Annotated in this window: 62 protein-coding genes (2 of these 62 running past the window's edge); 24 read left to right on the forward strand and 38 right to left on the reverse strand. The window is 65.8% G+C overall.

The features are described from left to right. Window positions 1-361, forward strand: the 3' end of a protein-coding gene (locus ABC304_RS07730; protein ID WP_412929996.1) for a hypothetical protein. It extends 725 nt beyond the left edge of the window; the window shows 361 of its 1,086 coding nt (coding positions 726-1,086); its start codon lies beyond the left edge, outside the window; it ends in the stop codon at window positions 359-361. Between the two features lie 827 nt (window positions 362-1,188). Continuing rightward, on the forward strand, window positions 1,189-1,695 hold the full coding sequence (locus ABC304_RS07735; protein WP_412929999.1) for a hypothetical protein: 507 nt from the start codon (window positions 1,189-1,191) through the stop codon (window positions 1,693-1,695). 61 nt (window positions 1,696-1,756) lie between these two features. On the opposite strand, the gene ABC304_RS07740 is transcribed toward ABC304_RS07735, so the two are convergent. Together ABC304_RS07740 and ABC304_RS07745 are read right to left on the reverse strand one after the other, a co-directional pair. Then, window positions 1,757-2,890 carry a hypothetical protein gene (locus ABC304_RS07740; protein WP_412930001.1) on the reverse strand — a complete coding sequence of 378 codons (1,134 nt, stop codon included), beginning with the start codon at window positions 2,888-2,890 and terminating at the stop codon, window positions 1,757-1,759. 196 nt (window positions 2,891-3,086) lie between these two features. Continuing rightward, window positions 3,087-3,353 carry a hypothetical protein gene (locus tag ABC304_RS07745; RefSeq protein ID WP_412930003.1) on the reverse strand — a complete coding sequence of 89 codons (267 nt, stop codon included), beginning with the start codon at window positions 3,351-3,353 and terminating at the stop codon, window positions 3,087-3,089. Window positions 3,354-3,942: 589 nt separating this feature from the next. On the opposite strand from ABC304_RS07745, the gene ABC304_RS07750 reads away from it, so the two are divergent. Continuing rightward, on the forward strand, window positions 3,943-4,503 hold the full coding sequence (locus tag ABC304_RS07750; RefSeq protein ID WP_412930005.1) for an HIRAN domain-containing protein: 561 nt from the start codon (window positions 3,943-3,945) through the stop codon (window positions 4,501-4,503). 20 nt (window positions 4,504-4,523) lie between these two features. On the opposite strand, the gene ABC304_RS07755 is transcribed toward ABC304_RS07750, so the two are convergent. From ABC304_RS07755 to ABC304_RS07785, 7 genes are all read right to left on the reverse strand, one after another. After that, window positions 4,524-4,730, reverse strand: coding sequence for a DUF7455 domain-containing protein (locus tag ABC304_RS07755; protein ID WP_412930006.1), 207 nt, complete (start codon window positions 4,728-4,730; stop codon window positions 4,524-4,526). Window positions 4,731-5,121: 391 nt separating this feature from the next. Then, window positions 5,122-6,534 carry a Fic family protein gene (locus ABC304_RS07760; protein WP_412930008.1) on the reverse strand — a complete coding sequence of 471 codons (1,413 nt, stop codon included), beginning with the start codon at window positions 6,532-6,534 and terminating at the stop codon, window positions 5,122-5,124. Window positions 6,535-6,574: 40 nt separating this feature from the next. Next, window positions 6,575-6,697, reverse strand: a complete 123-nt coding sequence (locus tag ABC304_RS07765) for a hypothetical protein (protein WP_412930010.1) — start codon at window positions 6,695-6,697, stop codon at window positions 6,575-6,577. Between the two features lie 133 nt (window positions 6,698-6,830). Beyond that, window positions 6,831-8,077 (reverse strand): IS3 family transposase gene (locus tag ABC304_RS07770; RefSeq protein ID WP_143003672.1). Its coding sequence is split into 2 segments (ribosomal slippage): window positions 6,831-7,765 and window positions 7,765-8,077, totalling 1,248 coding nucleotides; the frame shifts between segments, so codons are not numbered across the junction. Window positions 8,078-8,361: 284 nt separating this feature from the next. Continuing rightward, on the reverse strand, window positions 8,362-8,760 hold the full coding sequence (locus ABC304_RS07775) for a LacI family DNA-binding transcriptional regulator (RefSeq protein WP_412930012.1): 399 nt from the start codon (window positions 8,758-8,760) through the stop codon (window positions 8,362-8,364). After that, window positions 8,726-9,361 (reverse strand): RNA polymerase sigma factor, encoded by a 636-nt coding sequence (locus tag ABC304_RS07780; RefSeq protein ID WP_412930014.1) that lies wholly within the window; start codon window positions 9,359-9,361, stop codon window positions 8,726-8,728. Before ABC304_RS07780 ends, ABC304_RS07775 begins: the two co-directional genes overlap by 35 nt. Further along, window positions 9,340-9,930 carry a hypothetical protein gene (locus ABC304_RS07785; RefSeq protein ID WP_412930016.1) on the reverse strand — a complete coding sequence of 197 codons (591 nt, stop codon included), beginning with the start codon at window positions 9,928-9,930 and terminating at the stop codon, window positions 9,340-9,342. Before ABC304_RS07785 ends, ABC304_RS07780 begins: the two co-directional genes overlap by 22 nt. Before the next feature lie 230 nt (window positions 9,931-10,160). Between ABC304_RS07785 and ABC304_RS07790 the strand changes: the two genes are divergently transcribed. The 4 genes from ABC304_RS07790 (at window position 10,161) to ABC304_RS07805 (ending at window position 12,359) form a co-directional block, all read left to right on the forward strand. Then, entirely contained in the window at window positions 10,161-10,349 is a 189-nt protein-coding gene (locus tag ABC304_RS07790; RefSeq protein WP_412930018.1) for a hypothetical protein, read from the forward strand. Window positions 10,350-10,418: 69 nt separating this feature from the next. After that, window positions 10,419-10,991 carry a hypothetical protein gene (locus ABC304_RS07795; RefSeq protein ID WP_412930020.1) on the forward strand — a complete coding sequence of 191 codons (573 nt, stop codon included), beginning with the start codon at window positions 10,419-10,421 and terminating at the stop codon, window positions 10,989-10,991. An 87-nt stretch (window positions 10,992-11,078) separates the two neighbouring features. Continuing rightward, window positions 11,079-11,612 carry a hypothetical protein gene (locus ABC304_RS07800; protein WP_412930022.1) on the forward strand — a complete coding sequence of 178 codons (534 nt, stop codon included), beginning with the start codon at window positions 11,079-11,081 and terminating at the stop codon, window positions 11,610-11,612. 120 nt (window positions 11,613-11,732) lie between these two features. Beyond that, window positions 11,733-12,359, forward strand: a complete 627-nt coding sequence (locus tag ABC304_RS07805; protein ID WP_412930025.1) for a recombinase family protein — start codon at window positions 11,733-11,735, stop codon at window positions 12,357-12,359. A gap of 153 nt (window positions 12,360-12,512) precedes the next feature. Here the strand turns inward: ABC304_RS07805 and ABC304_RS07810 are convergent, their stop codons facing one another. The 9 genes from ABC304_RS07810 to ABC304_RS07845 all read right to left on the reverse strand — a co-directional run bounded on the left by ABC304_RS07810 (window position 12,513) and on the right by ABC304_RS07845 (window position 19,071). Further along, window positions 12,513-13,319, reverse strand: coding sequence for an AAA family ATPase (locus tag ABC304_RS07810; protein ID WP_412930027.1), 807 nt, complete (start codon window positions 13,317-13,319; stop codon window positions 12,513-12,515). Further along, the gene (locus ABC304_RS18255) at window positions 13,319-13,675 is read right to left on the reverse strand and encodes a Mu transposase C-terminal domain-containing protein (protein WP_459564421.1); all 357 of its coding nucleotides are present in this window, start codon (window positions 13,673-13,675) and stop codon (window positions 13,319-13,321) included. The genes ABC304_RS07810 and ABC304_RS18255 overlap by 1 nt, the downstream gene beginning before the upstream one ends. Window positions 13,676-13,677: 2 nt before the next feature. Next, window positions 13,678-14,703, reverse strand: coding sequence for a DDE-type integrase/transposase/recombinase (locus ABC304_RS07815; RefSeq protein WP_459564422.1), 1,026 nt, complete (start codon window positions 14,701-14,703; stop codon window positions 13,678-13,680). Window positions 14,704-14,713: 10 nt separating this feature from the next. Further along, entirely contained in the window at window positions 14,714-15,310 is a 597-nt protein-coding gene (locus ABC304_RS07820; protein WP_412930029.1) for a recombinase family protein, read from the reverse strand. Between the two features lie 236 nt (window positions 15,311-15,546). Then, window positions 15,547-16,443, reverse strand: a complete 897-nt coding sequence (lgt, locus tag ABC304_RS07825; RefSeq protein ID WP_412932865.1) for a prolipoprotein diacylglyceryl transferase — start codon at window positions 16,441-16,443, stop codon at window positions 15,547-15,549. A 2-nt stretch (window positions 16,444-16,445) separates the two neighbouring features. After that, the gene (locus ABC304_RS07830; protein WP_412930032.1) at window positions 16,446-17,576 is read right to left on the reverse strand and encodes a cation diffusion facilitator family transporter; all 1,131 of its coding nucleotides are present in this window, start codon (window positions 17,574-17,576) and stop codon (window positions 16,446-16,448) included. Next, the gene (locus tag ABC304_RS07835) at window positions 17,573-17,938 is read right to left on the reverse strand and encodes an ArsR/SmtB family transcription factor (RefSeq protein ID WP_412930033.1); all 366 of its coding nucleotides are present in this window, start codon (window positions 17,936-17,938) and stop codon (window positions 17,573-17,575) included. The genes ABC304_RS07830 and ABC304_RS07835 overlap by 4 nt, the downstream gene beginning before the upstream one ends. 78 nt (window positions 17,939-18,016) lie before the next feature. Continuing rightward, window positions 18,017-18,730 carry a cation efflux transmembrane domain-containing protein gene (locus ABC304_RS07840; protein ID WP_412930036.1) on the reverse strand — a complete coding sequence of 238 codons (714 nt, stop codon included), beginning with the start codon at window positions 18,728-18,730 and terminating at the stop codon, window positions 18,017-18,019. Then, window positions 18,727-19,071, reverse strand: a complete 345-nt coding sequence (locus ABC304_RS07845; protein WP_412930037.1) for an ArsR/SmtB family transcription factor — start codon at window positions 19,069-19,071, stop codon at window positions 18,727-18,729. The genes ABC304_RS07840 and ABC304_RS07845 overlap by 4 nt, the downstream gene beginning before the upstream one ends. Window positions 19,072-19,190: 119 nt before the next feature. On the opposite strand from ABC304_RS07845, the gene ABC304_RS07850 reads away from it, so the two are divergent. The 7 genes from ABC304_RS07850 (at window position 19,191) to ABC304_RS07880 (ending at window position 25,187) form a co-directional block, all read left to right on the forward strand. Then, a complete protein-coding gene (locus tag ABC304_RS07850; protein WP_412930039.1) occupies window positions 19,191-19,472 on the forward strand; it encodes a metal-sensitive transcriptional regulator in 282 nt (93 codons plus the stop codon). A gap of 33 nt (window positions 19,473-19,505) precedes the next feature. Continuing rightward, a complete protein-coding gene (locus ABC304_RS07855; RefSeq protein WP_412930040.1) occupies window positions 19,506-19,835 on the forward strand; it encodes a heavy-metal-associated domain-containing protein in 330 nt (109 codons plus the stop codon). A 34-nt stretch (window positions 19,836-19,869) separates the two neighbouring features. Continuing rightward, on the forward strand, window positions 19,870-22,014 hold the full coding sequence (locus ABC304_RS07860; protein WP_412930041.1) for a heavy metal translocating P-type ATPase: 2,145 nt from the start codon (window positions 19,870-19,872) through the stop codon (window positions 22,012-22,014). Between the two features lie 37 nt (window positions 22,015-22,051). Beyond that, on the forward strand, window positions 22,052-22,501 hold the full coding sequence (locus tag ABC304_RS07865; RefSeq protein ID WP_412930042.1) for a DUF6153 family protein: 450 nt from the start codon (window positions 22,052-22,054) through the stop codon (window positions 22,499-22,501). A gap of 104 nt (window positions 22,502-22,605) precedes the next feature. Continuing rightward, window positions 22,606-23,220, forward strand: a complete 615-nt coding sequence (locus ABC304_RS07870; RefSeq protein ID WP_412930043.1) for a DUF305 domain-containing protein — start codon at window positions 22,606-22,608, stop codon at window positions 23,218-23,220. 64 nt (window positions 23,221-23,284) lie between these two features. Beyond that, window positions 23,285-24,127: a F510_1955 family glycosylhydrolase gene (locus tag ABC304_RS07875; RefSeq protein WP_412930044.1), complete on the forward strand. Its 843-nt coding sequence runs from the start codon at window positions 23,285-23,287 to the stop codon at window positions 24,125-24,127. 388 nt (window positions 24,128-24,515) lie between these two features. Next, window positions 24,516-25,187 carry a M23 family metallopeptidase gene (locus ABC304_RS07880; RefSeq protein ID WP_412930045.1) on the forward strand — a complete coding sequence of 224 codons (672 nt, stop codon included), beginning with the start codon at window positions 24,516-24,518 and terminating at the stop codon, window positions 25,185-25,187. 128 nt (window positions 25,188-25,315) lie between these two features. Here the strand turns inward: ABC304_RS07880 and ABC304_RS07885 are convergent, their stop codons facing one another. From ABC304_RS07885 to ABC304_RS07945, 13 genes are all read right to left on the reverse strand, one after another. Continuing rightward, complete coding sequence (locus ABC304_RS07885) at window positions 25,316-26,041, reverse strand: FAD:protein FMN transferase (protein ID WP_412930046.1); 726 nt, start codon at window positions 26,039-26,041, stop codon at window positions 25,316-25,318. A gap of 20 nt (window positions 26,042-26,061) precedes the next feature. Continuing rightward, the gene (locus ABC304_RS07890) at window positions 26,062-26,532 is read right to left on the reverse strand and encodes an FMN-binding protein (protein WP_412930047.1); all 471 of its coding nucleotides are present in this window, start codon (window positions 26,530-26,532) and stop codon (window positions 26,062-26,064) included. Next, on the reverse strand, window positions 26,529-27,953 hold the full coding sequence (locus ABC304_RS07895; protein ID WP_412930048.1) for a ferredoxin reductase family protein: 1,425 nt from the start codon (window positions 27,951-27,953) through the stop codon (window positions 26,529-26,531). Before ABC304_RS07895 ends, ABC304_RS07890 begins: the two co-directional genes overlap by 4 nt. A 65-nt stretch (window positions 27,954-28,018) precedes the next feature. Further along, window positions 28,019-29,368: a sensor histidine kinase gene (locus tag ABC304_RS07900; RefSeq protein ID WP_412930049.1), complete on the reverse strand. Its 1,350-nt coding sequence runs from the start codon at window positions 29,366-29,368 to the stop codon at window positions 28,019-28,021. Beyond that, window positions 29,368-30,048, reverse strand: coding sequence for a response regulator transcription factor (locus ABC304_RS07905; RefSeq protein WP_412930050.1), 681 nt, complete (start codon window positions 30,046-30,048; stop codon window positions 29,368-29,370). Before ABC304_RS07905 ends, ABC304_RS07900 begins: the two co-directional genes overlap by 1 nt. Then, entirely contained in the window at window positions 30,048-30,758 is a 711-nt protein-coding gene (locus ABC304_RS07910) for a VIT1/CCC1 transporter family protein (protein ID WP_412930052.1), read from the reverse strand. The genes ABC304_RS07905 and ABC304_RS07910 overlap by 1 nt, the downstream gene beginning before the upstream one ends. A 565-nt stretch (window positions 30,759-31,323) precedes the next feature. Then, entirely contained in the window at window positions 31,324-33,867 is a 2,544-nt protein-coding gene (locus tag ABC304_RS07915; RefSeq protein ID WP_412930053.1) for a bifunctional lysylphosphatidylglycerol flippase/synthetase MprF, read from the reverse strand. Then, complete coding sequence (locus ABC304_RS07920; RefSeq protein WP_412930054.1) at window positions 33,864-35,651, reverse strand: ArnT family glycosyltransferase; 1,788 nt, start codon at window positions 35,649-35,651, stop codon at window positions 33,864-33,866. The genes ABC304_RS07915 and ABC304_RS07920 overlap by 4 nt, the downstream gene beginning before the upstream one ends. Next, complete coding sequence (locus ABC304_RS07925) at window positions 35,648-36,895, reverse strand: glycosyltransferase (RefSeq protein ID WP_412930055.1); 1,248 nt, start codon at window positions 36,893-36,895, stop codon at window positions 35,648-35,650. The genes ABC304_RS07920 and ABC304_RS07925 overlap by 4 nt, the downstream gene beginning before the upstream one ends. A 54-nt stretch (window positions 36,896-36,949) precedes the next feature. After that, window positions 36,950-38,128, reverse strand: coding sequence for a COG4705 family protein (locus tag ABC304_RS07930; protein ID WP_412930056.1), 1,179 nt, complete (start codon window positions 38,126-38,128; stop codon window positions 36,950-36,952). 557 nt (window positions 38,129-38,685) lie between these two features. Further along, a complete protein-coding gene (locus ABC304_RS07935) occupies window positions 38,686-39,687 on the reverse strand; it encodes a sensor histidine kinase (RefSeq protein WP_412930057.1) in 1,002 nt (333 codons plus the stop codon). Further along, window positions 39,684-40,349, reverse strand: a complete 666-nt coding sequence (locus tag ABC304_RS07940; RefSeq protein ID WP_412930058.1) for a response regulator transcription factor — start codon at window positions 40,347-40,349, stop codon at window positions 39,684-39,686. Before ABC304_RS07940 ends, ABC304_RS07935 begins: the two co-directional genes overlap by 4 nt. A 55-nt stretch (window positions 40,350-40,404) precedes the next feature. Next, window positions 40,405-41,052, reverse strand: a complete 648-nt coding sequence (locus ABC304_RS07945; RefSeq protein WP_412930059.1) for a phosphatase PAP2 family protein — start codon at window positions 41,050-41,052, stop codon at window positions 40,405-40,407. A gap of 188 nt (window positions 41,053-41,240) precedes the next feature. Here ABC304_RS07945 and ABC304_RS07950 point away from each other — a divergent pair, with 188 nt between their 5' ends. From ABC304_RS07950 to ABC304_RS07960, 3 genes are all read left to right on the forward strand, one after another. Further along, on the forward strand, window positions 41,241-41,555 hold the full coding sequence (locus tag ABC304_RS07950) for a hypothetical protein (RefSeq protein WP_412930060.1): 315 nt from the start codon (window positions 41,241-41,243) through the stop codon (window positions 41,553-41,555). 226 nt (window positions 41,556-41,781) lie between these two features. Continuing rightward, window positions 41,782-42,432: a VTT domain-containing protein gene (locus ABC304_RS07955; protein ID WP_412932866.1), complete on the forward strand. Its 651-nt coding sequence runs from the start codon at window positions 41,782-41,784 to the stop codon at window positions 42,430-42,432. Further along, window positions 42,425-43,198, forward strand: coding sequence for a COG4705 family protein (locus tag ABC304_RS07960; protein ID WP_412930061.1), 774 nt, complete (start codon window positions 42,425-42,427; stop codon window positions 43,196-43,198). Before ABC304_RS07955 ends, ABC304_RS07960 begins: the two co-directional genes overlap by 8 nt. Window positions 43,199-43,609: 411 nt before the next feature. Here ABC304_RS07960 and aztA read toward each other — a convergent pair whose 3' ends face one another. After that, window positions 43,610-44,386: a zinc ABC transporter ATP-binding protein AztA gene (gene aztA, locus ABC304_RS07965; RefSeq protein WP_412930062.1), complete on the reverse strand. Its 777-nt coding sequence runs from the start codon at window positions 44,384-44,386 to the stop codon at window positions 43,610-43,612. On the opposite strand from aztA, the gene aztB reads away from it, so the two are divergent. From aztB to aztD, 4 genes are read left to right on the forward strand one after another with little or no spacing between them, the layout of a single operon-like run. Then, entirely contained in the window at window positions 44,373-45,227 is an 855-nt protein-coding gene (aztB, locus tag ABC304_RS07970; RefSeq protein WP_412930063.1) for a zinc ABC transporter permease AztB, read from the forward strand. The two genes, aztA and aztB, sit on opposite strands and share 14 nt — an antisense overlap. Before the next feature lie 49 nt (window positions 45,228-45,276). Further along, complete coding sequence (locus tag ABC304_RS07975; protein WP_412930064.1) at window positions 45,277-46,470, forward strand: ABC transporter; 1,194 nt, start codon at window positions 45,277-45,279, stop codon at window positions 46,468-46,470. A gap of 10 nt (window positions 46,471-46,480) precedes the next feature. After that, a complete protein-coding gene (gene aztC / locus ABC304_RS07980; protein WP_412932867.1) occupies window positions 46,481-47,389 on the forward strand; it encodes a zinc ABC transporter substrate-binding protein AztC in 909 nt (302 codons plus the stop codon). Between the two features lie 37 nt (window positions 47,390-47,426). Beyond that, on the forward strand, window positions 47,427-48,641 hold the full coding sequence (aztD, locus tag ABC304_RS07985) for a zinc metallochaperone AztD (RefSeq protein ID WP_412930065.1): 1,215 nt from the start codon (window positions 47,427-47,429) through the stop codon (window positions 48,639-48,641). Window positions 48,642-48,748: 107 nt separating this feature from the next. On the opposite strand, the gene ABC304_RS07990 is transcribed toward aztD, so the two are convergent. The 4 genes from ABC304_RS07990 to ABC304_RS08005 form a co-directional block, all read right to left on the reverse strand. Continuing rightward, on the reverse strand, window positions 48,749-49,795 hold the full coding sequence (locus tag ABC304_RS07990) for a sodium:calcium antiporter (protein ID WP_412930066.1): 1,047 nt from the start codon (window positions 49,793-49,795) through the stop codon (window positions 48,749-48,751). Between the two features lie 250 nt (window positions 49,796-50,045). Continuing rightward, entirely contained in the window at window positions 50,046-50,228 is a 183-nt protein-coding gene (locus ABC304_RS07995; protein ID WP_412930067.1) for an antitoxin, read from the reverse strand. A gap of 112 nt (window positions 50,229-50,340) precedes the next feature. Continuing rightward, on the reverse strand, window positions 50,341-51,423 hold the full coding sequence (locus tag ABC304_RS08000) for a methionine synthase (protein ID WP_412930068.1): 1,083 nt from the start codon (window positions 51,421-51,423) through the stop codon (window positions 50,341-50,343). Then, entirely contained in the window at window positions 51,420-52,409 is a 990-nt protein-coding gene (locus tag ABC304_RS08005; protein WP_412930070.1) for a putative oxygenase MesX, read from the reverse strand. Before ABC304_RS08005 ends, ABC304_RS08000 begins: the two co-directional genes overlap by 4 nt. A 118-nt stretch (window positions 52,410-52,527) precedes the next feature. Here ABC304_RS08005 and ABC304_RS08010 point away from each other — a divergent pair, with 118 nt between their 5' ends. Next, a complete protein-coding gene (locus tag ABC304_RS08010; protein ID WP_412930071.1) occupies window positions 52,528-53,469 on the forward strand; it encodes a LysR family transcriptional regulator in 942 nt (313 codons plus the stop codon). A 100-nt stretch (window positions 53,470-53,569) separates the two neighbouring features. Further along, window positions 53,570-53,974 (forward strand): DUF5684 domain-containing protein, encoded by a 405-nt coding sequence (locus tag ABC304_RS08015; RefSeq protein WP_412930072.1) that lies wholly within the window; start codon window positions 53,570-53,572, stop codon window positions 53,972-53,974. A 6-nt stretch (window positions 53,975-53,980) separates the two neighbouring features. Here the strand turns inward: ABC304_RS08015 and arfB are convergent, their stop codons facing one another. After that, window positions 53,981-54,418: an alternative ribosome rescue aminoacyl-tRNA hydrolase ArfB gene (gene arfB, locus ABC304_RS08020; protein WP_412930073.1), complete on the reverse strand. Its 438-nt coding sequence runs from the start codon at window positions 54,416-54,418 to the stop codon at window positions 53,981-53,983. A gap of 57 nt (window positions 54,419-54,475) precedes the next feature. On the opposite strand from arfB, the gene ABC304_RS08025 reads away from it, so the two are divergent. Further along, complete coding sequence (locus tag ABC304_RS08025) at window positions 54,476-54,997, forward strand: MogA/MoaB family molybdenum cofactor biosynthesis protein (RefSeq protein ID WP_412930074.1); 522 nt, start codon at window positions 54,476-54,478, stop codon at window positions 54,995-54,997. 58 nt (window positions 54,998-55,055) lie between these two features. Here ABC304_RS08025 and ABC304_RS08030 read toward each other — a convergent pair whose 3' ends face one another. After that, window positions 55,056-55,074, reverse strand: the 3' portion of a protein-coding gene (locus tag ABC304_RS08030) for a DUF6766 family protein (protein ID WP_412930075.1). The gene runs 659 nt beyond the window's last position; 19 of the gene's 678 nt are visible here — the last part of the coding sequence; its start codon lies beyond the right edge, outside the window; the stop codon is at window positions 55,056-55,058.

The raw sequence follows: 55,074 nt of genomic DNA on the forward strand, positions 1-55,074 counted from the left end.
AACGGCCTATTCACCGCACATCGTCCGAGACCGCGCCATCATTAACTACGGGGGCTGCGCCTTCTGGTACAGGGCCGGCGATGGCACTCCTCGCAGCCTGCAGGCGTCCTACCAATCCCGGTGGGACTGGGACGCTTACGGAGAGCCCCTCGCGTTCGAAGACCAAGATCTCTACACGGCCAAGAAGGTCGCTGATCGCTTCACTCTGTCCACCCTCAACGGGTATTGCCTAGCGCTCGGCATCAGACGCAACGACCCGTCCTTCTACCTTCCGAACGCGCTCCTCATCGAAGAGCACTACCCGGCGACTCCCGGCTTGATAGGGCTGACCAAGAGTCAATGGCTAAGCGAGTATCGGTGACAGCAGCTCCGCGAGTCGGTCTGCACTCCCCCTCCCGCACTGTATCCCTGCGATCAGACGCGCTCGAAGCGCCCGTTAGACGATCCGCCGGCGGTCACCAGATGGCGCACGCAGCTGGAACATCACCGGGGACCGCACCGCCAAAGATCTGCTCTGTCGCATCTGCTCCTGACCGCGCTGGCGAGCGTAGGCACCGCCCTGTCGTCGCGAGAGTGATGAGGGTCAAAGCTGTACTTAAAAACGAGACGTGCTCCTCTTCATAGCTCCATGCCGCCTCGACGGCCAACGTCTAACCGTCCGCTGTGTCTGCCACCTCTACTCGATGCCGTTTTAGGTACACGATCGACGGCGCATACATTCCGACGAGCAGCAAAGTTACGGCGACTGGGCCGATCTTCCAACCGGAGAAATCGGTGAGCAGCGAAGCCGTGTTGATAGTCACTGCGACGACCCACAACGCAGTCAAAGTGATCGCGAACGACGTCGATCCCGTCACTACCCACCATGGGAGCCTCTGTGATTTACCGTCGACAGTCACGTCGCCGCGGTACGGCGAGGGTTTCGTAAGCCAACTGAGGAACCTGTCCATGCACCCGGCAACGCCCATATTTTTCCCCGGTAGCACCCAGATAGCCACCACAGTGAGGCGTTGGATCGTCGTCCCTCATCTCTAGCCATACGGGACGTGCCGACCACGCTGTTCCTCCGCCGCTCACTGGGTTAGAAGACACCGCGCGACGTTGCGGGCAGGGTCATCGGGTAGGCGCTGCCGTGCCCGTATGAGGATCCTTTAGCGGGCGTGGGTACGTGCGTGAAAGTATTCGGAAATGACTATCCACGTCGACCTCGCCGAGGAGATCGAGAAGACATTAAGCAGGCTTGAGAACCATGTGCGAGCGGCCGCTGGCGACTACGCGGTCCTTCATCGACAGCATCTGCCGTCGACCGCCATCGATGTCGTGCGCGTCGTGCCCAAGAATCCCCGAGCCCGACGGATCGAGATCATCGGTGAGCAGTTCCTCGTCATCCAGATCGGAGAACACGGCGGTCGCTGGGAACTGGGATACGAGACCACCGACGTCGAGTTTGCCGAGCAGCTCATCGACGCGGCAATCGCCGGCAGAGTCACTGAGACCTTCGGAGTGGGGTTCAGCCGAGTGGTGGTTGTCCTGTCCGATGGCTCGTCAGACAGCGACACGGCTATAGGAGTTCTTGTGTCGCCGATCGCTTGGAACACCACTCGTCGCCGCATTCGCGGACCCCGTGTCCGCTACGAGCCGTACGACACACCACAGCGTTCGACAGACTGCGAACCCGAAACATCTGCCCGATGATGGGTCCTTTAGCGGGCGGCGGTGTTGTGGGCGCCGACCACGGGCCGGGCTACTGGCGGCGCTAGTTGTGGGTCGTTGACTCTCGCCGGGATGTGATGAATTGCGTGGCTTGTTCAACGAAGCGATCAGCTAGGGCGCGCGTCGGGAGCTGCACGATGAATTGGTCTCCTTCGCCGTCAAAGACAGCGGTGTCGTAGTCCCAGTTCGGATCGGTCTTGAGCAGACGCCTGAAGACTTTCTCGACGTCATGGCCGCTGGCTCCGTCCGGGAAGCTGTCATCTAGCCAGTCGAATTGTTGTGAAACCACTTCCCAAGGGGCGTCTTCTTCCGCCGGCTCCGCGACATGGAAGACGGGTCGGCTCGTCTTGGCTCGATCGAACAGGTGCTCGAGCTCACGAACATCCCAACCGCGCGCATTCGCGTCATCCAGCCACTGCCGCCCGGCAGCAGGGGACCTCGGCTCCCAAATTCGGACGTCAGGGATGCCGTCCGGGATCGACGACCAACCCCTCCCGGAAGCAGCACAGGCGTTCAAAACGACACGCTCCAGGTTACGCAACTGTCCAAGCGCATCAAGGTTCTGGAGGTCGCGACACATAGCCACGTTGAGCACCCGGAGATGCGTGAAGGAGAGGAGAACGCGAGCATCAAACTCCTGCACGCCCGATCGACACAGCGACTCGAGAGCCTCGGGTTGGGCGAACTCAGGTAGCACCTGCTTCAAAGAGCCCTCATGGAAGAACGCTTTCACAGGCCCCTCGAATCGAGCAGCTTTCGCGTGGATCGGGCCGTCAACGTACATCCACTGCAGTTTCTCGCTGCGTGAGATGCCGGCCACAGCTGCAGTCACTGGCCCCCAGTACGCCTCAAGGGCGGGGAAGGTCGCTCCAACGTCGCGGCCGCGAACACGAGCACCCCAAAACTGCAACGCCTTGAGCGACGAAGCTCGCTCCAAGATCTCCGTACCAACGACGGGCCCGACGTGTCGCAGCTTGAGGAAGGTCAGCGACTCGATGACCGGATCTAGGAATCCCAAGTCAATATCGCGGTTCCAGAAGCCGTCCAGATACACACCCCAGCCCCGCGATACGGCATCAACGAGCTCCCCCTCGTCCGGCAGTTCGTCCTTGCTCTTCAAACATTTGGACTGCACCTGGCCAATCCATTGGCCGGACTTCTTCGCGCTAGCCACCACCAGCCGTCGCCCCCTCGCCCTACTTCTCCGCCTCAGACTACGCATCGCGGAGCTCAGCCCGATGAGGGATCCGTATACGAGCCGAACGTCCCTGGGCCAACTCCCAAGTCTTGCTGCGCGTTAGCGGTACGGTGCCCTGGTGGCTCGAAGGAGGTACCCCCCAACCCCCTGGATGAGACGGGAAGCTGCCCCGAGGTCAGTCCGACGCGCTGACGGAGGCCGCCGTGACGCAGGCGATAATCGCGTTCTGCTGTTCAGCCGTCAGCGTGAGTGAGCCTTGCGCGTCGACCGCTCCTTCGTAGCCGAGGACGGTGAGCGCACCGGTCTGCTGACGGAGCTCGTCGCTGTACTGATCCGTCCACACCTCGTCGTCTGCGAAGCTGTCGAGTATCAGGATGAACGGTGTGTGCTGGTGGGCGCCCAGCTTCTGGGTCGGGAGCGGCAGGACCTGGATGCGGGCCACGCCAGTCCTCCTTCTCGAGCCATGCGGCGAGGTGCGCCCGGTGCGCGGCGACTCGATCGCGTCGCGCCGCGGTGTAGCCGATCTCAGGATCACAGGCCTGGATGAAGTCGTCGGCCTGGGCCATCGCGTTGGTCCCGCTGTCACGGGTGATTCTGCGCACGTCGCCGACGGATGTGACGGGCTGGATGAGTGGCGACTGACCGCCGTTGTAGATGAGGCTCACGGTTCCTCCTGGGTGGGTGATCTATCGGTGGGCGGCCCTGCCGCCGTCACTGCGGTTGCTGTACTGATGCTTGGGGCCGCGGTGGCCGGCGCGATCCGGGGTGTGCCCGAGATCTCACGGGTCACCGGCGCGGATGATGCGCCCGCGCTCCGGCTTCGCGCAGCGGACGGTACCGTGCGCGACGGGTGGTGCCCACTGAGCGCGGAGGCGATCGTGGGGCGGCGCCCTAGCCGCGGGCTTGCCGAGATCCGGGGCCTGTCCGTATTCGCGTGCATGGACGAGGCACCGGCTGGCGCGGGTGAGGGTTGGGCAGCCGGCTGCGGCGCAGACTTTCATGCTGGCCCCCCGGGTCACTAGATTTCGTGGATGGGCGTCTGGGATTGGTTAATGGGCCGCAAGCCGGGGCGGGTCGAGCCAGAAGCGCCGACAATCGAGGTGACCATCGAGCGCGGTCGCTCATCACCACCCGACGACTACGTTTCGCCCTACCTGCCGTCGGAGCGCTCTGCCGAGCTGCTCGTGCTCGACGCCCAAGGCATGCCGCCGCTGCGGATGAAGCTGCATCACGGCGAATGGTGGCTTTCGGAGGAGTCGACAGGACTCTTCGTGAACGTCGGCAATCGCGCGCTTCGGGGGCTTGGTATCTGGAGTGTGCGCGTGCGCGGCGACGACTACGCGCCAGGGCAGCTCCACGCCGGCCCGGTGCAGCTCGTGCGCGAACCGGGCAATGAGCACGACGTCAATGCCATCGCGATCGTTCAACACGGCGTCCGTTGTGGCTATTGGAACAAGAGCATGGCGAGAGCGCTTTCGAAGGTGCTCGACAGCGGATCCGCACTCGAAGCGGTGGCGATATCAGCGGACCCGCCGAAGGTCGTGGCGGCTGAACCTCACGTGCTGCGACACATCATCCGCGGCATGCGCTGACATCCCCGGTGAGTGAAGGGTCACCGCGAGTTCGACGTGCGCAGGTCAGCGACGACGATGCCGACCGTCATCAGCCTGGGTAGGTAGATGTCGCCGTGGTGGCCGCAGTAGCCGAGCTCGGTGCCCTTCACCTCGACGAATACGAACGCTCGTGCACCGCAGCTATCACACACGCCGTTGCGCTGGGTGGGCTCGGGGTCGAGGCCCTCGTCGTCGAGGACGTTCATGGGGTCCCTCTCGATCGACGGCGGGGGTGGCGACCGGCTTCGCGGTCGGCCGCTACCCCGGCCATCCCACGCGGTCTATCGCGCGGTGTTGTGGGTCGCCTGCGACCCTTCTCGACCAGGTCTCGGCCGCAGGTGAGGCGACTGCCCGAGATCTGGCGTGTCCCCGTGACAGCCGCCAGGCGTCACGGAACAGGGCGTCGACCCCTCAGACGACGCCCGCGCCCGTCGCACTCAAGCGGTCAGGGCCGTAATGACGAACGCCCCGGGCAGAAGCCTCAGGGCGTATCGATCGGTAGGAACTTCTACCGCACGACGAAGAAATACCCCGCGAAAATGCGGTCGGGATGTGGCGAGCGCGGTGGGCGTGTCGTGGTGGCTTTGGTGGGGTGGTTCAGGGGTGGGTGTGTGGTGAGTGGCCTGTTGCGGGGAGGGTTCCGCGTGATCGGGCGGCGGTGGTCACCTCGGTGAGAAGTTGTTCTGTGAGGTAGGCGGCTTCGAGTGCGCAGAAGGTTTCGAGTTGAGTGCGTGCCTCGTTGCTGAGGCTGGGGCTGCAGTCTTCGAAGCTGAGGGTGATCCGTCGGTGCCAGTAGCTGTAGTTGCCGCCTTCGGAGCTGAAGCTAACGGTGACGTCGCGCGTGGAGGCGACGGAGACATCTTCGGTGTAGTCGATGCTCGCGGGTAGCGGCTCGGTGATGCGGATGGTGTAGTTGTTGCTCAGCTGGTGGGTGTCGGGGGCGACGAACTGGTTGTTGCGGTAGTGCCCGCTGAGCTCGTGTGTGGCGTTTGTCGTCGATATGGTGTCTGCGAGGGCTTGCTCCATCTGCTGGTGGATGTGCTCCTTGACCCGGTAGATGACGATGGTGCCACTTTCGGCGGGTTCCGTTTGGGCGTCGAGGATGTGGCGTATATCCAGGGCGGTGTCGGCGGCGGCGCGGTCGGTCGCGACGCTTGTCAGGTTGTCGCGCCATGTGAGCGTGGAGAGTGTGCGACGGGTCGTGTATTCGAGGAATGCGGCGGGGTTGCCGCGGTCGGTTTCGTCGAGTGCCTGCAGATAGGCCTGCTTGCGATCGGCGAACACCATGGCGGGAACTGCGTAGGCGCGAATGAGTGGGATCGATGCGAGGACCCGTGCTGTTCTGCCGTTGCCGTCCTCGAACGGGTGGATGTGGGCAAAAGCCCAGTGGAGGAAGGCTGCTGATCGGAGAGTGTCGTATGCGGCATCGGGCGAGGAGGCTGCTTCGAGGTCGCGGAAGATGTCGATGGCGATGCCCATCTCGGCCGTCACTCGGTCTGGTGGGCAGTAGTCGCGGCGGGTGCCCCACCGGTCGATGACGAAGTTTTCGGTTTGCTTGTATTGGCCGCGCCGGAGTGGGCGGGGGCCATTGCTGGTCTGAACGGTGTTCTGACTTGCGCAGACCGTGCTGTGTATCTCACGAATCAGCGACTCGTTGATCGGGTGCTCCGATGCGCTGTGTGCGTAATCGCGCGCCCATCGGTATCCGTTGAGCTGGTCTGCGAATCGATCGGTGGCGCCTTGACCGGCGTCTGCCACCGCGGCTTCCCATCCTGGGCGCGATTCGGCGACTACCTGAGTCACACCCGGTGCCGACAAGTAAAGGTCTTCTACGGCGCCCGTCTCGAATGCCGCTGCTCTGATCAGGGTCCCCAGCGGTCCGTGGAGATCTTGAGTCGCTCTAGCTTCGTGAAGTGGGCTGCTCTCCGTGGAGCCGATGGTCCCGGGCGAAACGTTCATCCAGGCGTCGCGGTAGGTGGCCATCTCACGGTAGATGATGGTGTCGGTCACGAGAATCCATCTTTCAGGTTTGTCGCGGGCGAGTCGAGGCTCATCGGCGGGTGGCCTTGGTGAAGGCGGGGGCGTCGGCGGTGATCTTGCCGGCCTCGTACTTGGCGGCGGTGAGCGAGTAGCCGGCAGCGGGCATGTTGATGAAGCCGGTCTCGGAGAACATGTTGGGCGAGCCCCCTTGATGTTAGCTCCGGTCAGATTCGACCTGACAAAACTTGCCTCTTCGAGTACAGCTCCTGCAAACTTGAGCCGTCATCGGGCCTTGACCCCGGATCGTGGACACGGTGTCATTTCGGTTATGCCGCTTCCGTGAGGGTAGCTGATCTCGCGGCCGCGTAGGTGTTCTCGTAGCTGTTCGGGGTGATCTGGCCGATCGCGGAGTGGCGTCGGCGCGTGTTGTATCGGTTCGTCCACCGGAACACGGCCCGGTAGGCGGTGGCTTGATCGGGGAACGCCGACGCGCCTTGGAGGAGCTCGCGTTTGAGCGCGGCGTTGAAGCTCTCGGCCAGCGAGTTGTCGGCGCTCGTGCCCACCGCGCCCATGGACTGGGTCACCTTGAGCTGCTCGCAGAGTGCTGCGTAGGCTTTCGACGCGTAGACCGAGCCGTGGTCGCTGTGGAACACTGCGCCGGCCAGCGATCCGCGGTCGCGCTGCGCGCCGCGGAGAGCGCCTTCGACGAGTTCGGTGCGCATGTGGTCGGCGACCTGCCAGCCGGCGAGCTTGCGCGACCCGAGGTCGATGCAGGTCGCCAGATACAGGTTGCTGCCGTCCGCGATGGGGAGGTAGGTGATATCGCCGACATACCTGCGGTTCGGCTCCCCGGTGCTGAAGTCCCGCCCGATCAGGTCGAGGAACTTCCGTCCGGACTGGTCCGGGATCGTGGTCTTCACCCGGCGGCGCAGTCGGATCCCCGCGAGCGCGTGTTCCCGCATCACCCGAGCGACCCGCTTATGATTCACCCGCCCGGCGGCGGGGACGCCGTCGTTGAGGTCGGCAGTGATCCTCGGTGCCCCGTAGGCGCGGTCACCACCCTGCGCGGGGTCCTGCAGCACCCGGATCCGTGCCGCCAACCGGGCGTCGTCCGCGGCTCGCGCGGCCCGTCCCGGGGCTGCGGCCAGCCACGCGTAGAACGACGACCTCGCGATCTCGATGACCTCACACAACCGCTTCACGCCGTAGGCGTCCTTGTGGTCCTCGACGAACTGGAAGCGGTTCACCAGTTCGTCTCCGCAGCGAAATACTTCGCCGCCTGACGGAGGATGTCCCGCTCCGTCTCGAGCTTGACCTGCTCCGCTCTCGAGACCGCTAACTCGGCTTCCAACCGGATGATCCTCGCCGCCTGCGACTCCGACCGCACCGACACCGGCGGCGACACCGAACCGGCCGCAGCGGTCCCGGATCCGAGCTTGTCGACCCATTCCTTCAACGCACCACGGGAGATCCCCAAATCGGCCGCGATCGCTTTCAGCGTCGCGCCCGGCGTGGACTCGTACAAATCCACCGCACGCTGCCGGAACTCGTCCGTGTAGTTCTTCCTTGCCATCCCTCAGATTCTCGCTTCCCCAGCATCGTGCTGGAATCAGCGTGTCCAAGATCAGGGGTCAAGCCCCATCGCCGCTCTCTCAAAACCCATACCGTCACCGCACTGAACGCTACCTAAAGCGAACACCGCCGGCACCTGCCCGAATCGCCTGCTAACGGATGCGGCTCGCGCGTCGCGATCGGCTGGCTTAGCGTCCGTCTGTGCGGGTCGTTTGAACTGGCACAGTCGCGATGGGGTCGCAGTAGGGGCACAAGCCGACCGACGGGCCGGGTCTAATGCCGCCGTCATGAGGGATCAGTGCTCGTGCCCCTACGTCGACCTAGAGCGCGCGCGGCAGTGTCGGCTTGGTAGCCCAACTCGCGGATGGTCTCCATGACGCGTTCTCGAGTCGCGCTTCTCACATCGGGGCTGTCGTTGATGACCCGTGAAACTGTTTGGCGGGAGACCCCCGCCCGCTTCGCAACGTCAACAATCGTGGGGACGCGGTTTTCACCCGCGCGGGAAGGCGTAAAGCAGACCGTACGCGGTCGACACAAGACCCTCGAAGAGAATCGATTCCACGGTTGCATTGTCGCGCACCCCAACCGCGCGCACGCGGATCCCGATCTGACACACCCAGCGCGATGGGTTCGTCGACACTCATACCTTTTATGCGAGAGGTTCTGTGCGGTCTTGGAGTGCATCGCCTAAGCCGAGCGATCGGTTGGGCTGAGGAGCGGGTGAGACTCGTCGGTGATCGCTCAGCTCGACCGCGAGCCATTGCCGGGCCCGGCTGTAACGGGTGCGTGCCGTAGACGCATTGACGCCGAGTAGCTGAGCGGCTTCGGTTACAGTGAAGTCGTCCCAGTGCACCAGCATGACGAGCTCGCGATCGACTTTCGGCAGCCGGCGAATCGCTGCCTGAGTATCGAGGCGGCGTTGCGTGCAGTGTGCAGCCTCGACGGGGTCGATGGGCTGTTCGGGCAACAGGCGGTCGAAATTCACGCGTAGTGCGTCCGCGAGTCTCTTCTGCCGATATCCCCTCCGACGATGAGTGCGGAGGGCGTTGCGCGCGACGCCGAAGCTCCACATGCGAGCCGGCTCAACACCCTGCGGGATGTTCATCCGCTTTGCCCAAATGACAGTGAGTACATCGCTGAGCACGTCAGCCGCATCAGCGGGCGGTGTGATTCGCCGGGCGAGGTAGCTAAGAAGGTCCGCGCCATTGGCCCGAATAACCTCGACAGCCCAGGCGTCAGGAGCTGAGCTCCGGTTGGGTTCGGTCACCGGAACGGACCTGTACACGTGTCGGTGCTCCCCATTCCCACGCCCTGCAGGTCAGGAGGGAGACGGGAAGTGATGACCCGCGTTAGCGCCAACTTGAACGCAACCCCGTCGCGCAGCTCAGGGCTGTCGTTGGCCCAGATCTCCCCTTCCTGTGGAACATGCGGGTTGGCGATCGCAGAATCGTAGACGTCCTGACCCACCCCAGTCCAGTCCTCACTAGCAAGGATCTCTGCGGCGCGTTCGTCTTCAGCGGTCCGAGCGTCTCCGCTCATCACGTACACGCCGTACTCGCAAGTAACCGATACCCCAGTCTCCGTCTCGTAAACGATGGGGACACGCGCATCAAGATCGACATGTTCGCCGTTCACGGCAATCACCAGTGGAACAGCGATCGCTGCTCCGGTGAGAGCGAGCGCGCCGACCGCACCCAGCGGAACCATGATTCTCAAGTTCTGCCACCATCGCGGACGCTGCATTCTGTCTGCAGGAAGCTCGTCAACCATCGCCATGATTAGTGCCGCCGCCTCGTCGCGGCGCAGTCCGGTTGCCGGATCTGCCTGGTCAAGTCTTTCAGTCAGTTCATCCACGTCGGCTCACTCTCAGGGTCTCAGACAGTACATGTCCGGAGAACCGTGACGTGTCTCAAATTCCCTGAGATGAGGAATCGCTTAGACGCCACGACAGTATGACGTTGAGTCAGAGCCGAACAGCTCCGAGCATTCCGACCATCTCCAACTGTTGCGTCTGACGATCCTCGGCCGCCCCCTGAAGGATCCTCATGCGGACCCACGCGCCTCCGGACTGCCATGATTCACTCATGCACCCGGCCCGACTGATTGCAGCCATCCTGCTGGGCCTGATGGTCGCGGTTATGGCGCTATGTGCGTTGATCGCGCTGGCGACCCGGCCCAACATCGACTTCGCTCTTGCGCACACACTTCTCGGAGTCGCTGCTGGTCTGACGATCAGTGCGCTTGTCGCCACTCTGGTGTGGAGTCGACGGTGATCGCCCGCGCCGGATCCACTCACGGGCTGGGTAGGTCGATAAATGGAGCCACCGTCCTAGGCTCAGCTCATGATCAGTATGGGCTGGTTGCTGAGCGCTGAAAAGTCGGAGGGCACGTGGCCTGTGACCGTGGCGTCGAGCCTTGGGCGGGTGGGGCTAGCCGCGGTGATCGCCTCGCTTCTGATCGTGCAGTCAGGCTGTGCGGGTAGCGCATCCGAGGGAGCTGGCAGTAGGGCCGAGCTCTATGACTCGATCGATGGGCTCGCCAGCGATAGCACGGCGATCGTGATTGGCACGGTCACGGACCAAAGCACCGACGGCGGAGCGACGGTCTCATCTCTCGAGGTGGCGATCGCTCCCGCTTCCCCTCAACTGGGAGCTACCGCACCTGATGCTGAAGCGGTCAAGGTTGGCGACACCGTCGCTGTCCGACAAGATCCGGCCTCGCGCCCTCTCCTCGAAACGGGTAGAACGTACGTCCTGTGGCTGACTCCGACGATGCTCGACGGCGCCGCGGCAACTCAGTTCTTCATCACGGGATCGAACGCCGGCATGTACATTCTGGACGGGGCCGTTGCTCGGCGAGTGGCTATGGAGACCGGAGACACGTTGCCTGAAACGATCACGGTCGGAGACGAATAAAGGACGCGTCACTGGGATCAGACCGGGAGGCCATTCTTGACGGCGCAAGCTATTGCCGCGGCATCGCGGCACGAATAAGAAGTGAGCATGCCCGAACGAAGAGGACGGAACATCAGCGGGTGGGTGCTATTCGCTATCGGCATAGGCCTCACCGGCGTCGGTAGCTTCCAACTCTGGCGGCTCTGGGACGCGGAGCCCGGATCGCCCGGAACCGATGGCCTCCTGTTCCCCCTCGTGTTCGGCGTCTTCTTCCTCATCACGGGCATCTACTCATTGGTCAAGCGCAAGCCGCTGACAGATGACGGTTCTGTCCGCTACCCGTACCTTCTCAACAACCGGAAGCACGCAACCGCACGTACCCACTTGAGCAAGGCGTCTAACAGCGACGACCAAGAGGCCGGCGTGTTCGCAAGACGGCCCAATAATCCCGCGGCGGCTTTAGCGTTCGGCGTCGTTCTCCTCCTTGCCGCCGCTCTCAGTGTCCCTCTCCTCATCGCTGACCCCTTAGCCGTAGGTCGAGGAGTGCCCCTCTACCTGGTATCAATCGCGCTGTTCGTCACCGGAGTGTGGTTCACCGCGCTCGGCGTTGTATGGCGTCGACGGGACAAGGCACGCCTATAGGCGTGCGCTGCGAAGCCGCGCCGACGAAGCACGAGAACCTGTACGTCAAGTGACCCTCTGGGAGGAGTCCAGCAGGACAGCACCCTTGTGCAGCGGCGTTTTCGGTAGCACCGTCCGAGAATGAGTGAACTATTGATCGGCTACGCCCGCGTCTCCACCTATGAACAAGACCTAACCGCACAGCGGTCCGCTCTCGAGCGGCTCGGAGTTGCACCGTGCCACGTCTATACCGACCACGGGCTTACCGGCACGAATCGAGCGAGACCAGGACTCCGCGAAGCGTTCGCCGCCTGTCGCGACGGTGACACCTTGGTGGTGGCCAAGCTGGACCGACTAGCAAGATCGCTGCGAGACGCGACCGACATCATCGACGAGATCACCGCGAAGAACGTGAAGCTCAGCATCGGCGGCTCTGTTCACGATCCACTGGACCCGGTCGGGCGTCTTCTGTTCAACGTGCTCGCGATGGTCGCCGAGTTCGAATCTGACCTCATCCGAGCTCGCACGCGGGAGGGGATGCAAGTAGCGAAGGCCAAAGGACACCTGCGAGGGAAGCAGCCGAAACTGTCCGCGCCTCAGCAACGCCACCTCGTGAACACGTACCTCACTGGCACCCACTCGACTACCGAACTGGCAGAGATCTTCAACGTCGCCCGCTCCACCGTGTATAGAACCCTCCAGCGATCAGAAGTGTTGGCATCGATTCGTGCCGTTCCCGTTAGACCCGCCCGAAAAGATTCGCAGTGAGGGTCCCTCATACGGACGGGGGTGTGTCGGGTGGGGATCGTCAAACGTGACAGCCCCGAGGTCGAGGCCCGGAGCTTGTTCCGGGCAAGTGAAGTGCGTCGTGCATGTGGAGCTCGACTTTTCGTGGCGGCCTTCTGCGGTCGTTCCGTGTCGCTAGTCGCCGATGACGAGGATGCTTGCGGCGGCTTCGACGACGTCGTCGGTGATGGTTTCGAGTTGGTTGATCTTGAGGACTCGGGCTATCTGGGGGAAGAGTCGTTCGAGGAGCCGGAAGTTGCCGCGGGAGATGCGTTCGATGGCGCCGACGGCTTGCGCGTCGGTGAAGTCTTCGGGGTCGAGGGTCCGGCCGAGACGTTTCCAGTGGCGGGCCAGGACGAAGAGTAGTTCGTCGCGTCCGAGGGTGCGGTAGTGGTGGGAGAAACCGAGCCGGCTGTAGAGCTGGGGGTAGTGGCGGAAGCGTTGGTCGATGCCGGGCATGCCGATCAGGATGATGGCGACGTGGGTGCGGTCGTGCTGGTCGCGGAGAAGTTCTAGGGCCATGGGGGTGAGTCGTTCTGCTTCGTCGATGATGAGCAGCTCGACGAAGGTGTGGCTGTGTGGCCGCTGCCCGGTGACGTTGCCTAGTGCCCGTTGATGTTCATCGACGCAGGTGTCGACTTTCAGCTGCCAGTGGCTGATCTCGCGAATGAGGTCTTTCGGTCTTGGCAAGACGTCGGGGGTGTAGAGGACGGTTCGGGATCGGTTGGCGAGGGCATAGTGCGGGGCGTCCGCGTCGCTGCGGGGTCCCCACTGGTTGATGTAAGGCTCGAGTGCGTCCCAGTTGGCGTACCTTCGGGCGGATTGGGTTTTGCCGACGCCGGCATCGCCGTGACAGATGCCGATGGTCTTCTCTTTCCGGACCGCGTTCGCGAACTCAGTGAAGCGTCGGTGCTCCTTGGTCACGATGAATGCCTGGCTCATCACTCGTCCTCTTCATAGGTGCGTAGCCGGTTCCGCCGGACCGCTGGTGAGGTAGGGCGGGGATCTTGGCGGACCGCGGTCGTCGGGATGCGGTCGTTGATGACCTTGCGCAGTTCGCGTCGCCGGGCCCGCCGCGCAGTTTCGATGTCTCGGAGACTGAGCCGTAGGTTCGGATGGGCTTCATCGATGGCGACGCAGATGAAGGTGTCATGGTCGTAGACGCGGATCTCGGAGATATCGCGGGGGTCGTACCGGATGGTGATCGGGTGTCCGACGAACGGCGCGAGAGTGGGTGCAAGGTAGCGCTGGCCTTGAAAGTGGATCCCGTCTCGTTGCACGATCCGGTTCTTCGGCACAGTTAAGGGAGTGTGTCGAGGTGCTCGAGGCTGTCGGGTATTCGCGGAAGCCAGCCGTCGGCGACCCACGCGTCCCTGGGTGACATGCCGAGCTCGGAGTGCCGGCGGTCGTTGTACACGGCGATGAACGCGCCGATTGCCCGATCCAGCGCGGGCAGGTCCATCGACGGTGTCGGGGTGCGGCTGCCGGGTCCCAGGTGTCCGGGGAGGGTGGTGAGAAGTTCCGTGTTGATGGTGCCGAAAAACCGCTCGATCTTGCCACGGCCTTGGGGGCGGCCGACGATCGAGTGGATGATGCGGATGTGCAGCGCGATCGCGGTGCGTTCGAGATGCTGGCTGGTGAAATCCGAGCCGTGGTCGACGTGCAGAATGTCCGGGATGCCACACATCGCCCAGGCGGGGTCGGCCTTCCGCCAGATCGCTTGCCGGAGGGCCAGCGCCGTGTTCATGGCCGACGGCGCCCCGGTGAAGACGGTGTATCCGCAGATCGTGCGAGAGTAGTCGTCCATGACGGTCGTGAGCCACGGCCGATCGGGCTTCCCGTCAGACCCGACGATGAGGATGTCCAACTCGGTGTGATCGGACTGCCAGATCTGATTCGGGCGGTCTGCTCGGCGGCGCAGCACGAGTTCGTGGCGGTCACGATACGACGCCGGCCCCTCAAGCGCCAGGGTAACGAGGGCGGGATCGAGGCAACGCACAATCTCACGCACCGTGGCATAGCTCGGCGCAGGGTTACCCCGCCGGGTGGTCTCAGTGACCGTAAGGCGATGCAGCGTCGCCAAGCTCGGGCGCGGTCTGGTCAGCGCGAGGCGCTCAACAAACGCGACCGTCTCGGCCGCGGTGCGACGTGAGCCTGCGTCGGAACGTTGATGATCGTCCAGGCCGTTGAATCCGTCGCGTCGGTAACGCTGATGCCAGCGCTGCAACGTGCGTTCGCTGACTCCGGTGTCCCGGGCAAGAGTGGCGAGCGGGATCTGGTCTTCGACATGCAGCCGAAGAATCCGCCACCGCTCCTCACCGTCCATCCCACGCCTGCTACATCGCAGCGCTCTCGCCAGCCGCCGCGGCTTGCTGGTGACGGTACAGGGTGGCGCGGCTCCAGCCGACGAGGCGGGCGGCATCCTCAGCGGTGCGCCCCTTCGCGCGCGCCTCCCGCGCCAGCTCGAGCTTGTCCGCAATCACCACCGGGTCCGATACGGGGCGACCGAAGCGGGTCCCGTTCTGCCTGGCCGCAGCGATCCCCGCGGTCACTCGCTCCACGATCAGCTCCCGCTCGTACTCCGCGAGGGTGGCGAGCATGTTCAGCATCAACCGACCCGTCGACGTCGTCGGGTCAATCCCGTCCGAGATCGATCGGACCTGGACCCCGGCCGCACGCAACAGGTTCACCGTGTTCAGCACGTCGATAAGCGACCGCCCCAAACGGTCGACCCGCCAGACGACCACGGTGTCTCCCTCGACAGCGTGCTCGATCAGTTTCTTCATACCGGGCCGCTCGATCGCCGCCCGGCTCCCCGAAGTGACGTCCGCGAACACATCGCGCTTCTGTACCCCCGCACCGACGAGCGCATCAAGCTGCAGCTGCGCATCCTGACTCGTCGTGCTCACCCGCGTGTACCCCAGAAGCCTCATCACGCCAGTGTGATTTAGAAAGCTCTTCCCTGCACCTGGGTAAGACAGTTTGTGTCGAGACGAGTTTTCGAGACAGATCGCCTCCCGAGAACTCGCGATTGTCCGAGATGTCGGTGCCGCTCCCGCCGGTGTCTCGAAAAGCTGTAGCTTTACGAGACGCCAGTTCATGTGTTCGGGATGCGGTGATACGGAGCTCAGCGACCCGAGGGCTTCTGCGGTGAGCTGATACCCCCGGCCTATCTCAGACCGTTGGGGATCGTGTCGTTGTCGTCGGACGGAGTCGATGCGCGGTGACCGTTGACGAATGGGGTGGGCTCGGGGGTGGGGTGCCGAACGGTCTGAATGATCATCAAGGCGACGCCGAGGAGAGCGACGAGGATGGATGCCCAGATGTTGGCGGGAATGCCGAGGGGCGCGTCGCTGGTGGGGTCGATGCGGATCGCTTCGAGTCCGCTACGCCCGATGCCGTACCAGATCAGGTAGATAGCCAGGCTTCGTCCCCATCCGAGCGTGAGGCGTCGCTCGAGCACGACGATGAGGGTCGCCCCGATGAGGTTCCAGATCATCTCGTAGAGGAAGAGGGGGTGGAACAGTGTGCCGGCGGGGAGGCCGGCGGGGAACATCGGGGCTGCGGGGAGAATCTCAAGTCCCCAGGGCAGGGTGGTGGGGTTTCCGAACAGTTCCTGGTTGAAGTAGTTGCCGAGTCGGCCGATGGCCTGGGCGACGAGGAGTGCGGGAGCGAGAGCATCGGCAAAGGCCCAGAAGCGGAGCCCGGCGCGGCGGCATCCGATGTAGGCGCCGATCGCGCCGCCGATGAGGGACCCGTAGATGGCGTTGCCGCCGTCCCAGATAGCGAACACGTTCCACAGGTTCGCGCCAGGGTAGAAGTAGTCGGAGACGTGGGTGAACACGTGGTAGAACCGTGCCGCGATGATACCGAGCGGAACAATCCAGAATGCGATGTCGATGACCGCCCAGGGTTGCACGCCTCGTCGGCGGAGCCTGCGGTCGGTGATCAGGACGGCGGCAATGATGCCGGCGATGATGCACAGTGCGTAGGTGTGGATAGTGACCGGACCGAGCTGGAAGCTTGCCCATGCCGGGTCGGGGCTGGGGATGCTCGCAGGGTGAATGTTCAAAGCTGTGTTCCTTCGCCGTCGGGAACGACGTTCAACGGTCGGGTCGGTTCGACCGGGGGACGGTGGGTGCTGACGAGGAACTCGTCCACGTTGGGGAGGTGGGCCCGGACGCTGCGGTTCGCGTCGACGGTGATCGCGTCGAGCTGCTGCCGGGAGGCGCCGGCGGTGACGGTGAGTATCGCGTCGCCTTCGAGGCGGTGTCCGTTCCAGCGCAGCCGGATGCGGTCGACCCGGTCGATGCCGTCGACGTGGTCCAGGGCGTGCGCGACTTTGTCGACGAGTTCGGGTTCGACGCCGTCGAGGAGGCGGCGGCCGACGCTGCGGACGGTGCCGATGAGGAGGACGAAGATGGCGGCGGAGATGATCAGCCCGACGATCGGGTCCGCCAGCGGGAATCCGAGCAGCACACCAACCCCGCCAGCGACCACGGCGAGGGAGGTGAACCCGTCGGTGCGGGCGTGGATGCCGTCGGCGACCAGGGCGGCGGAGCCGATGCGCTGTCCGACGCGGATCCGGTACACGGCGACGATCTCGTTGCCGAGGAAGCCGATGATTCCGGCGGCGATCACCCAGCCAATGTTGGTGAGCGGCTGCGGGTGGATGATGCGGTCGACGGACTGCCAGGCGGCCACGATCGCGGACAGCGCGACGACGAACACAATGAACAACCCGGCGAGGTCCTCCGCGCGGCCGAGCCCGTAGGTGTAGCGGCGGGATGCGGCGCGCCGGCCGAGGATGAACGCCACCCACAGGGGGACGGCGGTGAGCGCATCCGAGAAATTGTGGATGGTGTCTGCCAGCAGCGCAACCGAACCGCTGAAGAACACGACCACCGCCTGCAAGACCGTTGTTGCCAGCAGAATCAGCAGGCTGATCTTCAACGCGCGGATACCGGAGCTGTTGGCTTCCATGGCGTCGTCGATGGAGTCGGCTGCGTCGTGCGAGTGTGGCACGAACAGCCCGTAAACAAACCCCTTGAACCCAGTCGGATGGGTATGACCGTCGCCGTGGTCATGACCACCGTGCTCGTGCCCGTGCTCATGCGCGTTTCCGTGCGCGTGCTCGTGCTTTTGCTGGTGCGCGTGGCCGTGCCGGTGTGCGGTGTGGTGCTCGTTGCCGGTGGTCATTCGCTGATTCGATCCGCGTGGTGGTGGCGGGGGGTGTCGCCAAGGGAGTGTTCGGCTTGGAAGATGGCGTCGGCGACGAGGCGGGAGGCGTGCTCGTTCTCCAACCGGTAGAACACCTTTTGTCCTTCTTGACGGGTCGCGACGATGCGGGCCAGACGAAGCTTGGCGAGATGCTGCGATACGCCGGCCGGGGACTTGTCGACCGCTTCGGCGATGCTGTTCACCGACAGCTCCTCCGCGTCTTGCAACGCGAGGATGATGCGCACCCGAGTCGCGTCGGCAAGCATCCCGAACACTTCCACGGCCAGCTCCACATAGGAGCTGTCCGGCCGATACCCGCATTCCTGCTTATCTACGCTCATACGCAGATACTACGCCTGTGTGGCTTCGAGGACGCCCCAGAGATTGCACGGCCGGCCCATCTGCCGTCTGTGGCGCCTTCAGTGGTGCCGGCGGCCTTCACGGCCGCCCTCGTGATCGTGATCGTCGTCGTCGTCGTCGTCGTCGTCGTCGTCGAGGAGCATGCCGACGGACGTGGCGCAGGCGTCGCCGCGCCACGCTTCGGCGCCTTCGCGGATGGCGAAGGCCGCGATGATCAGGCCGGCGATAGCGTCCGCCCACCACCACCCGAACAAGCTGTTCGTGATCAGCCCGGCGAGTACGGCGGCCGACAGGTAGGTGCAGATCAAGGTCTGCTTGGAGTCGGCGACTGCGGTGGCGGACCCCAGCTCGCGTCCTGCTCGGCGTTCAGCCAACGACAGGAACGGCATGATCACGACACTGAGGGCCGTGATGACGATGCCGAGCGTTGAATGCTCAGCCTCGACCCGACCGATGAGGGCGAACACGGACGAGACGGTGACATAGGCGGCGAGGGCGAAAAACGCGATCGCGATGACCCGCAATGTGCTCTTCTCCCATCGTTCCGGGTCACGGCGGGTGAACTGCCACGCGACGGCGGCGGCGGAGAGCACTTCGATCGTGGAGTCCAGTCCGAACCCGATCAGCGCCGCCGAGGACGCGACCGTGCCGGCGGTGATGGCCACGGCCGCTTCGATGATGTTGTAGGCGATGGTCGCGGTGACGATCCACCTGATGCGGCGTTGCAGAATGTGTCGGCGGTCGCCTGTCACTCGCGGAGCGGTGGTGCTCATGAGCAGGTGCAGCTCTGCCCCGCGCAGCAATCGGGCTCCACGTACAGCACGACCCGGAGCAGCTCGTCCAAGGCGGGGGCGAGGTGGGAGTCCGCGAGGCGGTACCAGGTGCGGCGCCCATCAGGGACCGCCTCCACGAGTCCGCAGCCGCGTAAGCACGCGAGCTGATTGGACATCACTTGACGAGAAACCCGCAAGGCAGCAGCCAGATCGGACGGATACGCGGGGGCCTCCCGAAGCGCCAACAGCACGCCCGTGCGGGTGGCGTCAGAGAGCGCATGCCCCAGCCGCGCGAGTGCAGCCGTGTGCGTCGCAGTGGCAGTGGTCGTCATCGCGGACATCCTCGGATAGTACAGGAAATGCTGAACAAACCGTCGCCACGCAGGACCGCGGTCCGTGCCATCCCGGAATAATGTCGACCTCTGCGGCGCTTGATACCCTAGGGGGGTATGGTATGCGTGTGAACGGTTACGACAGCAACAAGGACGATCTCCAGGCTCGGCTTCGGCGCATCGAGGGTCAGGTGCGGGGAATCTCGCGGATGGTCGATGAGGACAAGTACTGCATCGACATCCTCACGCAGGTGTCCGCCGCGACAAAGGCGCTGGAAACGGTCGCACTCTCGCTGCTCGGCGATCACGTGCGCCACTGCGTCGCCGAGGCCTCTGCCGAAGGCGGCCAGGTCGCCGCGGAGAAGATCCGTGAAGCCAACGACGCCATCGCACGTCTCGTCCGCTCCTGAACGACTACCCCACCATTAACCGGAGGACACACCATGACTGACCGCATCGACCTCGGGCTCAAAGAGGCCACTAGCGCAGGCTGCTCTTGCTGCGCCGCGCCGGCTTCCGCTGCCGACATGCCCACTTCCGCGGCGTCGTCGGTGACGGAGGAGGTGCTGGTGTCGGGGATGACGTGTGCGCACTGCGTGTCCAGCGTCACCGAGGAGATCACCGGTATCGAGGGCGTGCAGAACGTCACCGTCGACCTACATGCTGGCGGCGCATCCCGGGTCACCATTCAGAGCTCCACTCCGATTAGCACGTCCGCGGTGAAGGCAGCCGTGGAAGAGGCCGGCTACACCCTGGCCGACAGACAGGTCTAAAGCACTTCGACGCGACGCAACGAAGGAGGCTCTGATGAGCCAGCACGATCACTCCCCGCACCCCGTGAACCCCCGCGATCACGCCGCCTCGACTGCCACCGCGAACGATAATGCGGCGATGGGTCACACCGGTCACGACGACGCCCCGGCGCCGGCCGCAGGGCATGTCGATCACGGGCACGCGGACCATGGCGGTCACGCGGGTCACGGCGATCACGTTGCCCGGTTCCGGCGACTGTTCTGGATCATGCTGGTCCTGGCCGCCCCGGTCGTCGGGTTCTCGATGATGTTCTCGATGCTGCTCGGCTACCCCCTTCCCGACGCCGCATGGGTCGGATGGGTGTCGCCGCTGCTGGGAACAGTCATGTACGTGTGGGGTGGTGCCCCGTTCCTCACCGGCGCGGTCAGTGAGCTCCGCGCCCGCAAGCCCGGGATGATGCTGCTGATCGCGCTGGCGATCACGGTCGCGTTCGTCGCGTCCTGGGGTGCGAGCCTCGGGGTGCTGGATCACGAGCTGGACTTCTGGTGGGAGCTGGCGCTGCTGATCGTCATCATGCTCCTGGGCCACTGGATCGAAATGCGCTCCCTTGCCCAAACCACCTCCGCCCTGGACTCCCTCGCCGCGCTTCTCCCGGATGAGGCCGAGAAGGTCGACGGGGACACCACCGTGACCGTTGCTCCCGCGGACCTGCTGGTCGGGGACGTTGTCGTGGTCCGCCCCGGTGGCCGGGTGCCGGCGGATGGTCGGATCGTGCAGGGCTCGGCCAGCATGGATGAGTCGATGATCACGGGCGAGTCCCGCCCGGTGCGCCGCAGCGACGGGGACCCGGTGATCGCCGGGACCGTTGCCACCGACTCCGGAGTGCGGGTGGACATCACCGCGGTCGGTGCGGACACTGCCCTGGCCGGGATTCAGAAGCTGGTCACCGAGGCACAGAACTCTTCCTCCCGTGCGCAGCGCCTCGCCGACCGCGCCGCCGGGTGGTTGTTCTGGTTCGCGCTCGGCGCGGCCTCGATCACTGCGATCGCGTGGACGCTGCTGGGTTTCCCCGATGATGCTGTCGTTCGCACCATCACGGTGCTGGTGATCGCGTGCCCGCACGCGCTCGGGTTGGCGATCCCGCTGGTGGTGTCCATCGCCACCGAACGCGCCGCGAAGGCGGGTGTGCTGGTGAAGGACCGGCTGGCGTTGGAGAGCATGCGCACCGTGAACACGGTCCTGTTCGACAAGACCGGCACGCTCACCAAGGGCACCCCCGGCGTCACCGCCATCGACCCCGTCGTCGGGGTCGACCCCGACGAGCTCCTCGCCCTGGCGGCCGCCGCCGAAACGGACTCCGAGCACCCCCTCGCGCGCGCGATCGTCACCGCTGCGAAAGAACGTCAGCTTACCGTCCCGCGCGCCAGCGACTTCGCATCCTCACCCGCGGTCGGTGTTCGCGCGCTAGTCGACGGGCGGACTGTGCAGGTGGGTGGCCCGTACCTCCTCGAACAAGCCGGGGCGAGCGAGCTGCCCGTCGCAGACGAGTGGCGCGAGGAGGGCGCGATCATCCTGCATGTCCTGATTGACGGGGTCGTGGCGGGTGCGTTGCGGCTCGCGGACGAGATCCGCCCCGAATCCCGAGAGGCCGTGACCGCGCTGCAGGGCCGCGGCGTGCAGGTGGTCATGATCACCGGTGACGCGGAAGCCGTCGCCGCATCCGTAGCCAAGGAGCTGGGCATCGACCGGTACTTCGCCGGTGTCCGCCCCGAAGACAAAGCCTCCAAGGTGAAGCAGCTGCAGAGCGAGGGCCGGAAGGTCGCAATGGTCGGCGACGGGGTGAACGATGCCCCCGCCCTCGCCCAGGCTGACGTCGGTATCGCGATCGGCGCCGGCACCGACGTCGCGATCGCCTCCGCCGGGGTGATCCTCGCCTCCGACGACCCACGCTCGGTGGTGTCGGTGATCGAACTGTCCCGGGCCAGCTACCGGAAGATGACCCAGAACCTGTGGTGGGCAGCCGGCTACAACCTCCTCTCCGTCCCACTGGCCGCCGGAGTGCTCGCCCCGATCGGGTTCGTGCTGCCCATGTCGGTAGGAGCAATCCTGATGTCACTGTCCACCATCGTGGTCGCCCTCAACGCCCAGCTGCTGCGGCGTCTGGACCTCAGCCCGGACGCCGTCATTCGCCGCAACTGAGAGGGGTGTCGTACCGTGGAAGGACGAGGGAGGTGACATGTCGCTGATCGCACTCACAGAACACCTGCGCGCCGGCCGCTCGATGGCCCGCACGCTGCTGCTGCTGATCGCTCTCACCGGCGCGGTCATCATCGGCCTGCTGGCCATGCACTCCCTCAACACTCACACCGCCGCGGAAACCGGCCACCACGCCACCATGGCCACCATGGCCACCACCGACCCTTCCGGGATGAGCACCGACTCCCACGCGGGCGCGACCGCCGCGGTGGATGACGGGTGCCCGGATTGCGGGTCGGACCACTCGAGCATGTTCGCCATGGCATGCGTCCTCGCCCTGCTGGCGACGGTGCTTCTCCTGGCCCGGCCGACCGCGGTCCGCCAGTGGCTCGCGCGTTTTCCCCGACCGGGACCGCCTGCGATCTCACCCCCCGGGATCCCGGGTCTTCGCCCTCCTTCTCTCACAGTTCTCTGCATCAGTCGTACGTGACGCGTCCGAGCCTCGGCGACCCTGCCGCAGGCTCCCATTGACTGACGCACGCCGGTCTCCCTGACCAGGCGCACCCTTTCACGTACCCCTTTTGGAGAACCCTGATGAGAATTCGTACCGCGGCGACCGCCGCACTGGCCCTGGCCACCGCACTTACCCTCGCCGGCTGCGCAGGCAACACCGCCGGTTCCGGCTCGATGCCGGGCATGGACCACGGCAGCAGCAGCAGCAGCGCCTCACCGTCCGTGGTGATGGCGAACTTCAACGACGCGGATGTGATGTTCGCGCAGATGATGCTCCCGCACCACCAGCAAGCCGTCGAGATGGCCGACATGATCCTCGCCAAAGACGGCATCGACGCCGGTGTGATCACACTCGCAGAGCAGATCAAAGCCGCCCAGCAACCCGAGATCCAGCAGCTGCAGGGATGGTTAGAAGAGTGGGGCGCCGACACCGGCACCAGCTCGATGGGCGGCATGGACCACGGCGGCGGAATGATGAGCGACCAGGACATGCAAACCCTCGACGCCGCCACCGGCACCGACGCGTCCCGCCTGTTCCTCGAGCAGATGACGATGCACCACGAGGGCGCCGTCACCATGGCGCAGGACGAGGTCGACAACGGCCAGAACTCAGACGCGGTCGCGCTCGCGCAGACCATCGTCTTCACGCAGACGGCCGAGATCGCCACCATGAAAGAGCTGCTCGCGCAGCTCTGACGCACCCCCGGTGAGGGACACCCCGCAACGGGGTGTCCCTCACCCCGGACTCGAAAGGGTGCCTATGCGCGTTCCCCTGCGCGCGACAGTATGCCTCGTCGCGCTTCTCACTCTGACCCTCACCGGGTGCGTGGCCGCCACGCCGCCCACTACCGGCATCAACCACGCGACCGCAATGCCGCACGTGCACGCGATCGTGGCCGCGCCGGATGGTGAGGGGTTCCTGCTCGGCACCCACGACGGCATCTACTCCGCCACCGCGGACGGGCGACTCGGCGCCCGAGTCGGCAGCGACAACCTCGATGCCATGGGCCTGACCGCCCTCGGCGGAGACCTCCTCGCGTCCGGCCACCCCGGCACCCGCACACCCGCGGACCTGGGCGAACACAACCTCGGCATCATCCGCAGCCAAGACAGTGGGACGACGTGGGATCCGGTCGCGTACACGGGGGAGAAAGACTTCCACGCCCTCACCGCCAGCCCGGACGGCACTCTCTACGCCCAAGCGACCGACGACAACGTGCTGCTTGTAAGCACCGACCGGGGTGTCAGCTGGGCCCCGACCGGTAGCAGGCTGCAAGTCTTCGCGATCGTCGTCGATACAAGCGGCCGCGTTATCGCGACCACCGCCGATGGGCCCCAGGTCAGCAACGACCGTGGCGACACATTCACCCTGGTGCCCGATGCGCCCACCCTGTATCCGCTGGCTGCGTCGCCTGACTATCAGCGGCTCGTCGGCGTGGACAGCAAAGAGACCATCTGGACCAGCAGCGCCAGCGATCCGATCTGGCGGAACGTCGGAACCGCGCACGGCTCGGCCCAGGCCATCGTCATCACCGACGCCGGAGACATTGCCGTCGTAGACGACAGCGGACTCACCCTGCTCCCCATACCCGCGGCTGGCTGACCCGCTCATCTGAAAGAGACCACTCTTGTTCACGCATCCACCCACCACCGAACACACACCCCTGCGCTCCCGGAGCAGACCTTCGACCGGCGCCCAAGCGCCGCTCGCGCCCGCAGCGACCAAGCAGCCCGAAGCTGTCCTCACGCGACGGCAAGCCCGCACCCGCACACAGCCATCCGAAACAACCCGCCAAGATCCACCGACACGCACCCCCGCGAAACCGCCGCAAGACGCCTTCGATGCCGCTGCCCACCTGTTCTCGTTCACACCGAAAGCAACTGCGCCGTCCGCGCCGACTTCGGCGCGCTCGTTCGCGTTCGCAGCGGAGCCCACCTTGACGCCGACCCATCCGCAGCCACACTCTCGGGCGCGAGCACTGTTCTTGTCTGTGAGCGTCCTCGGACTTGTGGCGATGCTGACCGTCGGGATGACCGTTGATGCCGAGGCGCTCCCGCACGAGCACACAGAACCGGGGACCACTCCGGTGGACAGTTCACGGCCCGAAGACATCCAGGCGTACGTCACACCCGAACAGACGCAGGCCACTCCCATCATCACTCGCGACAGCTACTCCACCGCCACCCTCGTGGATCTCGCCGGGAACGAGGGCATCACGAACTACTCCAGCGCAGTATTCACCAACAACCCGGACTGCACCATCCAATGGCCCTACGCCGTCGGGGTTCCGATGACCTACGGATTCGGCATGCGCGACGGCAAGATGCATGAAGGCACCGACTTCGTTCCCGGCGCCGGGGCCCACATCCAAGCCATTGCCGACGGGGTTGTCAGCACCTCGACTGAAAACGGCGGCGCCTATGGAGTCACCGTCGTCATCAACCACCTCGTTGACGGACAGCTCGTCTCCACCCGCTACGCCCACATGGAATACGGTTCCCGACAAGTCGAAGCCGGCGACACAGTCAGCGTCGGCCAATACGTTGGCCGTACTGGTAACACAGGACGGTCCTTCGGCGCCCACCTACATCTCGAGGTACTCAAGGACGGGACCACCGCCATCGATCCGTTGCCCTGGCTGAAGGAACACTCCGCCTGCTGACGACGAACGTCCGGCATGCGCGTGTACGCGAACCCGAAGCGTCGGCACTCACTGGGACGTTCAGCTGACGCGGCGGGCTCGTCGGCGGGCAGATGGCTGCCGAGTCACCTCACTCATCCATCTCCAACTCACCCATTGGAAGCGAGCAGCGACCGGAAGCCTGCCGTTGCGGTGAGACCGCCTGCCGCATCAACGGTGAGAACATCGATCGCCCACCGAGCACACGCGTCCCGCAACGTAGGTTCCCCGCCGGCGACGATGGCGGTCGCGAGGACGTCGGCGGTCAGGATGTCCTCAGCGAGAACACTCACTTGAACGAACGTGGGGGCCGCGCCGGTGTTCCAGATGTGGTCACCGCGCTCGGCGCTCCCTGAGGTGGCTACGGCGCGGTGCCCGTCACGAAGTTCAACCGCACACAAGAGTTCCGCGCGGTGGGCGGGATCGATGATTCCGGTGAGCCAGCCCCCTCCTCCGGGACGTGTTCCCGAGGTGAGCAGATCTCCGCCCACGGCAAGTGTCCAGTCCTGGCATCCTGCGTCCGCAAGAAGGGCGCCCGCATCGCGCATCGCGAGCGCTTTGACGACCCCGTTGAGGTCAAGGACCCCGTCGGGGCGGGTGGGGCTGAAAGCGCCGCCGGTGCGGATGCGCCACTCCGACGCTAGTTCGTAGGAGGCGCGTACCTGCACGCTCCCGTCGGTGATCTTTCCGCGTCCAGCGTTGATCTGACTCAGCTCGGAATCTGGCCGGTACAGGCTGAAGCGGGCATCCGCGTCGCTGAACACCGCCTCGATGTCGTCCCAGGGGACGAGGGCGGCGTTCGGGTCCGGCACGTCCAGTGAAACAACGGTGCCCATGGTGGGAAATACGTGGCGCATCAGGAGCGTGCCTGATCGAGCGCGGATTGCACCGAGGTGAGGTACCCATCGGTGGTGTAGGTGGCTCCGCTCACATTGGAAACCTTCGCGGATTGGGAAGCGATGACCTCTTGACGTAGCAGGGGGGCGGCATGGTTGCTGATCTGTGCGGATTCACGATCCCGGTTTGTGAGCTGCAGCGCACTGACATCGGTGATCTGGCCGCCGGAGACCGTCACCTGCACCTGCACGTTGCCGTATCGCGTTTGCGTACTCGCACCCGTAAAGGTGCCGTCTTTCAGACCGCTGCTGGGGGCAACCGCGGCGGATGGCGTCGATGGGACGGGGGGCGTGTTTCCCGTGCCGGCGGGGACGCTGGCACTGAGGGGGGTGGTGCCCAGCGTGGCGGCGAGGGTGTGCGCCCCGATCTGCCATCCCCCGAGGAGTAACGCTACGGAGGCGAGGACACTTGTGAGGGTTGCGCGCTTCACCAGTCGAGCCTTTCTGCGTGGATGTGGTGTTCAGGGACGCCGAGGGATCGAGCTTCGGCCTCCACAGCGTCCAGCCAGGCGCTGGGACCGCACAGGTAAAGGTCGGAGTGCATCAGCTTCGGGAAGATGCTCTGCAGGGACACACCGCGGGCAGCGTCCTCCGCCGCCAGCCAGCTCGACACCCCGGCGCCACGGTGACCTACTGACCGGTACAGGGTCGCGTCTTTCGCGGCCGCGATCTGTTCGATCTCGTCCCACAGATACATCTCATCGCGGTCACCTGCGCGCAGCAGGATGGTGGCTTCGCCCGGTGTAAGGGGGGAACTTTCCAAGAGCGTCCGTGCGGGAGTGACGCCGATGCCGGCGGCGATGATCGCAAGTCGTGGGGAAGTCCGAGCAACATCGGAGAACAGTCCGTAGGGGCCTTCCATCGAGACCCGTGTGCCGGCCGGGACCCTGCCGATGCGTTGGCTGCCAGCCCCCAGATCCCGCACAGTGATGCGTACGTGGCTGTCGCTGGGCATTGCCGACAGGGAAATAGGGTGCGAGTGGTACCAGGTCTTGCCTGTCCAGAACCGCCAGATCAGGAACTGTCCGCCCTCACTGCGCAGGCGGCGGAGGTTCCGGCCGCGCAGATGAATGGACACCACCCCCGGTGACAGAGTCTCCGTGCCAGACACCGTGATCTGGTGCCGCAAGGTGGACACGATCGGGGTGACGAACCTGCACACGACGATCGCCGACAGTGCTGTGACGTACAGCGCGATCCAATACACCTGCTGCCAGGTACCGGCCGCCAGGACACCGCCGTTACTGAACTGATGTGGCACAGCGAAAATCACCGCCGCGTAGCTGAGGAGATGGATGAGATGCCAGCCCTCGTAGCTGAACTTGCGGCGCACCGCCACCAGCGAGGTCACCACGACCGCGATGAACAATCCCATCGCAACGAACGCGAGCGGCATGTCGGGAAGCGCGAGCATCGCCTCAATCTCCGCAATCGGGTCGATGCCGGCAGACATCCCGTACCCCACCAGCAGCAGGAGGCCGTGAGCGAGCAGGAGGTAAAGAGCGGGTTTTCCGAGACGACGGTGAGTCGCGATCGCGCGATCGTGGCCCACGGTGCGATCGATGATCGGCACACGCGCGGCCAGCAGCAGCATGACAAGGACGAAGTCCGTGCCAACCAGCCCGGCGATGATGCCCAGACCGGTCACCACCCCCGCGGTGCTGGTCCAATCCGCCAGGCCACCGTATGCGAGATACAAGGCGGTGGCGGCGGCGCCGGAGGCCCACAGGAGTGTCACCAGGAGGTCGGACATCCGCGCCCGGCGGGCGTACTGACGTCGCCTGTCCACACGTGGGACCCGGAGGCCCGGTGCGGAGGTGGCGGGAAGCAGTGTTGCCTGCTGTGTGCTCATGGATCGAGCATCAGCAGAATTCCTATGCTCCGCCTACGGGAAGCGGGCCCCTGCGGTGTGAGAGTTCACATCTTCGGCAGGTGCACGGTCACAGCGAATCCAGGTGCCTGATTCTCCAGCGTCACGCTGCCGGCTGCGGAGACGACGATAGCGTGCACGAGGGCGAGGCCCAGTCCGCTGCCTCCGGCGTCGGCGGACCGTCCCGCATCCGGGCGGCTGAAGCGCTCGAACGCCTTGTCGAGGAACTCCGGTGGCATACCGGGACCATCGTCCGTGACGGTGAGGTCCGCTCCTTCGAGGGTGAACGTCAACGCCGCCTCGACTGTCCCTCCGGTGGTCACAGCAGTGACCGCATTGTGAAGGAGGTTGTCGAGTACTCGGCCGAAAGAGCGAGGATCGATGCGGTACTGGTGCGAGGAGTCGGCTCCGGGTAGTTGGAGGCTCACCGTCACAGACCGTCGCAGTCCGAGCATTCTGGCTCGGTCTACCGCGCCCATCAGCTCTACAGTAAGTGCATGGCTGGATGAGGTGGGTTCGCGCCCGTTCTCGGTCTCGAGGCGGTTCAATTCGAGCAGGTTGGTTGCCAGTGCCGCCAGCCGGGCCGCGGAGGCCTCGGCCCCGCGCAGATGCGTCTCGAGCGCGGTCGCGTCGCCGGTGTCGCCGCAGGCGAGTTCGAGCTGCGTGGTGAGTGAGGCCAACGGGGTTCGGAGCTCGTGTGCGGCGTCGGAGATCATCTGTTTCTCGCGGGTCGCGGACGTCCGCAGCCGGGTCAGCAGTTCATTAAGGGTTGTCGCGAGGGCTGCGATCTCGTCGCGGGCACGACCGACAGGCAGTTCACCCTCCAACGTGTTTCCCAGCTCCACCGCAGCCTTCCGCATGCGCGCGACCGGGCGGAGGGTCACTGTGGCGAGCACCCACGACGCGGCCCCGAACCCTGCGAGCAGGAGGACGCCGCCGAGGATCAGCACGCGGTCCAGTCCATCGACCGCAAGCTCACTGGAAGAGGTGCTCCGGGCGGACCACAGCGCCCAGGTGCCGGAGCTGGTGGGCACGTCCTGGCCTATCACGATGTAGTGGCGTCCCGTTGCGTCGGTGACGGGGAACTGCTCGGCCCCTGCCGGCCGATTCGTGACGAGGGTCGATATGTCGCGTGGGAGGGAATCCACTTCGACTCGACCGTCAGGGCTGCGCGCGTACACGAGGACGCCAGCGCCGGGGTTATCGACTTCGGCGGTGGGGTTTGAGGCGATGTCCGCTTCAAACGATTGCAGGTCGCCTTGCGCGAGTGCCGCGTCAGCATCAGCTAGGACTGTCCGAAGTTCGCTGCGGACGATGATAAGTGCGATGGCGATGAGTACGGCAGCGACCAGCACACTGCCGATGGTGATGCGGGCGCGAATCGTCAGCCGCCGCATCAGGGCTTCACCTCGAACACGTACCCGCTCCCGCGAACGGTCGCGATCCGCACTCCGGAGTCAATGGGATCCAGCTTGCGGCGAAGGTAGCTCACGTACTGGTCAACAACAGTCCGGTCGATGTGGTGTCGTGTTCCCCACACGTCGTCCAGGATTTCTTCCCGTGTGACCACGGCGCCCAGATGGGTCGCGAAAAAGCGCAACAGCGCGAACTCTTTGATACTCAGGGGCAGAGTCGACCCGTTGAACGATGCGCGCACGGTTGCCGAGTCCAGCTCGAGTCGTCCGATTCGCAGGGTCGGTTTCGGGGTTGCCGAGTCGCGGCGGACCAGAGCCCGTATACGGGCGCTGAGCTCCGCGAACGCGAAAGGTTTGATCAGATAGTCATCCGCCCCGGAATCCAACCCGTGGACTCGATCGTCTACGGAGTCCCGAGCGGTGAGCAGCAGGACGGGCAACGTGCTGCCCCGAGCGCGAAGGTGCCGGCAGATTTCGAACCCGGACATTTCAGGGAGCATCACATCGACCGCCGCGGCACCGAACTCCACGGTCGCGGCTGCAACGAGCGCGTCGATCCCGTTCTCGACCAATGTGACGTCATAGCCCTCGTCGCGGAGTCCTGCCGCGACCAGAGCGCCCATCTGTACGTCGTCCTCAACGAGAAGAATGCGTGTCATCATCAGCCCAAACGGGTACCCAAAAGGGTTCCCACAGCGAAAGTCGCTGCGAGAGCAAGCGCCCCGCCGATCACAACGCGGGCGGTGGCGCGCGCGACACTACTCCCACCGATCCGTGCGCTGACGGACCCGGTAAGAGCCAGGGCGAGGAGAACAGCAGCGAAAGTCACCGGAACCCGCCACCCCTCCGGGGGAAGCAGGATCGCCACCAGCGGAAGGATCGCACCGACGAAAAACGCGAGAGCCGATGCTCCCGCTGCCTGCCACGGGCTGACGACGGTGTCCTCGGTGATGTTGAGCTCGGCGTCCAGATGAGCGGCCAGCGCATCGTACGCGGTGAGTTCTTTCGCTACCGTCAACGCCGTCGCCTCCGACAAACCTTTCGACCGGTAGATCCCGGCGAGTTCTGTCAACTCGTCATCCGGGCTTGTGTGGAGTTCCTGAATCTCCTTTCCGATCAGGGCGCGTTGGCTGTCGCGTTGACTGCTCACCGACACATACTCACCAAGCGCCATCGAGATCGCGCCGCCCACCAACCCCGCGATGCCGGCGGTCGCGATCGCAGGCAGCGACGCCGTGGCCCCGGCAACACCGACCACGATCGCAGCGATCGAAACGATCCCGTCGTTCGCGCCGAGGACGCCGGCTCGCAACCAATTCAACCTGCCCGCGATGGCGGCATCGTGCGGTTCGCCCGGATGCCCGCCGCTCACCGGACGGGTCTTCCGCTGGCGCACCGGCACACGTCACGCGCTTCAAGGACTCTCGCAAAGAGGGAACCAGCTCCACTCACGATGACGGTGTACCTGATCGTGCCATTGCAGCTCCTCCTGATGACCGCGGTGAAACAATGATCCTCGAATGATGCGTCCGATCAACGAGCGGGTCTCCCGAACAGACGCCTCTCGATGGTCCCACTGTTTCACCGCCCACATCCGCGATACTGCAACCTCATCGGGAATGCTCGACCACTACCGGAAGTGCGACGCTGCCGAACGGACCATGATCTCCAGCCCGTGCCGTCGAGAGGCGCCGGAGGGCTTCCTGATCCACGCTGTTTCGACGTCGGCGGTGAGGGCGGTCGCCCCCGCCCTGCTCACCGGACGTGAGCAGGGTGGGGTGTCCGGCGTGATGGGGTCATAGCCGGTCATGTTGTCGCACGGCAACTGCGCGATAGTCGACAGCGCGCCCGCGAGGGCCACCGATGTGGGAAGTCCCGCTTCCGCGGACGGCGATGGCGGTGTGTAGGTGAGGGTTTGTCCAGTGTGTCGGGGGTGGTTACACCGCTCTGGCGGCAGTTGTGCGGGAGTTACGCAGTGTGTCTCCGGCCATCCGGGCCGCTTCGGTAAGCGTGAGGTGGGGAAGGTAGCAACGCGCGATCGCTACCGCGACAGCGGGCAGCATGGCCGCGTCCGGGTACAGGACCCAGAGCGTCACGAAATCAGGCTGGAACTTGCGTTTGAAGCTCAGCAGAGACCGGAACCCGTATCCCGGTTCGATGAGGTCCCCGAGCCGCGTGAGGAGTCGGGTGAGTACCTCGGCCCCTCCCGTGTCGGACGGGAGTGTGGATGCCAGAGGTGACCCTGAGAGGCTCATGCGGGCAAGTCCGAGGATCCGCATGTGGTCGGCTGCGGCGCCGATCACGAACTCCATGACGCCGTTCATCGCGTCGGTTCGGCGGCGCATGAGATCCAGGGTGTAACCGTTGATGGCGCCTTCTTCGCCGTAGATCGGCAGCCAGCTCGTGACTGCTTGTACCCGGCCGGTGTGATCGGTGGCGAGCATGATCCGTACGGCCGGGTCGAGGATCTCGTCTACCCCTCCGAGGGTGAACTCCATTTCAGGTAGCCGCTTGTCTGCCACCCATCCCTCGGAAATCTCACGGATCTGCGTGTGTTCTGTCCGTGTGAGCTCTTTCCAGCTTGCCCACTTCGCGGTCACGTTCTCGCGTGCGGCGCGATTTCCGGCGGTGCGGATGTCCTGCCGTCGCTTCCCTGACGTGTTCCACAGTTGGGGATCAAGCGTCGCTTCCTCCGCCACGGGAAGTCGCTGCCAGCCGAGCTGCTCGTATGCCGGCGCATGCGGGGTGTCCACGCTGTAGAACACGGGTGTCCACCCGTGTTCTCCGCAGAACTCCACGAACTCGTGCACCACGTCCGGGTGGTTCCTGTCGCGTCCGAAGGCTCCCCCAATGGTGACGGCGATGGCACCGTGGGCGCGGAAGGCGAAGGCAGCATCACGGTTTGCGGAGAACCAGTACCGGTTACCTGTCCACGTGGTCATGAAGGACAGACTGTCTCCCCCGCCCGCTTCCAGGAGCGAGCGTGCGCGAAAACGATCGGCCGCACCTTGAACGGCGCTGGGAGCGAACAGCAGCCGTCCGGTAGCAGCCAGCAGTGTCGACCAGAGAAGCAGAGACGGCAGATACCAGCATGCCTGCGCCCACGCCGAGGATGGCAGGTATCCCAAGACGTCCGAAGGAAGCAGCGTCGGTGGGAGCAGCCGAAGTGGCAGTCCGATCAGAGTAGTGCTCACCGAAACGACCGGCACATAACCGTCAGCTACAAGGAGCGCACCCACGAAGGCGATGGCTGAGGCGCCGGAAACGGCGGCAACGGCCGTGATGAGGAAAGCGGTTCGCGCTGTGACGGTCGAGGTGGCACGAACCTCTTTGCGGAACACGATGAGCACGACGAGCACGACCAAAGGGACGATGGCGCCGACGACACCTCCGACGACCGTCTGCGAGGCGTACTCCCGCGCTTCGGTGTCCTGGCTCTGCGCGATCGCTTTTAGCGTGTCGACTTGAATGACGGAGCAGTAGTACAGCATCCCGATGAAGAGCAGTCCGTTGAGCGCCACGGCGATCCACAAGGCCGCGCGTCGCCCGCGGAGAATGCCCCATGCCGCGAGGACAGCGACTCCGACGGGAAGAAGAGCGATGAGCCCTGCCGCTGGTTGAAGGACGTCGGCCGGGGTCACCCCTACAGGGCACGGTGCGGTGGGAGAACCGTACGCGCAGACCTGACCGTTGATCACCATGACCGGGTCGTTGGAGAGAAGCCCGTACACGGACAGCAGCCCTGCGCCCGTTCCAGCGAACGTCGCAACGACCGGCCCGACGGCCGTGACGAAGGTGAGCGCGGCGAGCAGCACACGCTTTTCATGGTGGGAGCTGCGGACCAGCCGCAATCCGGGTTTTCTGCCACCCAGCACGGAGCCGAGGAGAATCCCGATGGGGACGGCGAGCAGCGAGAACAGATCGTTCGACCCGCCCGCGTACAGGTAGATGGTGACAGCGGCGAGGGTGGCGAGGAGCCGGATCCGTCGACGCCACAAGGCGGTGGCGAAAGAGCTCGCCGCAACGCATGTGCAGAGTGTGGCGGCAAGCGGCGACAGGCTGTCGACGCGTGGGGGGGTGAGAGGGAGGAAGTCGAGATACAGCTCCGCGAGTTGACCGACCCCGACGCCGGCCACCGAAGCAAGGATGCCACCGGCGACGTAACTGCTGAGTGTTCGGATACTGCCGAAGGTTGTTTCGGCGGCGCCGATGGTGAACAACAGGAACGGCAGAAGGATCAGAAGCCCCCAGGGGCTGGCGACGGTGAACAGCGAGGTGAGAGTGGCGGTCCAGTGGGCGGGATCGAAGATCGACGGGGTGCTGGTGGATGGGAGGGAACCGTCCCATCCCGGAAGAATCGTCCCGATGATGCTGAATATGGTCACCGCGCCGGCGAGGACAAGGGTCGCGGGGTGCCGGCGCACCCAGTTTCTGGAAACGAGCGCGGCCGCCACCGCGGTGCCCCGCATGTGCGCAGTCATCGCAGTACCCCTGTTCGGGTGGGAGCGGGCGGTGAGGCGACCGGTGATGCGTTCAGCGGAGCGGTGAGGTCGTAGAGGATGTCGGTTCCGATCGTTCGGGGGCGGAAGTGGGTGCGTACCCACGCTCCGATGCGACTCTGGTCGTTTCCGAGGTACCAGTGGATTTCTCCGTTGGTGACGAGGGACTGGAACTGTTCGAGTGTGGGCACGGGGTCGCTCCGCTTGTAGCCGCCGATCGGCATGATCGATGTGCCGCTACTGAGCTGATATTTCGCCGCTGTGGTGGATCCGAAGCTGGTGGCGGCCGCCCATCGGTAGTTCGCAGCATCCGTTTGCAGCGCCGCGCGCATGTCGGTGTCGATGTGGTACGTGAGAGAGGCATCAGAGCTGGTGGGGGCCACGGCTCCCGCGTTAGCTCCTGCGTGCGGGCTTCCGGCGATGGTGAGAGACATGAGCAGGGGGCCGATCAAGAGGCTGACCGCCCCGACCGCGAGAAGCTGCGGGAACGGGGCCGGCCGGAGGGGAAACATGATCGCGGCCGCCGTGGTCATGCCGAGAAGGATGATGACCGCCGCCCAGGGGGCGAGAGCGAGCTGGTCCCCGACGAGGAGGATCGCCGCCCACACGGCGGAGCCGAACAGGACGGTGGACAGGATGAGACGGCTCCGCAGACGGTGCCGGTCGCCCCACAGCATGCTGACGGAAAGTGCGAGCGTGCAGGCCAACGGGGGAACGAGCGCCACCGTGTAGTACGCGTGGTATATGCCCCGCATGAAGCTGAGTCCCGCGACCGTCGATAGGGTGCATCCGGCGAACAGCACAAGCGCCGCGACCCGGACATCGGGGTGGCGCCACGACTTCCTGAACAACGCGGCGGCGCTGGCGGCCAGGACGAGCGCGGCGGGCAGGATCCATCCCACAAGCTGCCCGGATGCTCCCACGAACAGTCGATCAATCCCGGGGCCGTCCGCGCTTGTTCCGTTTCCGCTTCCCCCCAGAATGCGGCCGAGCCCGTTGTATCCCCACGTGAGGGTGAGGAAGTTGTTATCGGCGCTGCCCCCGATCCAGGGACGGTCCGCGGGTGGTGTGACCAGGACGACCAGCACCCACCATCCCGCGGATGCGGCCAGGAACATGGCGGTGACCGCGACATGTCTGAGACGGCGGAGGAAGCTGCCTTTCCCCGCCCAGAACATGACGGCGATCACGGCCGGGAGGATCAGGAACGCTTGCAGCTGCTTGGTGAGGAACCCCGCCCCGAACGTAATACCCACGATCGCGAACCAGACGGCACGATCGGTGCGCACGGCCCGCACCGTGGCGTAAAGAGTGAGCGCAAGGAGGAAGGTGAGCAGGGCATCCGGGTTGTTGTACCGGAAGATGAGCGCTGCTGCCGGGGTGAGGGCCGCGGTGGTGGAGGCGAAGAACGCCACCGCGGGGCGATCCAATAGTCGGATCGTTGCGTACACGGTCAGGACGGTGCCGATGCCCAGAAGCGCTTCCGGGAGAAGGACCGCGAGAGGGCTGAGACCTAGCAGCCGTACCGACAGTGCCATCAGCCAGAGGCTGGCGGGTGGCTTGTCGACGGTGATGAGGTTTCCCGGGTCGGAAGACCCGTAGAAGAAGGCGACCCAGTTCGTGGAGCCTGCCTGCGCGGCCGCGGAGTAGAAGGCGTTGGCCCATCCGGTTGACCCGATACCCCACAGATACATTCCGCCGGCAAGAGCAGCAAGAACGGCGTAGGCGAGGAGGTCGGTTCGCCGGTGTCGCGTCTGCATCGTCATGGGTGCGCGGAGGGTGTGGTGACGAGAAGGGGATGTTCTTCGGGGGCGGTGACAACCTGTGTTGTCGAAGCGTGCGCGAACACCCAGACCCGGAGAAGGACGAAACGCATCATGGTCGCGATCAGGTTGGCTGCGGTCAGGACGCTCAGTTCCACCCACGCACTGGCGTCGGGTGCCACCGTGTGGAGACCGACGAGCGCACCGGATGTCATCACCCAGGCCAATCCGAATACGGCGATCCCTTGCAGATGATGCCGGGTGCGGTGGTGAGGGCCTCGGACCCGGAAGGTGAAGGAGCGGTTCGCGGCGGTGTTGGCGATGGCGGTGATGAGGAGCGCGGCGAAGTTGGCTTGCTGTGGGGCGAGGACCTGACTGAATGCGAGGTACAGGACAGCGAACGCGACAGTGGAAAGCACCCCCACGAGGATGAATCTCAGTACTTGTCCGACAAAGGTCGGCCGAGCGGCGGGGCGCAGGGGCTTGCGACCGAGCTCAGCGTAAATCGCGGGGATGGGAATGCGTCCTGTGCCGAGGTCCCGTGTGACGCGGAGAAGCCCACGCACGTCCTGCGTAGCCGTGACGAGAATGTCGACGCTGCTGCGTTCGTCATCGACCCAATCCACGGGCACCTCGTGGATGCGTAGTCCTGCCCGTTCGGCGATCACCAGCATCTCGGTGTCGAAGAACCATCCGGTATCGATGATGTGCGGGAGGACGGTGCGGGCAACGTCTCCTCGTATCGCTTTGAAACCGCACTGGGCGTCGGAGAACTCCACCCCCATCGTTTGGCGCAGAAGCAGGTTGTAGGCGCGTGAGATCACCTCACGTTTCGTTCCACGGATCACCCGGGAGGACCGGGCCATCCGGGTGCCGATCGCGATATCCGAGTGCCCGGACAGGAGCGGCGCGATCAGGGGTGGAAGGGCCCGAAGGTCGGTGGACAGGTCCACATCAACGTAAGCCAGCACTGTTGCCGGAGACCGCAGCCACGCGACCTTCAGAGCATGACCGCGACCCTTGGTGTCAAGGCGCAGGTACTGAACATGGGCCATGGTGGCGTGAAGGCGAGCCCCGATGCGGGGGGTGGCGTCGTTGCTTGCGTTGTCGGCGATAGTGATGACCCACGACTGCGACATGGTGGCGCTCAGGAAGCGATGCAGAGTTCCGATCGATTCGGCGAGCACCTCCTCCTCGTTGTATACGGGCACGACCACTTCCAGCACCGGCGGATGTGTCCAGTCCATCTCAGGGTTCCGTCCTGTCTGTTTCGTCCGATGAGGTGTTGGCGTCGGCGACGGTCAGGGTGTCAGCGTCGCCAGGAGTGTGCTGAGGGCGGTGGTCTGGGCGGCGGGGTCTGGTGAGGTTGCACGCACCGATGTGAGGACAGCGTCGATCTGCCCGTCGATGACACTCCACCCGGTACCGTCGAGGGGTTCGAGGGTGGGCTGATCGGCGTCCCACGCTTTTTCCAGATCTGCCACACGAGCGACCGCGCCTGCCTGGTCACCCGCCTGTACCCGGGCGAGCGTGTCCTGCACGATCACCTCGTACGCCGTGATGTTGCTGGCCGGGAAGTTCTGGGTGGCGGTTTGGCCAGGAGCGAGGGTGACGGCCGTGGCGGGACCTTCTTCGCTGGCAGCAGCGGTGCTGTGGGGTTGCGCGGCGGCCCACACGAGCAGGCCGGCAGCGATCGCCGCGACGCCGAGGAAGTAGCCGATCATCACCCGTTCGCGCTGCGGTGTGGTGGTGATGCGCGCGCCTTCACGTCGGTTTTCGACGGTGTCGGCACGGGTGACGCTGAGGTAGATGACGGTGGCGAGGATGGCGGTGAGGAAGATGATGCTGGTGAGTCCGACGCCCAGCCCCAGGCCGCCGTCGCTGGCGGGGAAACCGAGCCAGTCGCCGAGGTTCGCGCCGAGGGGGCGGGTGAGGATGTACGCCAGCCAGAACGAGAGCACAGCGTTCGCGCCGAGACGCCATCCGATAACGACGGCGATGATAAGTCCCGCTGGCAGGAGAACAGAGATTCCCGGGCTCCAGCCGGTGAGCTCGAGGATCCAGTCGCCCGAGGCGGTCCCCAACGCGAAGGTGGTGAGGATGGCAAGCCAGTAGAACAGCTCGCGGCGCCGGGTGGTGATGCTGTGGATCGAAAGAGTGCGCTGGCTGTACCACCAGATTGCGAACACGACACCAAGGATGAGAGCGAACACGGTGGTGCTCGCAGCGAGCGGCACGCCGAGGTCGTCAGTGAGAATGTCGGTGTAGAGGGTGCCGGCGACGCTGACGACAACGACGGTGAGCCAGTAGACGAAGGGCACGTACCGCCGCAGCGTCAACTGCCAGGTGAGGACACCGGCAAGGATGACGGTGAACAAGACCGACGTGAGCTCGAGTCCGACGCCGAGGGTCATGTTGATCCAGTCGGCGAAGCTTTCACCAACTGTCGTGCACAAGATCTTGATCACCCAGAACCACACCGTGATCTCGGGAACCTTGCTGAGCATCTCGCGGCCAGTCAGAGCGGGCGGCGTCTTCGTCGAAGTGGTCACAGGCGAGACGGTATGGAGGAGTCGCTAAGAACCCACTCAGAATCCCGGGCGCAGTGTATTGCCCGCTGTTGTCCTGCCGTGGAACCACCGCTGCGTAGGAAACACGCCCTCACCGGTGGGGCACACGCCACACACGTCGGTGAGTAGATCGATGGCTCTTCGGCAACCGCGGACCGCCGCCGTGGTCTGGTGGAACGCGGCCGGGCGGGGCGGGCTGTGGAGCGAGCGGTCGGGGATGCGCCGCGGAGGATTCGGAGGAACGCTGCCCAACGGGCGATGACGACACCTGCCGCCAGAACGAACTGATGCCGAAGCCGGCGACGCAAGCTCTCGCCACCGTCAGCTGCCGCGCGGAACGAGCGGACTCGTCAGAGGTAAGCCCCGGCTGCGGGACCCGCGGCGGCGTCCCCATCTGTCCATTGCACCCGGGAAGGGAACCGTGTGTGCGTCGGGCGTGACGGAGAGTGGCGGGTTGGCGGGGCGTGTCAGGTGAGGGCGGCGCGGGGGAAGCGGAGGGTGATGGTGGTGCCCTCCGCGGAGGTCGTGGTCACGAACGCGGCGCCCCCGTACCGGTGGACGGTGTCCTGCACGAGGGAGAGTCCGATGCCGAATCCGGTGCGGGCGCTCCCGCCGCCGTCGACGGCGTTGGCGGATCGGGCGAACCGGTCGAAGATGCGGTCCGGGCTGATGCCCTGAATCCCATGGCCCTGGTCGGCGACGCTGATCAGCACCGCCCCACGCTGCATGAACGCGGTCACTCCAACGCTGCGGCCGGGTGGTGAGTGTTTCACGGCGTTATCCAGCAGCGACACAAGACAGCGGTGCAGGCTGGTCTCCGGAACGGCGACGGCCAGATCCGCTGATACGGCGACGGTGCTGATGGTCACGTCGCGATCGCGGGCGAGGGCCCGCATCGCGGCGACGGCGGACTGAACGGCGGGGCCCACCCGGAGGGGTGTGACGGGGCCGTCCGGCGAGATGTCGATGGAATCGAGAAGGTCGGAGACCACGGCGTTCAGTGCCCGAGAGTCGTTGCGGAGCTCGGCGACCAGCTCCTGTTGGGGGTGGCCGGTGGGGAGTTCGCGGGCGAGGACCTGGATCCGCGCGTCCACGATCGCGAGGGGGGTGCGGAGCTCGTGCGAGGCGTCCGCGACGAACCGTCGTTGACGGCGTAGCGCGTCAACGAGCGGAGCGACGGCTCGGCGTGTGACGAACACGCTGAGCGTCCCGGCGAGCAGAACCGCTGCCAGTCCGATCACCACACCCCACACGATCAGGTCCAGGCCGCCGATGTCCACGACGGTCTCGTGGGTTCCCGGGCTGAACAGGTCGCCCGGGGGGATCTGCGTGAACACGACTGCCAGGGCTGCGATGAGCACGGCGACGACCAGGACCGTGACGCCGAGGGTGATGGAGAGCCCGACGCGGCGTGCGGCGTTGCGGACGAGAAGGGCGTCCGGGTCGGAGGTTCCGCGGGTGGGTGTCACAGCATGCCCAGCCGGTATCCGCGGCCGCGGACGGTCGTGACGATGTCCGGATCGGTCTTGCGTCGCAGGTAATGGACGTACGTGTCCACGGTGCCGGGGGTGTCGTCGGCGGAGAACACGGCGCGGAGGATGTCGGCGCGGCTGAACGTGCGCTGCGGGTTCACGGCAAACAGTTTCAACAGTTCCGTCTCCCGGTCGGTGAGAATCGTGCGCCCGTCATAGGGCGAGTACACGGCACGGGAGTCAGGGTAGAACTCCCACCCGCCGATGCGCACGAACGGCCCCTCCCCGGTTCCCACACGCCGGATCGCGCGGAGCCTGGCGAACAGTTCATCGAACTCGAACGGTTTCACCAGATAGTCGTTCGCGCCGGCATCCAGCCCGCGCACCTTGTCCTGGACGGTGCCGAGCGCGGTGAGGATCAGCAGGGGTGTGGTCGCACCCGACGAGCGCAGCGACTCCACGATCGAGATGCCATCCATGGACGGCAGCCGCCGATCAACAACCATCACATCGAACGGATCTTCCTGCGCGGCGTCCAAGCCGGCCCGGCCGTCAGGAATCAACGTCACCTCGTACACCTCGTCCAGCACGCGCGCCATGATCGGGCCCAGCTGCGGGTCATCTTCCACCAGCAGAAGCCGAGGCCTGGTCTCACCCATCACGCACCCCCTCCCACGATTGTCGCGCGTGTCGGCCCCGGCGTTCGCAGGGTTTTCACGATGCGTCCTTCACAGACTCGTGCTGCAGCGCCCCGCGGGTGGCACCGAACAACGGCACGCGGGCGGTGATCTCGTAGACAGCGACCACGGCGATCGGTACCAGCAGGATCGACGCCAACACGTCGGTGGGATAGTGCACGCCCAGGTACATGCGCGACCAGGCGGTGACCACAACGACGGCCACCCCACCCACCGCGACCATCGCACGGGCGGAGGGTACGGAAAACACCACGATCGTCATCATCAACGCCGCCGCGAACGCGGTGTGACCGCTGGGGTAGCTGAACGTGGTCGGATCCACCCCGATCGGGTGCGTGAGCAGACCCGCATCGGGTCGAGCGCGGTGGACGATGACTTTGATCACATCCGCCAACGCCACCGGCACCCCGATCATCAACGCAACCCGCAAGGATGTCTTCCACGACCGGGCGAGAAACCCCGCCCAGGCCACAACCAGCACCGCGATCAGGCCGGCGCACAGCGGACCGAACAGGAAGTTCAGTCCCGTCGCGACCGCATCCAACGGCCACCCGTGGGCGGCGTTCACCGCGACCACCACCTGCGACTCAAGCGCGGTCCATCCCGGTGAACCGGACACCACCAGCCCCACCAGGGCAACAAGGACGACTTCGACCACGTTCACAGCCGACCATCCGGCTACAGGAGTTTTCAGGGAACGCATCTCCACACGATCCCGAGCGCACGCTAAGAAGCCACTCAGAAACTATGAGTTCCCTGACTGATCGTCGCTGACCCCAATTCTGGGTGGCTTCTTACAACCCGGCAGAGATCCTTCTGGTTGTAGGACCCAAACCACGGAAAGGACACATCATGCGTTCCAAGAAGAAGATCATGGTCACCTCCGGAGTGGGGGCCACAGCCCTGCTGCTGGCCACCGTCGGCGGCGTCGCTCTGGCACTGCCCGCACAGGCGGCCACCCCGGCCCCGGCTTCCACCTCCGTCAGCACCCCCGCGGCGGACACGGACGTGGAGACCGCGGACGACAACGGCGCCCCGGACACCGAGACCGCCGACGACACCGGCGCGGCCGACACCGACACGGAGACCGCGGACGACCAGGGAATCGAGGACGGCACCAACGACGGCGAGACCGCCGACGACGCCACCCCCGCACCCACCCCCTGAGCGACCCACTCTGAGTAAACCACCCCCTGGATCCAGCTGACGCGCCGTGGCCCCCGCACGGCGCGTCAGCTGCGCCCGGCCAATATCCCCCCGGTTTGCCCGGTAGGCCGCACAAGCGCTCCTGTCACCCCCTCCTTCAACTCATAACAATCTGTGTGAACCTTCACGCCTGGGTGACCGCTCGGTCCCCGAAACGGCTGTGCCTATCGAAAGGGCATTCGTGCTGATGCAATCTGGGGGTCTCCTGGACCCCACCGGCCTTCTCCAGGGATCGGGACCCTGGGTTCTGCTGGTGGTCATGGGCATCATCTTCATCGAGACGGGGCTGCTGTTCCCCTTCCTTCCCGGCGACTCGCTGATCTTCACCGCCGCGCTCCTCGCCGGCTCGCTGGGCCTGCCTCTGCCGCTCCTCGTCGCCGGTGTCGCCGTCGCCGCGATCCTCGGCGACACAGTCGGGTACGGCATTGGCCGCCGATTCGGGCGGCGCCTGTTCACCCCCAACGCGCGCATCTTCAAAGCCCGCTACCTCCAGCAAGCTGACGTGTTCTTCGCAAAGCACGGGGCGCAGTCGTTGGTGCTCGCACGATTCGTGCCGGTGGTCCGCACGTTCCTCCCCCCGGTGGTCGGCATGTCGAATATGCCGTATCGCCGCTTCCTGCTCTGGAACGCCATCGGCGGCGTCGCCTGGGCGGTGCTGCTCAGCGCAGCCGGCTTCTTCCTCGGCAGAATTCCGGCGGTCGCCGACAACATCGACCTCATCGCTGTGGGCATCGTCGTCGTCTCCGTCATCCCGATCGCGATCGCCGTGATCCGCGAACGACGCGCCGACCGACGTGGACGGGAGTCAGGCGTCGCTCCAGGGGCCGATGGTGGGTGACCTCGGACGTTTCCCGGCGGTGCGCAGCAAGGTACCCGAGGTCACGGCGCTGTTCTGGCTGACCAAGATCCTCACGACCGGGATGGGCGAAACCACCTCCGACTTCGTCGTCACCACCATCGAGCCAGTCGTCGGCGTCGCGATCGCATTTATCCTGCTCGCCGGCGCCCTCGTCCTCCAGTTCCGCACCCAGCGGTACGTGCCGTGGGTGTACTGGCTCACCGTCGTGCTGGTCAGCGTGTTCGGAACAATGGCCGCCGATGTCGTGCACGTGCAGTTCGAGGTTCCCTACGAGGTGTCGACCGCGGGCTTCGCGCTCGCCCTCGCCCTCGTGTTCCTCGTCTGGCACCGCACAGAACGCACCCTCTCCATCCACTCCATCAACACCGCCCGACGGGAGGGGTTCTACTGGGCCACCGTGCTCACGACCTTCGCGCTCGGCACCGCGGCGGGCGACTGGGTCGCCCATGTGCTCGGCCTCGGCTACCTCGGCTCCGGGATGCTCTTCCTCGGGCTGATCTGCATCCCCGCCCTCGCGTACCGGGTCTTCCACGCCAACGCGATCGCCGCCTTCTGGACCACGTACATCCTCACCCGCCCGCTCGGCGCGTCCTTCGCTGACTGGGTGGGCGTCGGCCCGGAACGCGGCGGCATCGGCGTCGGGACAGGTCCGGTGAGCCTGCTACTCACTGCCGCGATCATCGCCTGCGTCGCGGTCCTCACCCGGCGGCATGCACGGGCTGACAGGACGAGCCTGGCGCTCTGACCCGAAGAGGCGACTGACCCTCCCCGCACGCGACACGGAACGACGAAAGTAGACCGCCGCTTAGCGAACAAGGTCACAGTCGTGCAGGGTGACCGCACCTAGTTTCGACGAGGGCCGCCTATGCGAGACGACGGCCGGGCACTTCGGACGCGACGATGGTCAGTGACGCCTCGGCGTGCCCACATTTTGCCCACAATCGATCGCGAACGAGGGTGATCGAACCTGGGAGAACTGACCGCTGATCGCTGTTCTTCCGCAGTTTCGGTCCTTCTCGATCGGCACCATGTGGCGCTGATTATGCCTGGTCAGGACTCATAATCGTGAGGTCGCGGGTTCAAGCCCCGCTCCCGCTACAGAGATCAAGCCCCGGTCCGCCGGGGCTTTTCTGTTCTCCCGGCGAGCCGGTTGTCTTCACCAGTCCGCAGGTCGAGGCCGTGGCGGCCCATCGAGGTCCTCTGCGTGTGTGTTCTTCACCAGGCGCCCGCGAGACATCCGGATGACCTCGTCCGCATCAGAGATGAGGCGTTCATCATGACTGACGCAGACGACCGCGACGCCGCACCGCACCTGACCGGCGATCGCGGCCCTGATCAACCGGGCGCTGCCGGCGTCCAAGCCCGTCGTGGGCTCGTCCAGGAGCAGAAGGTCCGCGCCGCGAGCCAGGCCCTGCGCAAGAAGGGCACGCTGGCGCTGACCGCCGGAGAGCGAGAAGAACGGCAGTGACGCGAGATCCGTGATGCCCAACCGCTCAAGGGCATCGTCGATCACAGCACGGTCATGTCGAGAAACGCGACGAAAGTGCCCGAGACGACCCCATACCCCGACGGTGACGACGTCGCGGACGGTGAGGGGCAATCGATCCGACACGACTGAGCGTTGGGGGACGAATGCGCGAGCAACTCCTGAGATGGTCACTGTTCCGGTCGACGGAGCCCGAGCTCCGGCGAGCACCTCGAGGACCGTCGACTTGCCGGCGCCGTTCGCGCCGACGATGACGGTGAGGGCAGCGGCCGCGACGTCGAGATCGACCGCGTCCACGGCGATGATGCCGGCGTAATCGACGCTGACGCCGCGGAGAGAGGCGGCGAACATCGTGGAGGAAGGCTCGGGCATCCTTCCACCATAGGCGCTGTTGAATTTGATAATCATTCTCAGTTCGGTATGTTCTTGCAGCGTGTCCTGGCTCACAGATCCCTTCGCTCCTGAGTTCGTGCAGCGCGCCCTGCTCGGCGGCGTCCTCGTCGCGATCCTGTGCGCCATCGCCGGCACCTGGGTCATCGTGCGCGGCATGGCGTTCCTCGGTGAGGCGCTGGCCCACGGCATGCTTCCCGGCGTCGCGCTCGCCACGGTGTTGGGGCTACCCGTCCTGCTCGGGGCCGCCGCCAGCGCCGTGGCGATGAGCCTGGGCATCGGGGTGGTGCAGCGGCGCGCGAAATTGTCGTATGACACGAGCATCGGACTGCTTTTCGTCGGGATGCTGGCACTGGGTGTCATCGTCATTTCGCACGCCGGCAGCTTCGCGACCGACGCCACGGCCATCCTGTTCGGCGACATCCTCGCCATCGACTCCGGCGACCTCGTCGTGTTGGGTATCGCCGTGCTGATCGGTGTCACAGCGGCCACCGCGTCACACAGAGGCCTCGTCGCGCTCGCAATCGATGAGCGTGTCGCCCGGGTCCTCGGCTTGGGCCCACGAGTCGCACGAGTTGTTCTCGTCGGGCTCGTGACCCTCGCCGTTGTGGCGTCGTACCAGGCAGTCGGATCTCTGCTCGTCGTCGGACTGCTCGTGGCGCCCGCTGTCGCCGCTCGCCAGTGGACGGAACGCATCCCGACGACGATGCTGCTCGCCGCCGTCATCGGGGCCGCCGCCGTGGCCGTCGGGCTGCTGGTGTCGTGGCACGCCGCCACCGCCGCCGGCGCGACGATCGCCGTCAGCGCCATTCTGGGCGCCGGCATCTCCTGGGGCGTGCGCTCCGTGCGCGACACCGTGCGCCGCCGTGTGTTCTCTTCCGCGACCGTTTCGGCCTGATTGGAAAGTCCTCGTGCCTTACTCCTCGTCCCTCTCTCGTCCCCGTCTCGTGTCCCGCACGTCCGCGCTTCTGCTCGTCGCGCTGACCGGCTGCGCCAGCGGGCACAGCGACCCGCCCTCGAACTCTGAAGCCACGGCCGACACCCATGGTGAGATCGTCGGCGCAGCCGAACTGGCGGAGCCGGCACTGGGGCTCACCTCGATCGATCCCGAGGGGCGGGTTTTCCACCTCGACCTGCTGGACGAGAGCACGGCCAAGATCGGGACCGTCCGCGCCCCGGAGGCGATGCATTCCGACGGTCGCTACCTTTTCGCTGCCGACAGCGCCGGCGTCTCGATCGTCGACAGTGGCGTCTGGACCTGGGACCACGTCGACCACTTCCACTACTACCGCGCCGAGGCGAAGATCCTCGGTGACGTCGACGGCAAAGGTGTCGCAACCGTCGCGTCGTCCAACTCTTCGACGACTGGCGGAACGGGCCTCTTCTTCCCCGAGTCGGGGGAGGCCGTACTGCTGGACACGGTTGCATTGTCCCGCGGTGATGTGAAGGAGCTGTTCCGCCTAAAGCGTCAGCCTGGGGCGGGACTCGTCGTTCCCGCAGGCTCACTCGCCGCTGTGGCATCGGGCGGTGACGTCACGCTCCACACCGCGGACGGCGAGCAGGTCGGAGACTCGGTCGGCTGTGTCGCCCCTGAGGGAACGATCACCACCCGGGTGGGCGCCGTCATCGGGTGCGACGACGGCGCACTTCTCATCCACGTCGAAGATGAGAAGCCCGTCATCGAGCAGATGCCGTATCCGGACGATGCAACGGCACGCCGGGCCACGGAGTTCTCCAATCGTGAGGGTCGGCCCGGGGTGGCAGCACTGGCCGGCACCGACGGCATCTGGATGCTCGACACGCGCGCGCGGTCATGGACCTTGATCCCCGCCCCTGAACCGCTCGTGCAGGTCACCGCTGTTGCCGACGCCGACACGAATGTCTTGGGTTTGACGCCCGACGGTCGTGTCCTGGTGCTCGACGGCGACAGCGGCGCGGTGCGCGCGGCATCCGCCCCGCTCGTCGGAGACAGTCTCGCCGCGCGCCTGCCTGTGGCGCTGATCGCCGATCAGCAGCGTGCATATCTCAACGGGCCCGCCGAGCAGCGGCTGTGGGAGATCGACTTCGTGGACGGCGCACGCGTGGCTCGCGAGTTCACGACCGCTCACACGCCGTTGCACCTCGCCGAGGCGGGACGCTGACGTGCACACTCTGCGCGCCGCCGCCGCTGCGGCTGCCCTCGCCGTCGGTGCGGGCATGCTCTCCGGATGCACCCCCCGACCCGACGAACGACCGCTCGTCGTGGTGTCGACGAACATCCTCGGTGATGTCGTGTCGAACCTCGTCGGCGACGACGTCGAGGTCATCACGCTCATGCGCCCGGGCGCCGACCCCCACTCGTTCGAGATCTCCGCGTCCGAGGCGGCGCGGATGCGATCAGCCGACCTCGTCGTGTCGAACGGTCTGGGGCTCGAGGAACGACTCCAGCAGCACCTCGACGCCGCGGCGGACGAGGGGGTGGCGACCTTCGTCGCGGGTGATGTCGTCGAGGTCCTGCCCTACACCTCCACCGATGCCGGCAGAGCCGACGACCCGCACTTCTGGACCGACCCGGCACAGACCATCGCCGTCGTGGACGCGCTCGTCCCTGCGCTCGAAGCCATAAACGGGGTCGACGCCTCCACAGTGGCATCTCGTTCAGCCGACTACCGGATCGCGCTACAAGAGTTGGACGCGGACATGTCGGCCGCCTTCACCGTCATCCCGTCCGAACGTCGCGCGCTCGTGACCAACCACCACGTGTTCGGCTACCTCGCCGAACGGTTCCATTTTCGCGTCGTCGGAGCGGTCATCCCCGGAGGCACGACCCTCGCCGCCCCCAGCGCGAGCGACCTCGCAGGCCTCGTCTCCGCCATCGACGAGGCGGGTGTCCGCACGATCTTCGCCGAGTCCTCGCAACCCGACCGACTCGTCCAGGCGCTCGCGCAGGAGGCGGACCTCGACGTGGCCGTGACCGAACTCTTCACCGAATCGCTCACCGACTCCGCCGGGGGCGCACCGACCTACCTGACCATGATGCGCGTGAACACCGAGCGCATCGCCATGGGCTTGTCGCCCTGAGCGACACGTCTCCACCACGAAGGAAATGAGGAATCACATGCACACTTCTCCCCTCCGCCGCGCGGGCATGCTCGTACTGGCGGTCGGCGCGACCGTCGGTCTGGCCGCCTGCTCCGGTCAAGGCTCGGGCACGGCCGCACCGGGCCCCGCCGACTCCGCCCCGGCGTCCATGGACGAGACCGGCACTCGCGTCGCTCTCTCGTACCCGGGCGGCATCGTCGTCCTCGACGGCGAGACCCTCGACGTGGTCGGCGACGTCGACTCCGAAGAGTTCACTCGCCTCAACTCCGCCGGTGACGGGCGTCACATCATGGTCACCACCAGCGAGGGGTTCCAGGTCCTCGACGCCGGCACCACCTCCGACGAACCGGTCCTGACCGACCTGGTGTTCGAGGCCGACAAGGCAGGTCACGTCGTCACCCACGGTGGCAAGACCGTGCTCTACGCCGACGGAACGAGCGACTCGACCATCTTCGACACCGATGCACTGCTGACATCCCACGGTGATATGCCCGAGACCGAGGTCGTCCCCGGCGTCGAGGCGCACCACGGCGTGTCAATCGTCCTCGAGGACGGAAGCTTCGTGACGACCGTCGGGAACGCGGATGGACGCACCGGCATCGTCGTGAGGGACCCCTCTGGCGAGACCATCGCCGAGAATGCGGATTGCCTGGGCGTCCATGGTGAAGGCGCCGCTCAGGACGAGGTCGTGGTCTTCGGCTGCGACGATGGCGCACTGATCTTCGACGACGGCGAGATCACCAAGGTCGACGCGGAGGACCAGCCGTACGGTCGCATGGGGAACATCTTCGTGAGCGAGACGAGCCCGCTCGTGCTCGGCGACTACAAGGACGACCGCGACGCCGAGGGCTACCTGCTCCACAGTGTGGCCCTCATTGACACCGCAGCAAAGACGCACACCGTCGTCGACATGCCGGAGGGTGCCGAGTACACCTTCCGCGACCTCGCGCGGGGGCCGGAAGATCTCGGCTACATCATCGCTTCCGACGGCGCCATTCACGTGTTCGACCTCGAGCAGGGTGCCTTCACCGACGCCTTCCCCGTCATCGACGCATGGGAGGGCCCGGCGGACTGGCAGGACGCGCACCCGGCCATCAAGGTCAGCGGCGACATCGCCTACGTGACCGAACCGGGCAAGAACATGATTCACGCCGTGGACCTCACCACGGGCGAGACCGTCGTGAGCGCAACGCTCCCCGTCACTCCCAACGAGATGGCCGTCACCCACTGACAGGAAGTGGACCTTCAGAAGGCACGAAGAGGGAGGGCCGGCGGAGCACCGCCGGCCGTCCCTCTCACGAGCGCGCAGAGGGATGCCGGCCGAGCGAGGCCGCGCGCTCACGAGGAGATGGAGAACAAGCCCGCAATACCGACCACATAGAGCGCGAGGACGATGAAGGAATCAATGCCCATTCCAGCGATCCGCCGCTGCGGGCGGAAGATGAGACCGACGACGTACACCAGGGTGAGCAGCGCCGCCAGCGCCGTCAGGTAGATGTCCGATGCATTCGCGCTGGGGAGCACAGCGGTACCCGAGATGACGGTCGCCACGAGGAAGAGCACGGGAAGGAATGCGTTCCCGCCGAAGATATCGCTGATGGCGAGGTTGTCGTCTCCTTGCCGGATCGCCTGCAGGCCGGTGGAGATCTCGGGTAGTGACGTTGCGAGCGCTAGCACCGTTGCGCCGAACAGCACGCCTGAGAGACCGATCTGCGACGAAGCCGCCTCGCCCGCTCTCTCGAGGACGACGCCAGCTACCAGGGTGGCCAGCGCTGAGGCGGAGAAGATGAGTGCTGCCCGCTTTGTACTCATGGCCCTCGACGGGTCCTTCGCCTGCGCCTTCGAGCTCGCGTCCGGCGCGCGGCCGTCTTGGTGCCAAGGCAGATGAGAGCCCGCACGCTGCACCAGGATCAGGCCGACGACCCACAAGCCCGCGATGAGGGCGACATCGGGGGTCACCCGCAGCACGTCGAGCCCGTCAGGCAGCTGGCTGCCCGCGATGACGACCGCGAGAACGGCGACCACGATGATCCCCTCGAGGACGAGAGCGAGGGATGCCGCGCGATATGTGAGTGGCTTGACTCCGTGGCCCCGTCTGCCGAACGCGTCGAGGATCACCAGCACGACCGTCTGCAGAGCGATCCCGCCGAGGATGTTTCCGACAGCGACCTCGAGGTTCCCCGACACTGCGGCCGATACGGTGATCGCGATCTCAGGCAGATTCGTCGCGACCGCAAGCACGATGAGGCCGCCGAGCGCACTGCCGAGGTGCAAGCGGGCGTCGAGCACGTCGGTCGCCTTCGACAGCTGGATGCCGGCGATCCACACCACCCCCGCCGCAGCAGCGAAGATCACAACGAGCAGGAACAGGGGCAGAGAGTTCACAATCCGACTTGAGCGCCCGCGTCTATGTCGACGATGCCTCTTGCCACGCGGGCGCAGCGGGTGTAGCAGACGTCGTCCGCGACCGAGGGCGGCGAGGCATCCGATGTCGGTCTGAAGATCAGCCGTCTCTACGGCGTCAGCCTCGATGCGAGGTGGCCGGTACATCGGCGTGGAGAGCGAGTGAATATCTTCCTGCCCGAACCGCGATGCCCGGCGAGACGTCGACGTCCCGCCGGGCATAGAACCGGCTCTACTCGCCGATCTTGCTGTCGGCGGCGTCTTCGCCGGCGTCGATCTTGTCGTCGAATTTGCCGCCCGTCGCTGAGCTCGCCGCGTCGCCGGCCTTGTCGATCGCGGCGTCCGACGCCTGCTCGCCCTTCTCGCCGCCTGCGAGATCCTTCGCCTTGTCGCCGAGGCCTCCGAGGTCTGCCATGAGAATGCTCCTGTCTGTCGAGCGCCGCGGCCCGCGGCGCGTCATCAGTGTGAGCAGTCCTGCGGGCGTCCGCCTCGGGGGTTGTGAGCGCGACCTGCCGGGAGTAAGGCCGTCAGGCAGCTCCCCGCAGGCGCGACGGTGCGGCATCGGCGAGTTCCGCGCGAAGGATCTCCGCGCCGGCCGACAGGGCGCTCAGCTTGCCGAACGCCACGTCACGCGGAAGCGGTGCCATCCCGCAGTTCGAGCTCGGGATGAGCTTGTCCGCATCCACGAACTCCAGCGCGCGCCGCAGCGTGTCCGCGACCTCCGCGGGCGTCTCGACGTCGTCGCTCGCCACGTCGACGGCCCCGAGCATCACTTTCTTGCCGCGGATGAGCTCGATCAGCTCCATCGGTACACGGGAGTGGTGGCTTTCGAGGGAGACGATGTCGATCGAGGAGCTCTGCAGGAGCGGGAACGTCTCCTCGTACTGCCGCCACTCCGAGCCCAGCGTCGCCTTCCAGTCGGTGTTCGCCTTGATGCCGTATCCGTAGCAGATGTGCACCGCGGTCTCGGCGCGCAGCCCCTCCGTCGCGCGTTCCAGCGCCGCGACGCCCCAGTCTTTGACCTCGTCGAAGAAGACGTTGAACGCGGGCTCGTCGAACTGGATGATGTCGACGCCCGCAGCCTCGAGCTCTCTCGCCTCCTGGTTGAGGATGGTCGCGAACTCCCAGGCGAGCTTCTCGCGGCTCCGGTAGTGCCGGTCGTACAGCGTGTCGATCATCGTCATCGGCCCGGGCAGTGCCCACTTGATCGGCCGATCGGTCTGCTGACGGAGGAATGCGGCATCCTCCACGAACACGGGCTGCTTCCTGCTCACGGCGCCCACGACCGTCGGGACGCTCGCGTCGTACCGGTTGCGGATGCGGACGGTCTCGCGCTGCTCGAAGTCCACGCCGCCGAGGTTCTCGATGAACGTCGTGACGAAGTGCTGGCGGGTCTGCTCGCCGTCGCTGATGATGTCGATTCCGCGTCGCTGCTGCTCCTGGACGGCGATGCGCAGGGCGTCCTGCCGCCCCTCGTCCAGCGCGGCGCCCTCGAGCTTCCACGGCGACCACAGCACCTCGGGCTGTGCGAGCCACGCCGGCTTGGGCAGGCTGCCGACGATGGAGGTGGGGAGCAGTGCGGGCGAATGGCGGACCTCGCCGACGCTCATCGGACGACATCCACGACGTCGCGGGCCCATTGCTCGAGCGTCTCGCGATGGCGGTTCATGAGATGCTCCTCGGCGTACCGCCCCTGGATGACGGCGAGCCGGCTCCGCTCGTCGCGGTCGTAGTCGACCTGCGTCCGAGCGAAGTCCTCGTGCTCGAGACTCGGCCGGTAGACGTCGCCGGCGGGGGAGAGAGCGTTGTAGATCTCCGGCCGGTAGATCTTCTGGAAGGTCTCCATCGTCGCGATCGTGCCGATGAGCTGCAGGTCGGCGTAGTCGGCGATCAGATCCCCGCGGAAATAGAAGGCGAGGGGCGCGGCGCTTCCGCGGGGCATGAAGTAGCGCACCTGCAGGCCCATCTTGCCGAAGTACGCGTCGGTGAGGGAGAACGAGTCCTGAGCGTACTCGATGCCCAGAACGGGGTGAGCGAATCCGGTGCGGTGGTACGTCCTGCTCGTCGAGACGCTGATGCAGATCACGGGCGGCAGTGCGAAGCGCTCGCGGTAGGCCTCGGAGTCGAGGAAATGCTGGAACAGCCGGCCGTGCAGGTCGCCGAAGTCGTCCGGCACGACAGGACAGCCGGCGGCTGCGGCCGCCCCCGGCAGCCGGATGCTGAAGTCGTAGTCGCGCAAGTACGACGAGAAGTTGTTGCCGACGATACCCGGCCGCCGTTCTCCCGTCCGACGGTCGACGACGGTGACCTCGAGCATCTCCAGCGCGGGGAAATCCTCGTCGCCATCCTCGTCCCTGCCGAAGCGGAGGGCGACCGACACGATGTCGAGCTCGACGCGGTACCTGTCCCGTGTGGGCTCGTCGGCGAGCTCGTGGAAGCGGTGATCGATCATCGTGAGCGCGTTCCGCAGGTTCTGCCGTCGGTCTTCGCCACGGGCGAGGTTGGCGAAGTTCGTGGTCGCACGCGAGTTCGACGATGGCGTGTAGTCCTCGTCGAAGCGCGTGGTGGTGAGGCGGAACGTGACGTCGGTCACCATGGTGTGCCTTCCGGATGCAGAGGCCCCGAAGGCCCGGCGAGTTGGTTCCCCCATCGTGCGGTCCGCGCGCAGTCATCGGGTAATTCGGGTTCGCTATCGGATGCCATAGCATCTGCCTATGGCACGTCGAACGAGCGGCATTACCCTTCAGCAGCTCCAGTCGTTCATCGAGGTCGCCGCCGAGGGGTCCATCACGGCGGCCGCCGATCTGCTCTTCATCGCGCAGCCGACGATGTCCGCCGCGATGAAGGACCTCGAGAATCGCGTCGGGCGCGCCCTGCTCCTCCGATCGGCCCGCGGCGTCACCCTCACCGCCGAGGGGGTGGAGTTCCTCGGCTACGCCCGACAGGTGGTCGAGCAGGTCGCTCTCCTCGAGCAGCGCTACCTCGGCCGGCCGCCGTCACGGCGGCTGCTCGGAGTGTCGACGCAGCACTACTCGTTCGCCGTCGACGCCTTCGTGCGCATGGTCAAGGGGACGGACACGGCCGACTACGAGTTCTCGCTGCGGGAGACACGCACCTGGGACATCATCGAGGACGTCCGCACCCTGCGCAGTGAGCTGGGCATCCTCTACCGCAACGACTTCAACCGCAACGTCATCGACAAGCTCCTTCGCGACTCGGGTCTCGCCTTCCACCCCCTCTTCCTCGCGGAGCCGCACATCTTCATCTCCCGCCGGAATCCGCTCGCGTCACGGAAGCGCGCGACGCTGGACGATCTCGCCGACCTCCCGCGCCTGACCTTCGACCAGGGCGCGAACAACTCGTTCTACTTCGCGGAAGAGATCCTCTCGACGCTCTCGAGCAGGCAGGAGATCCGCGTCTCCGACCGCGCCACCATCTTCAACCTCATGATCGGCCTCGACGGCTACACGATCTCGACGGGCATCATCAGCGACGACCTCGACCCCGAGATCGTGGCGGTGCCGCTCGACGTCGACGAGCGCATCGAGATCGGATGGATCGGCCACGCTGCCATCCCCCTCACGGATCAGGCGCAGCGCTACCTCGAGGAGGTCAGAGCCGTGGTCGCCGGATTCGGCGTGGCGCTCATCGGCTGAGGGCGGGCGCGACGGCGTCCTGGCGTCACAGCGTCCGCCGCTCGACGACGTGTGGACCTGGGTCCCCTGTGCGCGGTCCCGCGTCGCCCTTGATCGCGGCATGCTCAGCCTCTCTCTCGCCCTGCCGCTCCTCGCCTCGATTCAGAACACCGACACCTCCGGCTCCACGACGGGTTCCATCGTCGGCGGACTCATCGGCTACATCTTCTTCGTCGCCGCCGTGTGGCCCTTCCTCAAGAAGGCGGGACAGCCGGGATGGGTCGCGCTCATCCCCGTCGTCGCCGCCTTCTTCATCGTGCGGGCCGCCGGCCTGTTGGCCTGGTGGGGCCTGCTCCTGTTCGTGCCGCTCGTCAACATCGTCTTCGCCGTCATCGTCGCCCTGCGACTCGGCCGGGCGTTCGGCCACGGCGCGGTGTTCTCGATCTTCCTGCTGTGGCTGCTGTCGCTCATCGGCTACTTCATCCTCAGCTACTCGGGCGACCGCTGGGATCGCTCCCGCATCTGAACGACCTCAGTCTGTCGGCGGGCGCCGCAGGCGCTTGACGTCGGTGCGCTGCTTCTTCGAGGTGAGGCGGCGCTCCTTCGAGCCGCGCGTCGGCTTGGTCGCCCGGCGAGGGGGAGCGGGAGGCCGGAGGGCCTCGGCGACGAGTGCGACGAGGCGGGCACGCGCGGCCTCCCGGTTGCGCAGCTGCGCTCGCGTCTCGGATGCCGCGATCGTGAGCACCCCGTCGACGAGGCGTCCGCTCAGCCTCTCGAGCACCCGCTCGCGCTGAACCGCCGACAGGGCAGCCGACCGCGCGGCATCCCAGACGAGCTCCACGCGGGAGTCCGCGGTGTTCACCCCCTGCCCGCCGGGTCCGGAGGATCGCGAGAAGCGCCACCGGAGCTCCGCCTCGGGGATCACGACCCCGGGCGTCACCCGCAGTCCGGGACGGTGCTCTGCAGGCATGACTCCATCATGCTCGCGCTCCCAGGCGGGACGAGCGCCCGGCCATAAGGTGAAGCCATGTCGCATCACCACGAGACCCCGCGCGAGAGCCTCACGGCCACCGTCATCACCGTGTCCGACCGCACGGCGGCCGGGGAGCGCTCCGACGGCAGCGGTCCGATCGCCGTCGCGGCGCTGACCGCCGCGGGCTGGACGTGCGCCGCGGCCACGGTCGTGCCCGACGGAGCCGACAGCGTCGAGGCCGCGGTGCGGGAGGCGCTGGCTGAGGGGGCGCGTCTCGTCGTCACCACGGGCGGCACGGGCGTCTCGCCCCGCGACCAGACGCCCGAAGGGACGCGTGGCGTCATCGACCGCGAGGTGCCCGGCATCGCCGAGGAGCTGCGTCGGGCGGATGCCGCGGTCAAGCTCACCGGAATGCTCGCGCGCGGGCTCGTCGGGGTCGTCGACCCGACCCATGATCGGCCCGGTGCGCTCATCGTCAACCTCCCCGGCTCCCCGAACGCGGTCGAGACCGGGATGCCCATCATCCTCTCCGTGGCCGCGCACATCGTCGCGCAGCTCGCCGGCAGCGACCACTGAGGGCTCCCGCCGTCAGACCTGTGTGCCGCGCGCCCGGCGGCGGCGCAGCATCCCGTCGTCAGTCGGATTCGACCGAG

Origin of the sequence: Microbacterium jepli (genome assembly GCF_047237905.1) — a bacterium.
Classification (GTDB): domain Bacteria; phylum Actinomycetota; class Actinomycetes; order Actinomycetales; family Microbacteriaceae; genus Microbacterium.

What these genes read in the sequence shown, in the direction of transcription:
- ABC304_RS07805 (WP_412930025.1), top strand. Translation starts at nt 11,733, where the DNA reads ATGAGTGAACTATTGATCGGCTACGCCCGCGTCTCCACCTATGAACAA.
- ABC304_RS07795 (WP_412930020.1), top strand. Translation starts at nt 10,419, where the DNA reads ATGATCAGTATGGGCTGGTTGCTGAGCGCTGAAAAGTCGGAGGGCACG.
- ABC304_RS07865 (WP_412930042.1), top strand. Translation starts at nt 22,052, where the DNA reads ATGTCGCTGATCGCACTCACAGAACACCTGCGCGCCGGCCGCTCGATG.
- ABC304_RS07800 (WP_412930022.1), top strand. Translation starts at nt 11,079, where the DNA reads ATGCCCGAACGAAGAGGACGGAACATCAGCGGGTGGGTGCTATTCGCT.
- ABC304_RS07885 (WP_412930046.1), bottom strand. Translation starts at nt 26,041, where the DNA reads ATGGGCACCGTTGTTTCACTGGACGTGCCGGACCCGAACGCCGCCCTC.
- ABC304_RS07875 (WP_412930044.1), top strand. Translation starts at nt 23,285, where the DNA reads ATGCGCGTTCCCCTGCGCGCGACAGTATGCCTCGTCGCGCTTCTCACT.
- ABC304_RS07840 (WP_412930036.1), bottom strand. Translation starts at nt 18,730, where the DNA reads ATGAGCACCACCGCTCCGCGAGTGACAGGCGACCGCCGACACATTCTG.
- arfB (WP_412930073.1), bottom strand. Translation starts at nt 54,418, where the DNA reads ATGCCTGCAGAGCACCGTCCCGGACTGCGGGTGACGCCCGGGGTCGTG.
- ABC304_RS07775 (WP_412930012.1), bottom strand. Translation starts at nt 8,760, where the DNA reads ATGCACTCCAAGACCGCACAGAACCTCTCGCATAAAAGGTATGAGTGT.
- ABC304_RS07835 (WP_412930033.1), bottom strand. Translation starts at nt 17,938, where the DNA reads ATGAGCGTAGATAAGCAGGAATGCGGGTATCGGCCGGACAGCTCCTAT.
- ABC304_RS07915 (WP_412930053.1), bottom strand. Translation starts at nt 33,867, where the DNA reads ATGACTGCGCACATGCGGGGCACCGCGGTGGCGGCCGCGCTCGTTTCC.
- ABC304_RS07955 (WP_412932866.1), top strand. Translation starts at nt 41,782, where the DNA reads ATGCAATCTGGGGGTCTCCTGGACCCCACCGGCCTTCTCCAGGGATCG.
- ABC304_RS07920 (WP_412930054.1), bottom strand. Translation starts at nt 35,651, where the DNA reads ATGACGATGCAGACGCGACACCGGCGAACCGACCTCCTCGCCTACGCC.
- ABC304_RS07790 (WP_412930018.1), top strand. Translation starts at nt 10,161, where the DNA reads ATGCACCCGGCCCGACTGATTGCAGCCATCCTGCTGGGCCTGATGGTC.
- ABC304_RS08000 (WP_412930068.1), bottom strand. Translation starts at nt 51,423, where the DNA reads ATGAGCGTCGGCGAGGTCCGCCATTCGCCCGCACTGCTCCCCACCTCC.
- ABC304_RS07925 (WP_412930055.1), bottom strand. Translation starts at nt 36,895, where the DNA reads ATGGACTGGACACATCCGCCGGTGCTGGAAGTGGTCGTGCCCGTATAC.
- ABC304_RS07755 (WP_412930006.1), bottom strand. Translation starts at nt 4,730, where the DNA reads ATGAACGTCCTCGACGACGAGGGCCTCGACCCCGAGCCCACCCAGCGC.
- ABC304_RS08005 (WP_412930070.1), bottom strand. Translation starts at nt 52,409, where the DNA reads ATGGTGACCGACGTCACGTTCCGCCTCACCACCACGCGCTTCGACGAG.
- ABC304_RS08025 (WP_412930074.1), top strand. Translation starts at nt 54,476, where the DNA reads ATGTCGCATCACCACGAGACCCCGCGCGAGAGCCTCACGGCCACCGTC.
- ABC304_RS07810 (WP_412930027.1), bottom strand. Translation starts at nt 13,319, where the DNA reads ATGAGCCAGGCATTCATCGTGACCAAGGAGCACCGACGCTTCACTGAG.
- ABC304_RS08015 (WP_412930072.1), top strand. Translation starts at nt 53,570, where the DNA reads ATGCTCAGCCTCTCTCTCGCCCTGCCGCTCCTCGCCTCGATTCAGAAC.
- ABC304_RS07950 (WP_412930060.1), top strand. Translation starts at nt 41,241, where the DNA reads ATGCGTTCCAAGAAGAAGATCATGGTCACCTCCGGAGTGGGGGCCACA.
- ABC304_RS07905 (WP_412930050.1), bottom strand. Translation starts at nt 30,048, where the DNA reads ATGATGACACGCATTCTTCTCGTTGAGGACGACGTACAGATGGGCGCT.
- ABC304_RS07845 (WP_412930037.1), bottom strand. Translation starts at nt 19,071, where the DNA reads ATGTCCGCGATGACGACCACTGCCACTGCGACGCACACGGCTGCACTC.
- ABC304_RS07860 (WP_412930041.1), top strand. Translation starts at nt 19,870, where the DNA reads ATGAGCCAGCACGATCACTCCCCGCACCCCGTGAACCCCCGCGATCAC.
- ABC304_RS07855 (WP_412930040.1), top strand. Translation starts at nt 19,506, where the DNA reads ATGACTGACCGCATCGACCTCGGGCTCAAAGAGGCCACTAGCGCAGGC.
- ABC304_RS07765 (WP_412930010.1), bottom strand. Translation starts at nt 6,697, where the DNA reads ATGTTCTCCGAGACCGGCTTCATCAACATGCCCGCTGCCGGCTACTCG.
- ABC304_RS07900 (WP_412930049.1), bottom strand. Translation starts at nt 29,368, where the DNA reads ATGCGGCGGCTGACGATTCGCGCCCGCATCACCATCGGCAGTGTGCTG.
- ABC304_RS08010 (WP_412930071.1), top strand. Translation starts at nt 52,528, where the DNA reads ATGGCACGTCGAACGAGCGGCATTACCCTTCAGCAGCTCCAGTCGTTC.
- ABC304_RS07870 (WP_412930043.1), top strand. Translation starts at nt 22,606, where the DNA reads ATGAGAATTCGTACCGCGGCGACCGCCGCACTGGCCCTGGCCACCGCA.
- aztD (WP_412930065.1), top strand. Translation starts at nt 47,427, where the DNA reads ATGCACACTTCTCCCCTCCGCCGCGCGGGCATGCTCGTACTGGCGGTC.
- ABC304_RS07815 (WP_459564422.1), bottom strand. Translation starts at nt 14,703, where the DNA reads ATGGACGGTGAGGAGCGGTGGCGGATTCTTCGGCTGCATGTCGAAGAC.
- ABC304_RS07735 (WP_412929999.1), top strand. Translation starts at nt 1,189, where the DNA reads ATGACTATCCACGTCGACCTCGCCGAGGAGATCGAGAAGACATTAAGC.
- ABC304_RS07895 (WP_412930048.1), bottom strand. Translation starts at nt 27,953, where the DNA reads ATGAGCACACAGCAGGCAACACTGCTTCCCGCCACCTCCGCACCGGGC.
- ABC304_RS07750 (WP_412930005.1), top strand. Translation starts at nt 3,943, where the DNA reads ATGGGCGTCTGGGATTGGTTAATGGGCCGCAAGCCGGGGCGGGTCGAG.
- ABC304_RS07830 (WP_412930032.1), bottom strand. Translation starts at nt 17,576, where the DNA reads ATGACCACCGGCAACGAGCACCACACCGCACACCGGCACGGCCACGCG.
- ABC304_RS07820 (WP_412930029.1), bottom strand. Translation starts at nt 15,310, where the DNA reads ATGAGGCTTCTGGGGTACACGCGGGTGAGCACGACGAGTCAGGATGCG.
- ABC304_RS07995 (WP_412930067.1), bottom strand. Translation starts at nt 50,228, where the DNA reads ATGGCAGACCTCGGAGGCCTCGGCGACAAGGCGAAGGATCTCGCAGGC.
- ABC304_RS07940 (WP_412930058.1), bottom strand. Translation starts at nt 40,349, where the DNA reads ATGGGTGAGACCAGGCCTCGGCTTCTGCTGGTGGAAGATGACCCGCAG.